At 39.2% G+C, this 57,671-nt stretch carries 51 protein-coding genes and 5 tRNA genes (1 of these 56 cut by a window edge); 29 read left to right on the forward strand and 27 right to left on the reverse strand.

All coding sequences use genetic code 11. From position 1 onward, the window contains the following. The 3 genes from QQK09_RS10335 to nagB all read right to left on the reverse strand — a co-directional run. Positions 1 to 153: the 5' portion of an ROK family transcriptional regulator gene (locus tag QQK09_RS10335; RefSeq protein ID WP_284204055.1), read on the reverse strand. Its footprint begins 1,080 nt before the window's first position; the window shows 153 of its 1,233 coding nt (coding positions 1–153); its start codon is at positions 151 to 153; its stop codon lies off the left edge, out of view. Positions 154 to 248: 95 nt separating this feature from the next. Next, positions 249 to 1,382: an N-acetylglucosamine-6-phosphate deacetylase gene (gene nagA, locus QQK09_RS10340; RefSeq protein ID WP_284204056.1), complete on the reverse strand. Its 1,134-nt coding sequence runs from the start codon at positions 1,380 to 1,382 to the stop codon at positions 249 to 251. Between the two features lie 124 nt (positions 1,383 to 1,506). Continuing rightward, positions 1,507 to 2,307, reverse strand: a complete 801-nt coding sequence (gene nagB, locus QQK09_RS10345) for a glucosamine-6-phosphate deaminase (protein ID WP_284204057.1) — start codon at positions 2,305 to 2,307, stop codon at positions 1,507 to 1,509. Positions 2,308 to 2,593: 286 nt separating this feature from the next. Here nagB and nagE point away from each other — a divergent pair, with 286 nt between their 5' ends. Both nagE and glnS read left to right on the forward strand, forming a co-directional pair. Beyond that, positions 2,594 to 4,066 (forward strand): N-acetylglucosamine-specific PTS transporter subunit IIBC, encoded by a 1,473-nt coding sequence (gene nagE / locus QQK09_RS10350; RefSeq protein ID WP_284204058.1) that lies wholly within the window; start codon positions 2,594 to 2,596, stop codon positions 4,064 to 4,066. A 339-nt stretch (positions 4,067 to 4,405) separates the two neighbouring features. After that, positions 4,406 to 6,061: a glutamine--tRNA ligase gene (glnS, locus tag QQK09_RS10355; RefSeq protein ID WP_284204059.1), complete on the forward strand. Its 1,656-nt coding sequence runs from the start codon at positions 4,406 to 4,408 to the stop codon at positions 6,059 to 6,061. Positions 6,062 to 6,239: 178 nt separating this feature from the next. Here the strand turns inward: glnS and QQK09_RS10360 are convergent, their stop codons facing one another. Then, the gene (locus QQK09_RS10360) at positions 6,240 to 6,587 is read right to left on the reverse strand and encodes a ComEA family DNA-binding protein (protein WP_284204060.1); all 348 of its coding nucleotides are present in this window, start codon (positions 6,585 to 6,587) and stop codon (positions 6,240 to 6,242) included. Between the two features lie 825 nt (positions 6,588 to 7,412). On the opposite strand from QQK09_RS10360, the gene QQK09_RS10365 reads away from it, so the two are divergent. The 3 genes from QQK09_RS10365 (at position 7,413) to QQK09_RS10375 (ending at position 10,883) form a co-directional block, all read left to right on the forward strand. Beyond that, a complete protein-coding gene (locus QQK09_RS10365; protein ID WP_284204061.1) occupies positions 7,413 to 7,847 on the forward strand; it encodes a pilin in 435 nt (144 codons plus the stop codon). A gap of 6 nt (positions 7,848 to 7,853) precedes the next feature. Further along, positions 7,854 to 9,545 carry a type IV-A pilus assembly ATPase PilB gene (pilB, locus tag QQK09_RS10370; RefSeq protein ID WP_284204062.1) on the forward strand — a complete coding sequence of 564 codons (1,692 nt, stop codon included), beginning with the start codon at positions 7,854 to 7,856 and terminating at the stop codon, positions 9,543 to 9,545. 105 nt (positions 9,546 to 9,650) lie between these two features. Further along, positions 9,651 to 10,883 carry a type II secretion system F family protein gene (locus tag QQK09_RS10375; RefSeq protein WP_284204063.1) on the forward strand — a complete coding sequence of 411 codons (1,233 nt, stop codon included), beginning with the start codon at positions 9,651 to 9,653 and terminating at the stop codon, positions 10,881 to 10,883. Positions 10,884 to 10,958: 75 nt separating this feature from the next. Here QQK09_RS10375 and QQK09_RS10380 read toward each other — a convergent pair whose 3' ends face one another. Together QQK09_RS10380 and QQK09_RS10385 are read right to left on the reverse strand one after the other, a co-directional pair. Further along, on the reverse strand, positions 10,959 to 11,168 hold the full coding sequence (locus tag QQK09_RS10380) for a SlyX family protein (RefSeq protein WP_284204064.1): 210 nt from the start codon (positions 11,166 to 11,168) through the stop codon (positions 10,959 to 10,961). Positions 11,169 to 11,175: 7 nt separating this feature from the next. Continuing rightward, positions 11,176 to 12,174 carry a WD40 repeat domain-containing protein gene (locus QQK09_RS10385; RefSeq protein WP_284204065.1) on the reverse strand — a complete coding sequence of 333 codons (999 nt, stop codon included), beginning with the start codon at positions 12,172 to 12,174 and terminating at the stop codon, positions 11,176 to 11,178. 124 nt (positions 12,175 to 12,298) lie between these two features. Here QQK09_RS10385 and fkpA point away from each other — a divergent pair, with 124 nt between their 5' ends. Together fkpA and QQK09_RS10395 are read left to right on the forward strand one after the other, a co-directional pair. After that, a complete protein-coding gene (gene fkpA / locus QQK09_RS10390) occupies positions 12,299 to 13,045 on the forward strand; it encodes an FKBP-type peptidyl-prolyl cis-trans isomerase (RefSeq protein ID WP_284204066.1) in 747 nt (248 codons plus the stop codon). 128 nt (positions 13,046 to 13,173) lie between these two features. Continuing rightward, positions 13,174 to 14,376: a BaiN/RdsA family NAD(P)/FAD-dependent oxidoreductase gene (locus tag QQK09_RS10395; RefSeq protein WP_284204067.1), complete on the forward strand. Its 1,203-nt coding sequence runs from the start codon at positions 13,174 to 13,176 to the stop codon at positions 14,374 to 14,376. An 85-nt stretch (positions 14,377 to 14,461) separates the two neighbouring features. Here the strand turns inward: QQK09_RS10395 and QQK09_RS10400 are convergent, their stop codons facing one another. Next, positions 14,462 to 15,802 carry an MATE family efflux transporter gene (locus QQK09_RS10400; RefSeq protein WP_284204068.1) on the reverse strand — a complete coding sequence of 447 codons (1,341 nt, stop codon included), beginning with the start codon at positions 15,800 to 15,802 and terminating at the stop codon, positions 14,462 to 14,464. Positions 15,803 to 16,170: 368 nt separating this feature from the next. On the opposite strand from QQK09_RS10400, the gene QQK09_RS10405 reads away from it, so the two are divergent. Together QQK09_RS10405 and QQK09_RS10410 are read left to right on the forward strand one after the other, a co-directional pair. Continuing rightward, a complete protein-coding gene (locus tag QQK09_RS10405; protein WP_284204069.1) occupies positions 16,171 to 16,674 on the forward strand; it encodes a hypothetical protein in 504 nt (167 codons plus the stop codon). A 10-nt stretch (positions 16,675 to 16,684) separates the two neighbouring features. Further along, positions 16,685 to 18,166: a GGDEF domain-containing protein gene (locus QQK09_RS10410; protein WP_284204070.1), complete on the forward strand. Its 1,482-nt coding sequence runs from the start codon at positions 16,685 to 16,687 to the stop codon at positions 18,164 to 18,166. A 51-nt stretch (positions 18,167 to 18,217) separates the two neighbouring features. On the opposite strand, the gene QQK09_RS10415 is transcribed toward QQK09_RS10410, so the two are convergent. The 3 genes from QQK09_RS10415 to QQK09_RS10425 form a co-directional block, all read right to left on the reverse strand. Beyond that, positions 18,218 to 19,171 (reverse strand): patatin-like phospholipase family protein, encoded by a 954-nt coding sequence (locus QQK09_RS10415; protein ID WP_284204071.1) that lies wholly within the window; start codon positions 19,169 to 19,171, stop codon positions 18,218 to 18,220. Between the two features lie 131 nt (positions 19,172 to 19,302). Continuing rightward, on the reverse strand, positions 19,303 to 20,097 hold the full coding sequence (locus QQK09_RS10420) for a DeoR/GlpR family DNA-binding transcription regulator (protein WP_284204072.1): 795 nt from the start codon (positions 20,095 to 20,097) through the stop codon (positions 19,303 to 19,305). Then, positions 20,087 to 20,866, reverse strand: a complete 780-nt coding sequence (locus tag QQK09_RS10425; RefSeq protein WP_284204073.1) for a glycerophosphoryl diester phosphodiesterase — start codon at positions 20,864 to 20,866, stop codon at positions 20,087 to 20,089. The genes QQK09_RS10420 and QQK09_RS10425 overlap by 11 nt, the downstream gene beginning before the upstream one ends. Before the next feature lie 247 nt (positions 20,867 to 21,113). Here QQK09_RS10425 and ugpB point away from each other — a divergent pair, with 247 nt between their 5' ends. The 5 genes from ugpB to QQK09_RS10450 all read left to right on the forward strand — a co-directional run bounded on the left by ugpB (position 21,114) and on the right by QQK09_RS10450 (position 26,210). Then, positions 21,114 to 22,421 carry a sn-glycerol-3-phosphate ABC transporter substrate-binding protein UgpB gene (gene ugpB / locus QQK09_RS10430; RefSeq protein WP_284204074.1) on the forward strand — a complete coding sequence of 436 codons (1,308 nt, stop codon included), beginning with the start codon at positions 21,114 to 21,116 and terminating at the stop codon, positions 22,419 to 22,421. Between the two features lie 93 nt (positions 22,422 to 22,514). Then, a complete protein-coding gene (gene ugpA / locus QQK09_RS10435) occupies positions 22,515 to 23,396 on the forward strand; it encodes a sn-glycerol-3-phosphate ABC transporter permease UgpA (protein ID WP_284204075.1) in 882 nt (293 codons plus the stop codon). Next, positions 23,396 to 24,244, forward strand: a complete 849-nt coding sequence (ugpE, locus tag QQK09_RS10440) for a sn-glycerol-3-phosphate ABC transporter permease UgpE (RefSeq protein ID WP_284204076.1) — start codon at positions 23,396 to 23,398, stop codon at positions 24,242 to 24,244. Before ugpA ends, ugpE begins: the two co-directional genes overlap by 1 nt. After that, a complete protein-coding gene (gene ugpC, locus QQK09_RS10445) occupies positions 24,245 to 25,351 on the forward strand; it encodes a sn-glycerol-3-phosphate ABC transporter ATP-binding protein UgpC (protein ID WP_284204077.1) in 1,107 nt (368 codons plus the stop codon). Then, the gene (locus QQK09_RS10450) at positions 25,344 to 26,210 is read left to right on the forward strand and encodes an HAD-IIB family hydrolase (RefSeq protein ID WP_284204078.1); all 867 of its coding nucleotides are present in this window, start codon (positions 25,344 to 25,346) and stop codon (positions 26,208 to 26,210) included. The genes ugpC and QQK09_RS10450 overlap by 8 nt, the downstream gene beginning before the upstream one ends. Before the next feature lie 117 nt (positions 26,211 to 26,327). Here the strand turns inward: QQK09_RS10450 and QQK09_RS10455 are convergent, their stop codons facing one another. Beyond that, entirely contained in the window at positions 26,328 to 26,984 is a 657-nt protein-coding gene (locus QQK09_RS10455; protein ID WP_284204079.1) for a nitroreductase family protein, read from the reverse strand. 181 nt (positions 26,985 to 27,165) lie between these two features. Further along, complete coding sequence (adhE, locus tag QQK09_RS10460; RefSeq protein WP_284204080.1) at positions 27,166 to 29,814, reverse strand: bifunctional acetaldehyde-CoA/alcohol dehydrogenase; 2,649 nt, start codon at positions 29,812 to 29,814, stop codon at positions 27,166 to 27,168. A 374-nt stretch (positions 29,815 to 30,188) separates the two neighbouring features. On the opposite strand from adhE, the gene QQK09_RS10465 reads away from it, so the two are divergent. From QQK09_RS10465 to QQK09_RS10485, 5 genes are all read left to right on the forward strand, one after another. Then, positions 30,189 to 31,259, forward strand: a complete 1,071-nt coding sequence (locus QQK09_RS10465) for an AI-2E family transporter (RefSeq protein WP_284204081.1) — start codon at positions 30,189 to 30,191, stop codon at positions 31,257 to 31,259. Further along, the gene (locus QQK09_RS10470; protein WP_284204082.1) at positions 31,259 to 32,179 is read left to right on the forward strand and encodes a class I SAM-dependent methyltransferase; all 921 of its coding nucleotides are present in this window, start codon (positions 31,259 to 31,261) and stop codon (positions 32,177 to 32,179) included. Before QQK09_RS10465 ends, QQK09_RS10470 begins: the two co-directional genes overlap by 1 nt. A gap of 87 nt (positions 32,180 to 32,266) precedes the next feature. Further along, on the forward strand, positions 32,267 to 33,196 hold the full coding sequence (locus QQK09_RS10475) for a LysR family transcriptional regulator (protein WP_284204083.1): 930 nt from the start codon (positions 32,267 to 32,269) through the stop codon (positions 33,194 to 33,196). 139 nt (positions 33,197 to 33,335) lie between these two features. Further along, positions 33,336 to 33,899, forward strand: coding sequence for a porin family protein (locus QQK09_RS10480; protein ID WP_284204084.1), 564 nt, complete (start codon positions 33,336 to 33,338; stop codon positions 33,897 to 33,899). Between the two features lie 77 nt (positions 33,900 to 33,976). Further along, the gene (locus QQK09_RS10485; RefSeq protein ID WP_284204085.1) at positions 33,977 to 34,492 is read left to right on the forward strand and encodes a hypothetical protein; all 516 of its coding nucleotides are present in this window, start codon (positions 33,977 to 33,979) and stop codon (positions 34,490 to 34,492) included. Positions 34,493 to 34,585: 93 nt separating this feature from the next. Here the strand turns inward: QQK09_RS10485 and pta are convergent, their stop codons facing one another. Next, positions 34,586 to 36,766, reverse strand: a complete 2,181-nt coding sequence (gene pta, locus QQK09_RS10490) for a phosphate acetyltransferase (protein ID WP_284204086.1) — start codon at positions 36,764 to 36,766, stop codon at positions 34,586 to 34,588. Between the two features lie 69 nt (positions 36,767 to 36,835). Further along, positions 36,836 to 38,035: an acetate kinase gene (locus QQK09_RS10495; RefSeq protein ID WP_284204087.1), complete on the reverse strand. Its 1,200-nt coding sequence runs from the start codon at positions 38,033 to 38,035 to the stop codon at positions 36,836 to 36,838. 244 nt (positions 38,036 to 38,279) lie between these two features. Between QQK09_RS10495 and yfbV the strand changes: the two genes are divergently transcribed. Further along, positions 38,280 to 38,735, forward strand: a complete 456-nt coding sequence (gene yfbV, locus QQK09_RS10500) for a terminus macrodomain insulation protein YfbV (RefSeq protein WP_284204088.1) — start codon at positions 38,280 to 38,282, stop codon at positions 38,733 to 38,735. A gap of 408 nt (positions 38,736 to 39,143) precedes the next feature. On the opposite strand, the gene rlmA is transcribed toward yfbV, so the two are convergent. From rlmA to focA, 4 genes are all read right to left on the reverse strand, one after another. Then, positions 39,144 to 39,962, reverse strand: coding sequence for a 23S rRNA (guanine(745)-N(1))-methyltransferase (rlmA, locus tag QQK09_RS10505; protein WP_284204089.1), 819 nt, complete (start codon positions 39,960 to 39,962; stop codon positions 39,144 to 39,146). Positions 39,963 to 40,048: 86 nt separating this feature from the next. Beyond that, entirely contained in the window at positions 40,049 to 40,789 is a 741-nt protein-coding gene (gene pflA, locus QQK09_RS10510; RefSeq protein WP_284204090.1) for a pyruvate formate lyase 1-activating protein, read from the reverse strand. 153 nt (positions 40,790 to 40,942) lie between these two features. After that, positions 40,943 to 43,228, reverse strand: coding sequence for a formate C-acetyltransferase (gene pflB, locus QQK09_RS10515; protein ID WP_284204091.1), 2,286 nt, complete (start codon positions 43,226 to 43,228; stop codon positions 40,943 to 40,945). Positions 43,229 to 43,284: 56 nt separating this feature from the next. Beyond that, positions 43,285 to 44,154, reverse strand: coding sequence for a formate transporter FocA (gene focA / locus QQK09_RS10520; RefSeq protein WP_284204092.1), 870 nt, complete (start codon positions 44,152 to 44,154; stop codon positions 43,285 to 43,287). A gap of 358 nt (positions 44,155 to 44,512) precedes the next feature. On the opposite strand from focA, the gene QQK09_RS10525 reads away from it, so the two are divergent. Further along, positions 44,513 to 45,013, forward strand: coding sequence for a glycine cleavage system transcriptional repressor (locus QQK09_RS10525; RefSeq protein ID WP_284204093.1), 501 nt, complete (start codon positions 44,513 to 44,515; stop codon positions 45,011 to 45,013). A 155-nt stretch (positions 45,014 to 45,168) separates the two neighbouring features. Here the strand turns inward: QQK09_RS10525 and QQK09_RS10530 are convergent, their stop codons facing one another. Beyond that, positions 45,169 to 46,665: a DUF3360 family protein gene (locus tag QQK09_RS10530; RefSeq protein ID WP_284204094.1), complete on the reverse strand. Its 1,497-nt coding sequence runs from the start codon at positions 46,663 to 46,665 to the stop codon at positions 45,169 to 45,171. A 325-nt stretch (positions 46,666 to 46,990) separates the two neighbouring features. Continuing rightward, on the reverse strand, positions 46,991 to 47,509 hold the full coding sequence (gene fldB, locus QQK09_RS10535; RefSeq protein ID WP_284204095.1) for a flavodoxin FldB: 519 nt from the start codon (positions 47,507 to 47,509) through the stop codon (positions 46,991 to 46,993). A gap of 80 nt (positions 47,510 to 47,589) precedes the next feature. On the opposite strand from fldB, the gene xerD reads away from it, so the two are divergent. The 7 genes from xerD to QQK09_RS10570 all read left to right on the forward strand — a co-directional run bounded on the left by xerD (position 47,590) and on the right by QQK09_RS10570 (position 53,733). Continuing rightward, positions 47,590 to 48,486 carry a site-specific tyrosine recombinase XerD gene (xerD, locus tag QQK09_RS10540; protein WP_284204096.1) on the forward strand — a complete coding sequence of 299 codons (897 nt, stop codon included), beginning with the start codon at positions 47,590 to 47,592 and terminating at the stop codon, positions 48,484 to 48,486. Positions 48,487 to 48,739: 253 nt separating this feature from the next. Beyond that, complete coding sequence (locus tag QQK09_RS10545; RefSeq protein WP_284204097.1) at positions 48,740 to 49,510, forward strand: DUF3450 domain-containing protein; 771 nt, start codon at positions 48,740 to 48,742, stop codon at positions 49,508 to 49,510. After that, a complete protein-coding gene (locus tag QQK09_RS10550; RefSeq protein WP_284204098.1) occupies positions 49,510 to 50,916 on the forward strand; it encodes a MotA/TolQ/ExbB proton channel family protein in 1,407 nt (468 codons plus the stop codon). The genes QQK09_RS10545 and QQK09_RS10550 overlap by 1 nt, the downstream gene beginning before the upstream one ends. Then, a complete protein-coding gene (locus QQK09_RS10555; RefSeq protein WP_284204099.1) occupies positions 50,913 to 51,437 on the forward strand; it encodes a MotA/TolQ/ExbB proton channel family protein in 525 nt (174 codons plus the stop codon). Before QQK09_RS10550 ends, QQK09_RS10555 begins: the two co-directional genes overlap by 4 nt. A gap of 39 nt (positions 51,438 to 51,476) precedes the next feature. After that, on the forward strand, positions 51,477 to 51,881 hold the full coding sequence (locus QQK09_RS10560; RefSeq protein WP_284204100.1) for an ExbD/TolR family protein: 405 nt from the start codon (positions 51,477 to 51,479) through the stop codon (positions 51,879 to 51,881). Then, positions 51,881 to 52,525, forward strand: coding sequence for an energy transducer TonB (locus QQK09_RS10565; protein ID WP_284204101.1), 645 nt, complete (start codon positions 51,881 to 51,883; stop codon positions 52,523 to 52,525). Before QQK09_RS10560 ends, QQK09_RS10565 begins: the two co-directional genes overlap by 1 nt. Positions 52,526 to 52,527: 2 nt before the next feature. After that, positions 52,528 to 53,733, forward strand: a complete 1,206-nt coding sequence (locus QQK09_RS10570; RefSeq protein WP_284204102.1) for a tetratricopeptide repeat protein — start codon at positions 52,528 to 52,530, stop codon at positions 53,731 to 53,733. 871 nt (positions 53,734 to 54,604) lie between these two features. Here the strand turns inward: QQK09_RS10570 and QQK09_RS10575 are convergent. From QQK09_RS10575 to mutY, 7 genes are all read right to left on the reverse strand, one after another. Then, positions 54,605 to 54,680: transfer RNA gene (locus QQK09_RS10575), tRNA-Phe, on the reverse strand. A gap of 36 nt (positions 54,681 to 54,716) precedes the next feature. Beyond that, positions 54,717 to 54,792: transfer RNA gene (locus QQK09_RS10580), tRNA-Thr, on the reverse strand. A gap of 73 nt (positions 54,793 to 54,865) precedes the next feature. Next, positions 54,866 to 54,941 (reverse strand) — tRNA-Phe (locus tag QQK09_RS10585). Positions 54,942 to 55,015: 74 nt separating this feature from the next. Further along, positions 55,016 to 55,091, reverse strand: a tRNA-Thr gene (locus tag QQK09_RS10590). A 73-nt stretch (positions 55,092 to 55,164) separates the two neighbouring features. Then, positions 55,165 to 55,240: transfer RNA gene (locus tag QQK09_RS10595), tRNA-Phe, on the reverse strand. A 190-nt stretch (positions 55,241 to 55,430) separates the two neighbouring features. Next, positions 55,431 to 55,700 (reverse strand): oxidative damage protection protein, encoded by a 270-nt coding sequence (locus tag QQK09_RS10600; protein ID WP_284204103.1) that lies wholly within the window; start codon positions 55,698 to 55,700, stop codon positions 55,431 to 55,433. A 2-nt stretch (positions 55,701 to 55,702) separates the two neighbouring features. Further along, positions 55,703 to 56,767 (reverse strand): A/G-specific adenine glycosylase, encoded by a 1,065-nt coding sequence (mutY, locus tag QQK09_RS10605; protein WP_284204104.1) that lies wholly within the window; start codon positions 56,765 to 56,767, stop codon positions 55,703 to 55,705. Positions 56,768 to 56,899: 132 nt separating this feature from the next. Here mutY and trmB point away from each other — a divergent pair, with 132 nt between their 5' ends. Further along, on the forward strand, positions 56,900 to 57,640 hold the full coding sequence (trmB, locus tag QQK09_RS10610; protein ID WP_284204105.1) for a tRNA (guanosine(46)-N7)-methyltransferase TrmB: 741 nt from the start codon (positions 56,900 to 56,902) through the stop codon (positions 57,638 to 57,640). The last annotated feature ends 31 nt before the right edge of the window (positions 57,641 to 57,671 follow it).

The following is a 57,671-nucleotide window of genomic DNA, read 5'->3' on the forward strand; positions in this document are numbered from 1 at the left end:
ACTGGCCGGAGCAAGGTGGCTTATTTTAGCTATTTTCACACGAGAGATCGGTGCGTTTTGTTCGATAACTTTATAAATACGCGCACAATTAACCTCTTTAATGAGGTCAATATTTGCAACACTAGAGGTGGCGTTAGAGCGAACTTGTTGCATGTGAATCCTATTGTCTGATTTATTGATAGTTAAGGTAAGACTATGTTGAACAGTAGTTTTACCTTAATTTAAACGGAAATAATATAAAGATATTTTTATGATGCTTTATAAACGCCATTTACGACAGTTGCAACTACTTTGTAATCATTAGTGAAAATAGCAAGGTTAGCGATTTTTCCTGATGAAATACTGCCTAATTTATCCTCAACAGAAATTGCTTTAGCAGGATAAAGTGTTGCCATACGAATTGCTTCTGCGAGTTCAATACCCACAAACTTAACCGTTTGCTCAATAGACTCAATCATGGTGACTGCAGAGCCACCTAATGTGCCATCGGCACCAAAGCATTTACCATCTTTATAATAAACAGTGGTTCCTACAAAGTCGAAAGAATCAATATTAGCCCCAGCTGGTGCTGTAGCATCAGTGACTAAAAATAATTTTTCACCCATGATTTTTTTCGAAATACGTACATTCTCGTAAGCAACATGGAAACCATCAACAATCACACCAGCATACAGTTCATTATCATAGATTGCGCCTACCACACCCGCTTCGCGGCCGGTAATTGCGGTCATTGCATTAAATAAATGTGTTGCACAACTTGCACCATGATCAATGGCAACCTTTGCTTGTGCATATGTCGCATTAGTATGGCCAAGCGAAACGACTATATTATTGTCACTGAGTTTTTTGACAACGTCTGCAGGGCTATTTTCAGGCGCAAGAGTTAGCATACTAACAATGTCACTGTTTTCACAGATAAGATCTATCATTGCATTATCAGGTTTACGGATAAACTCTGGACGATGAATACCTTTTTTTTCGATACTTAAATATGGGCCTTCTAAATGTAAGCCTAATACTTCATTGGGTGTGTTATCGATGTAGTGTCGTGCAACGGCTAATACGCGTTTAATACCTTCATCTGCATCGGTAATAAAAGTCGGTAGAAAACTGGTAGTACCGGATTTAAGGTTAGCTGCTTGCATTATTTCAAGTGTCTGTTGGGTTTCTGCACCATTGAGCATCACACCACCACAACCATTAAGCTGTAGGTCAATAAAACCAGGGCTCAGGTTTGCGCCATCTAGGTCTATTTTTTCGATATCAGCATTAACTGCTGTTGTTTTAATAATACACTTGATTGAATCATTTTCGATAAGCACTGCATGATCAGTTAACACAGCGTCTGTGGTGTAGATGGTACAGTTGGTTAGTGCGTACATTGAAATCCCCTTTAATTGACAGGGGACGAGGCATGCGCCTCGCTTTTGTATGCTAGCGCGTAATAAACTAATTACGTGTACTAACAACGTATAGGACTATTGTCCTATCCCCTTTTTAATAACCTTATAGGTTACCGATATTTTCTGCTTCAAGCTCAGAGAAATACTTAAGTGTTTTCACTTTAAGTTCCATTGTTGAAGGTGCATCACAAGCAAGAATCGCTTTCTGATGAAGTTGTAATGCTGTTACTGTCCATAAATGGTTTACAGAGCCTTCAACAGCTGCTTGTAATGCTTGTGCTTTATTGTGACCCGTTATTAAGATCAGCACTTCTTTTGCATCAAGCAGCGTCGCAACACCAATCGTTAATGCTAGTTTTGGTACTTGATTGATATCGTTGTCAAAGAAACGAGAGTTAGCGATCAATGTATCTGGCGTTAACGTTTTAACACGTGTACGTGAAGAAAGAGATGATCCTGGCTCATTAAATGCGATATGACCATCAACACCTACGCCACCCATGAACAAGTTAATCTGACCATAGCTTTTGATTTTATCTTCGAAACGTTGACACTCAGCTTCTAAATCTTCAGCAAGACCATTAAGTAGGTTAATGTTTTGCTCTTGAATATCAACATGGCTAAAGAAGTTATTGTGCATGAAGCTGTAGTAGCTTTCTGGATGTGAAGGCTCAAGACCAACATATTCATCCATATTAAAGGTAACCACGTTAGCAAAGCTTACTTCGCCTGCATTATACAAAGCAATCAATGCTTTGTAAGCAGTCAGTGGCGTGCCGCCTGTTGGTAGACCTAGAACAAAAGGGCGTTCAGCTGTTGGGGCAAACTTATTGATTGCATCAACAATGTAACGGGCAGCCCATTGGCCAACTTCAGGTGATGAATTAAGTGGAATTAAACGCATTTTTTTCTCCAAAGATTTAGTGAACAATAATAGTTAATGCGTAGCGTAAATTAAGTTTGTTTTTATTTCCACTTATTTTTGCTTTAAATCGCCTTTTAACTCACGTTTTAGCCTTAAAATGATTTGTGTTTGACAACTATCACAAAATGGTTTGTTTTAATTTGCATCGCAAAAAAAACACTTTAAAGTCTAGCCTAGATTTTATAACAACACATTTATGATGATGTTAATAAGATTCACGAAATTAATAAATCACACGAATAATCAAACTTTAGGAGAGTTAATAGTGAATATTCTTGGATACATGCAAAAAGTAGGTAGAGCGTTAATGGTTCCGGTGGCTGTATTACCAGCCGCGGCAATTTTAATGGGTATCGGTTACTGGATCGATCCAAACGGTTGGGGTGGTGATTCCGCACTTGCTGCATTTCTAATCAAGGCCGGTGCTGCTGTAATTGATAACATGGCACTCTTATTTGCCGTGGGTGTTGCTTACGGTATGTCGAAAGATAAAGATGGTGCTGCTGCACTTTCTGGTTTAGTTGGTTGGTTAGTCGTTACTACCTTGTTATCTCCAGGTGCGGTTTCACAAATCCAAGGTATTCCTATGGATCAAGTGCCACCTGCTTTTGGTAAAATTGAAAATCAATTTGTGGGTATCTTAGTCGGTATTATCTCTGCTGAGCTTTACAATAAATTCTCAAGCGTTGAACTACATAAAGCATTAGCCTTTTTCTCTGGCCGTCGTTTAGTACCGATCGTAGTTTCAGTGGTAATGATTGTTGTATCGTTTGTGCTAATGATTGTTTGGCCTGTTATCTTCTCTGGTCTACAGCATTTAGGCGAAACAATTTCTGGTATGGGTGAAATTGGTGCGGGTATCTATGCATTCCTTAACCGTCTATTAATTCCAGTTGGTCTTCACCATGCACTTAACTCAGTATTCTGGTTTGATGTAGCGGGTATAAATGATATTCCTAACTTCTTAGCAGGTCAGGCAACTATCGATGCATTTGCTGCTAACGGTAAAGTAGCAATTGGTACTGTTGGTATGTATCAAGCTGGTTTCTTCCCAATCATGATGTTTGGTCTACCAGGGGCTGCACTTGCGATTTACACTACTGCAAAAACTGAAAATAAAGAGAAGATCGCATCGATTATGCTTGCGGCGGCTTTAGCTTCATTCTTTACAGGTGTAACAGAGCCGCTTGAATTCTCATTCATGTTTGTTGCTCCACTATTATATGTTGTTCATGCTTTGCTAACGGGTATCTCGGTATTCTTCGCTGCAAACATGGAATGGATGGCAGGTTTCGGTTTCTCTGCTGGTCTTGTGGATATGGTACTTTCTTCACAAAATCCATTAGCGAAACAGTGGTACATGCTGATCGTTCAAGGTCTTGCATTCTTCGCAATCTACTACTTCATCTTTGTTGCGCTAATCAAAGGCCTAGATCTTAAAACACCTGGTCGTGAAGATGCTGATGCGGATGCACCAAAAATAGCTGCTGGTAAAGAAGATGCGAATGAGCTAGCTAACCAATATGTTGCTGCTCTAGGTGGCATGGATAATCTTGAAGTAATTGATGCTTGTATTACACGTCTACGTCTTACATTAAAAGACCGTAGTGTAATCAGTGAAGCAGAGCTGAAAGGTCTTGGCGCAATGGGTGTTGTTAAGTTGGGTGAAAATAATCTACAGGTTATTATCGGTCCACAGGCTGAAAGCATTGCTAACCGCATGAAAGCTGCAAAATAGTATTCAATAACGATAAAAGTTAATCACTGAGCGTGATAGCTGATAAAGGCACTCTTCGGAGTGTCTTTTTTTTTGCCTACTATTTACCTTTTCTCTTGAGCTTAGTTGCAGAATATAAGATGATTGCTCCCTTGTTTTGAGTAACTGTTTAACACGCTTTTAAATAAGCGCTGTTTTCATTGCCAATAGACCGCCATAGCGCAGGCTGAGCTTTCTGCTGCCGTTATGTAAACACGCGGTTTGGTCATTTAAATCGATATATTCATAAAATGAAGTATATTCAAATGGCAGCACTTAATGCAGTTACTTTTTTATTCGTTAATTTTTTAGAGGTGAGCAATGACTCAGGTAGACACTAGCCCAAGCAATTTTATTCGTAACATTATCGATGACGATCTTAATACGGGCAAACACCAGTCTATCCAGACGCGCTTCCCGCCAGAGCCAAACGGCTATTTACATATCGGTCATGCGAAATCTATCTGTCTAAATTTTGGTATCGCTGAAGATTACCCTAATGCCGCATGTAACTTACGTTTTGATGATACTAACCCGCTTAAAGAAGATGTGGATTACGTACATGCTATCGAGAAAGATGTTTCTTGGTTAGGTTTTAAATGGCAGGGTGAAGTACGTTACTCATCTAATTATTTTGAGCAACTATATAGCTATGCCGTTGAGTTAATCGAAACGGGCAAAGCTTATGTTTGTGAATTAAACGCAGAGCAAACACGTGAATACCGTGGTTCGTTAACCTCTGCGGGTAAAGATAGCCCGTTCCGTGATCGTTCTGTAGAAGAGAACCTTGACCTATTTGCACGTATGCGTGCCGGTGAGTTTGCAGAAGGTTCAATGATGCTACGCGCTAAAATAGATATGGCATCGCCAAATATGAAGATGCGCGATCCCGTTATCTACCGTATCCGTTTTGCACATCATCACCAAACGGCCGATAAATGGTGTATCTACCCAATGTATGATTTCACGCACTGTATTTCGGATGCGATTGAAGGGATCACACACAGTTTATGTACCTTAGAGTTTGAAGATCACCGTCCACTTTATGATTGGGTATTAGCTAATATCAGCATTGCTGCTAAACCGCGTCAAATTGAGTTTTCACGTCTTAACTTACAATATACATTAACCTCAAAGCGTAAACTTGCTGCGTTAATTGAAGAAAATATTGTAACGGGTTGGGATGATCCACGTATGCCTACGATCTCTGGTATGCGTCGCCGTGGTTATCCTGCAGCCTCATTACGTGAATTTTCAAAACGTATTGGTGTGACCAAACAGGAAAATACCGTAGAGCTTGCTTCATTAGAAGCCTGTGTACGTGAAGATTTAGAGGCCAATGGCCCACGTGCAATGGCGGTATTAGATCCGATAAAAGTGATCATCACTAACTACGATGAAGCTAAAAGTGAACAACTTGTCGCACCATGTCATCCTAAAGATGAAAGCATGGGTACACGTATCGTTCCTTTCTCGCGTGAACTCTATATTGATCGTGCTGACTTTAAAGAGGTTGGTAACAAGCAGTACAAACGTTTGAAGTTAAACAAAGAGGTGCGTTTACGTAATGCTTACGTGATTCGTGCAGATGACTTTAAAACCGATGCTGAGGGTAATATCACCGAGGTACATTGTACCTACGATGCGGGCACATTGGGTAAAAACCCTGAAGATGGCCGTAAAGTAAAAGGTGTTATCCATTGGGTTGATGCTAAAACCAATAAACCTGCAGAGTTCCGTATTTATGATCGTCTATTCTTAGTTGATAACCCTGCTGCTGAAGAAAGTATTGATAGCGCACTGAATGCACAGTCATTAACAGTTCAAAAAGGCTTTGTAGAAGTAAGCTTGGCGGATGCTGTTGCTGAAAAAGCGTACCAGTTCGAACGTGAAGGTTATTTCTGTGCGGATAATACTGATTCGACGGCAGAGCACTTAGTATTTAACCGTACAGTGGCATTACGCGCTACTTTTTAACTTATTTAAGTGATTAAAGTTATTTAACAAAAAATTAAATGACTGAATAAAAAAGCGACAGTTGAGTATTCAGCTGTCGCTTTTTTTGTTTGTTGTATTGATGGTGTTATTGATTTATTAAAGCGACACAATTTAGTGAATCAGATTTTTATAGCGTAACGCTTTACATCATTAACATTTATAATGAAATGAAGGGCGTTATTTTTTTAAGCGTACCTTGACCAATCCCCTTAACGTTCATTAACTGCTTCAAATCCGTAAAATTACCTTTTGCTTCACGATAGTCAATGATGGCTTGTGCTTTTGTCTTGCCAATCCCTTTAATAGCCGCAAGTTGTTTATTGGTTGCTTGGTTAATGTTTACTTTTTCCATCTGCTGTGTTGATTTAGTCATTGAGCTTTGTGTCGCTTTACTTTTGTCATCGACCATTGCCCCGACTTTATCATCCGCGAGAGCTGGCATCGCAAATGACACTAAGAGTAATGAAGCCAGAAGTGTTAAACGAGTGATTAATTTGTTAAACATGGTATTTCCTCTTTTAATTTGTGGTAAATATAATTTAGATGTTATTTTGACTTTATCAAGTGGCTGAGGTATAAAATATTAATTACGCGATTTTAAAATTTATCAAATCTGTGTGGATTCATCTTTTTTTAGTATTAAATTAAGTCGTTTTATATAAAACTTGGGCTGGTGCTTATGGAGATTTTGGGTTTGAAAGGAAATCTATTTTATCACTATCTCTTTATCTCCTTTTTTGTGTTGTAAATACAATATTGAGTTTTTTATTTTTAAACGCTTATTGACTCGCCTATGTTTTTTGAGAGCACTTTATGGTCAATTTATAGCCCTATGATTTTAAAGGTAAATATAGATTTTATCTTTAATGCTTAAAAAAGAGAGATCTGGATCAAGTTGTTATCATCACTTTTATTATTGAGGCTATTTGCTTGATATGATAATCATAACTTATAAATTAGGTTGCATTGCTTTATTGGATATAAATTAAGTTGCGATCTTTTTTATAGTCTATAGATAACGAGTTCTTTGTTTTGGGCTAAGCTATAAATTAATAACAGTTTAATGAGGTTGTTTACACTACCAATATTAACGGTTAAAAAATGAATCTTTCACACTTGAGTTAATGTTATTTAAAACCTTGTCGGTAAAGGTGGGCAAGAAAGGGATTGAATATTAGTTTTGATGACACTTGTTAGAAAATGCTAATGCCCGTTTTCAATAAAGTTAACTTTTTTATTACAACAGTTGTTTATTTCCTCTCCTGCAGTTTATTTTGTAGAAGAAGATAATCATGATTTGCTGTAAATTTTAAATTAAGGAAAATTAAAAATGAAAAAAGTACAAAGTGGTTTTACATTAATCGAACTATTAATCGTTATCGCGATTATCGGTATTCTAGCAGCGGTAGCGTTGCCTGCTTATCAGAGTTATACACAAAGAGCTAAATTTTCAGAAGTGATCTTAGCTACTGGCCCAGTTAAGACAGCTGTTGAAATCTGCGCTCAAGTAGATGGAACGGTTGATGGTTGTCAAGGCGCATCTGCAGCACAAATTACTTCAGGAAATGGCACCGGCTTTGTTGATACTGTTCTATATGGAGACGGTTCTACTGATATTGTAACAATTACAGCTAAAGCTTCTGGCGGCGCGGGAACAGATACTTACATCTTATTAGGAACGATGAATTCAACATCTAAACAAGTTCTTTGGGAAATAAATCCTTCTTCTAATGAAGGGAGCTGTGTAGCTGGTGGTTCTTGTTAATTAATCATGACAACTCATAATATTAGTGGTCTTGCTTCTAGCTTGGCCACTCGTGGTTTACTCCCTTTCGATAAACTTCAACAAATCACTACCTCTGCCGCTAATGAGAAAAAATCATTGGTGAGCTATTTGGTGGAAAACAACTTTATCTCTAGTCTTGAGCTAGCGCAGTTCTGCGAAGCTGAATATGGTATTCCTCTATTAGACTCTGATACCCTTGAATTGGATAGTATCCCTGATAAGTTTATTAATCAGAAACTCATAGAGAAACATCATGCCCTGCCGGTGTATGTGCAATCTAAAACCCTCTATATCGCGATGTCTGATCCGACTAACGTTGGCGCCCTTGAAGATTTTGGTTTTAGCTTCTCTATGCATACCGAAGCACTATTAGTTGAGGAAGTATTCCTCAAAGAAGCAATCGACACCTTACTTGAGAATGATGAAGACTCGCTTGATGATATGGACATGGGTGACATCGACGATATTGAAGTTGATGATTCAGATTCCCGCTTAGATGAAGCACAAGGTGTTGATGATGACGCCCCGATCGTTAAATATATTAATGGTATTTTAATTGATGCGGTGCGCAAAGGTGCCTCAGATCTCCATTTTGAACCCTATGAAAAAAAATACCGTATCCGTTTTCGTATTGACGGTATTTTAAAAGAGATAGCTACCCCTCCGGTTAATCTTGCTAATCGTTTCTCTGCACGCTTAAAAGTGATGTCAAAGTTAGATATTGCTGAACGTCGTTTACCACAAGATGGTCGTATTAAGTTAAAAATATCCAGTAAACGTAGCATCGACCTACGTGTAAGTACCTTGCCCACTATGTGGGGCGAAAAAATTGTAATGCGTATTTTGGATTCATCGGCTGCGGCTCTTGATATTGATAAACTGGGTTACAGCGATGAACAGAAAGCGAAATACCTAGCGGCGCTTGATAAACCGCAAGGCATGATCTTGATTACCGGACCAACGGGTAGTGGTAAAACCGTTTCGCTGTATACCGGACTTAATATTCTGAATACCGTCGAACGTAATATTTCAACGGCGGAAGATCCGGTGGAGATTAATTTGGCAGGTATTAACCAAGTACAAATTAATATCAAAGCGGGATTAACCTTTGCCTCTGCGCTGCGTTCTTTTCTACGTCAAGATCCCGATATTGTGATGGTGGGTGAAATTCGTGATTTAGAAACCGCTGAAATAGGTATTAAAGCGGCGCAAACGGGTCACTTAGTATTATCAACACTGCATACCAACTCTGCCTCTGAAACATTAACGCGTTTATTAAATATGGGCGTCCCCGCCTTTAATATCGCCTCCTCGGTGTCGTTAATAATTGCTCAGCGTTTAGCACGTCGTTTGTGTCCTGAGTGTAAGGAAGTAGATAGCTATACGGACTTAGAACTGAAAACCATTGGTTTTAATGCGGGAGATATACAAAAGGGTATTACTCTTTATAAACCGGTTGGTTGCAGCAAATGTAGCGATGGTTATAAAGGTCGTGTGGGTATTTATGAAGTGATGATGATGAGTGATAATATCGGACATATTATTCTAAACGAAGGTAATGCGATGCAAATAGCGCAAGTCGCTGAAGCTGAAGGCATGTATACCTTACGTCAATCCGCATTACATCAAGCTATTGCAGGTATCACCAGTCTCAAAGAAGTAACACGTGTTACTTAGTGCTCAGCTATAATCTGTTTTGACTACAGCCCTAGGACGGGGCTATATTTTTACGGATAGCTCGGCACTTATCACTTATTACCCCTATTAACGAAAGGAAACAACATGGCTGCCAATAAGAAAGTAAAAGCTACAGTCATTCACACATTTAAATGGAATGGGATTAACAGAAAAGGCGGTAAGGTTTCTGGTGAATTGCAGGGAGAGTCTGCTGCAGAGGTGAAAGCTGAACTGCGTAAGCAGGGTGTTAATGTCACTAAAACCACAAAGAAAGCAAAATCGCTATTTTCCTTCGGTGACAAAATTAAACCAATGGATATTGCGATTATATCCCGCCAAATAGCGACGATGTTGAGCGCAGGTGTGCCGTTAGTACAAAGCTTGCAATTGATAGCCAAGAGTAATGAAAAAGCGCCATTGCGTGAGTTAATGAGCTCTATCGCTAATGAAGTGGCTTCTGGCACGCCGCTTTCTCAAACCCTACGTGGTCACCCAAAATATTTTGATGCGTTATACTGTGATTTAGTGGATGCCGGTGAACAATCGGGCGCACTGGAAACGATTTATGATCGTATCTCTATCTATAAAGAGAAATCAGAAGCGCTCAAATCAAAAATTAAAAAAGCGATGTTCTATCCCGCAGCGGTATTAGCGGTGGCAGGCGTGGTAACTATGTTATTACTTCTGTTTGTTATTCCCCAGTTTCAAGACATCTTTGAAGGTTTTGGTGCCGAGCTACCTGCGTTTACACTGTTTGTTTTAGGTATTTCAGATCTGGTGCAAGCTTATTGGTACATCATCCTCGGTGCTACAATGTTAGCGTGGTTTCTATTCAAGAAAGCGCATCTTAAATCTCAGAAAGTACGTGATAATACCGATAAATTTGTCCTTAAAATTCCGGTTATTAGTACTATTTTAGATAAAGCCGCGGTGGCACGCTTTGCGCGTACCTTATCAACCACCTTTGCTGCTGGTATTCCATTAGTTGATGCGCTTATTTCGGCGGCGGGTGCTTCTGGTAACTATGTTTACCGCAGTGCGATAAACAGCGTTCGCTCTGAAGTGATGGCGGGTATGCAGATGAATGTTGCAATGAAAACAACCGGTACGTTTCCAGATATGGTTTCACAGATGGTGATGATAGGTGAAGAGTCGGGGGATTTGGATGGCATGTTGAGTAAAGTTGCTGATATCTATGAGCAACAGGTTGATGATGCTGTTGATGCCTTAACAAGCTTATTAGAGCCGATGATTATGGTGGTATTAGGTGTGGTGGTTGGTGGTTTGATCGTCGCGATGTATCTACCTATCTTCCAATTGGGTAGTGTTATTGGTTAATTTATTAGCTGTCAGTTTTTAGCTGTCAGCTGATTTTCGCTGATAGCCGACAGCTTAAAGCTGAGGCTTCAATTTCTAATAGTGCGGCGGACGCATATCCACTTGATCTATTCCGCCATTATCTGGCTCTGCCTCTTTTAATTTTTCCACTAAATAAGCAACTTGTTCGGTAAGAATTTGTAATTTACGTTGCTGCTCAAAAACCTCATCGTTTAAGGTTTCTATGTTGTCATCCTGAAATGCAACTTTCATCTCTAGCTGTTCAATACGGCTTTCTGTACTCATTTATTACCTACTTTTTAATCGGCCAGATTTCAAGAAATCCAGCGGAGCTTTCTGAGGCGATTTTATCGCCATCCCATAATGTTGCCGAGTATACTACAGCTGTTTTCGGACGTGTTGCTTTTCTTGGTGTTACTGTCCATTCCTGTACACTTAATCCACTGTCGACATCCCACAAGTTCAATATTTTACTGCCATTACCCGTGAGTAACTGCTTGCCCTCGTTAATAAAACGTACCGAAGAAAAAATGGATTGGCGTGCGCTATAAATTAACGTACTTTGCAGTTCACCTGTTTTTATATCCCATATTTGTGATGATTTTTGATTATCAGCGACAAAAGCATAACGTCCCTGATCTTCTAGTTTGACCATTGAAACACGATGTTTAAAATTAAATTGTTGAATAATTTGTGCGGTTTCTGTGTTCCACAAAAAGGCGCGATGGTCATTACCACCGGAGAGTGCATAAAGGCCATTAGCTGAAAGATCGACACTATTTACTTTCTCGCTATGGATCGGCATTTCTAATCGACGCCCGGTTTGCAAATCAATATGAACTACTTTGCCATTTACTTGTCCATACAACACATATCGTCCATTTGCAGATAATCTAATGTCGCGAATAGGAGAATCATTAACTTGATAAAACCCAATTGATTTTCCGGTTTTGATATCCCAGATTGCAAATTCACTACGGCTTGCTGATAGTGCATAGTTATTATTAGCTGAAATACGCACAATATAGACATCGTTACTTTCAGCGTTACGATGTTGCCATTGATAGCGTAATTTATGCTGGCGGTTATCCCAAAGGCTTAAGCCATGATGGATAGATGAGATAATGGAGTAATCCCCATTTTGAGAAATTTCAGCTGCAAATGCGCCTTCGATAGCGTGTTCGTATTGATTTAGTGGCGCATCAGATTGGGAACAAGAAAGGATAAAAGTGAGGCAAGGTAGTATAAAAAGCAATTTAAATGGCTGTCTCACTAACATTTTTAATAACATTCGCGAATTAACTTTTGGTTATAATAAACAATTAAGGTTAGTATAAGCGTAACATTTTTGATAGTTGCTTATCCAATAAGTGACTATCTATTAACAAGTTTTTATATAAATATTTGGAGTAACAATGAAAAATGTATTTAAGGTTTCTTTATTAGCAGCAACTGTTGCACTTACTGTCGGTTGTAACGAAGTAAAAAAAGAGGAAGCGACTACTGTTTCTTTTGAAAATACTCAAGATAAAGCGGCTTACGCAATTGGCGCATCATTTGCTAGCTACGTAAATACAACACTTGAAAAGCAAGCTGAATTTGGAATGAGCTTAGATAAAGAGATCATTCTTAAAGGTATTACTGATAAGTTACGTGACCAATCTCAAATGACTGAAGAAGAGATGGTTGAGACATTAAAAGCGTACGATCTTGAAGTGAAAGCTGCTGCCGAGCAAAAACAGATTGAAATGGCTGAAAAATCAGCTGAAGAAGCTAAAACATTCTTAGCCGAAAATGCAAAAGTAGAAGGTGTAACGGTGACTGAATCTGGTCTTCAGTACTCAGTTATTACTGCAGCAGAAGGTCCTAAACCATCTGCTGAAGATACTGTTTCAGTTCATTATGTTGGTACATTAGTAGACGGTACTGAGTTTGATAGCTCAGTAAAACGTGGTCAACCTGCTAAATTCCCACTTAACCGTGTTATTCCTGGTTGGACTGAAGGTGTTCAACTAATGAGTGTTGGCGAAAAATACAAATTCGTTATCCCTGCTGATTTAGCATACGGCGAGCAAGGTGCAGGTTCTATTCCTCCAGGTTCTACACTTATTTTTGAAGTGGAATTACTAGAAATTGAACCAGTTGCAGCCGCTGCTGAGTAATATCACCACTTAAAGGTAAGCTCTTTTGCTTTCCCTTTCTGTCAAAAGAGATCGCCTAGTGCGATCTTTTTTTTGCCCTTTTTTTTGTCTGCTGTATCCTTGTTGCCTTATAAATCGAGGTAACAAATATGTGGGATGTAATAATCATTGGTGCTGGTGCATCTGGGCTAATGTGCGCAATTGAAGCGGGTAAACGTGGTCGTAAGGTATTAGTGGTAGATCATGCTAAACGAGCAGGTCAGAAAATCATAATGAGTGGAGGTGGGCGCTGTAACTTCACCAACTTATACGTTGAACCTGCTAATTTTCTTTGTGATAACCCCCACTTTGTAAAATCTGCACTCAGCCGTTATACCCAATGGGATTTTATTGCCATGGTTGATAAACATAATATCAGCTGGCATGAGCGCGACCATGGGCAACTATTTTGTGATGACAGTGCGAAGCAAATTATAGGCATGTTACTCGATGAAGCGAAAAGTGCAGGCGTAACCGTGCAATTACAGTGTGAGATCTTCTCCCAACAACAAATTGCTGATAACCACTTTAGTGTACAAACTAAAATGGGCAATTATGAGACAAAATCCCTAGTTGTCGCTACAGGTGGTTTATCGCTGCCTAAAATGGGTGCAACACCATTGGCTTATAAGATTGCAGATCATTATCAATTACCTGTTAAAGCAACTCGTGCTGGCTTAGTACCTTTCACATTACATCAAGCACAAAAAGAAAAGTTTGCTGATCTTTCTGGTATTAGTTTTCCTGCGACAGCAAGTTGTGAAATTAAAGTTGGTAAGAAAACCAAACAGATTAGCTTTAACGAAGCATTATTGTTTACCCATCGAGGTTTAAGTGGTCCTGTTATTTTACAAATCTCAAATTATTGGCAGGCGGGTGAAGCATTAACGTTGGATCTTCTTCCTAAGTTAGATCTTTTACAGGAACTGTTAATCACACAAAAAAATCGCCCTGAGTTAGGGTTAAAAACACTATTAAGTCACCAACTGCCTAAACGTGTGGTTGAGTGCTTATTAGAGAGCGCCGAAATAATCAGCGTGCCACTCAAGCAATACAATGAAAAGCAACTGCAGCAAGTTGCAGATCTTTTCCATCGCTGGTCTCCTGCTATTAATGGCACTGAAGGTTACCGCACCGCGGAAGTGACCTTGGGCGGTATCGATACCGATGTGATCTCTTCACAAACAATGCAGTGTAAATCTGTTGCTGGTTTATACTTTGTCGGTGAAGCATTAGACGTAACTGGTTGGTTAGGCGGGTTTAATTTCGCATGGGCGTGGTCAAGCGGCTGGGCTGCAGGACAGGTTGCTTAATCGTATTTGCATCAAATAAACACAATCTATCCTATTTAAAGGGAATAGATTGTGTTTATTATTTAGTTTCTTCTATTGCTTAAGTTTAAGCCTTTTCATCACCTTTATACTTACCCAAACAACTCTTTAATGTTCTTCTAAATGGTTGGAATTTCAATATTTCATCAAGCAAAATAATACCAAATACGACATAAAGTGGGGCTTCAAGGTAGATCATTAATGCGCATAATGGCAAAGCAATTATCCACTGTGTGATGATATTGACACGCACAATCAGGTAACTCTCCCCCATCGCTCTAATCATATTCCCACAAAACATGTTATTGGTACGAATTAGAGGTAAAACTATATAAATAGGCGCTATTGTCGCTAATGCTGTTAATGTCTCTGAGGATAAATTTGAGTATATTAATGGTGCTAGTTCACTGAAAATGTAAAAAATGAGCAGAATAAAGACAGCGATAATACGTGTAACTAGCAATGACTGATCAACGAATGGCGCGATTTTTTGGTGTTCATTTTTGCCAATGTATTGGCTGACTATAATCGTACTTGCTTGTGCCCATGTGTTGGCAAACATCGAGACAATTTTAATCCAAGGTAATACTAAGGTTATTGCGGCATAAGAAGCAACAGGTAGTTGGGCGAATAAAATCTGAAATAGAAGTAGCCCTGTTAATAGCACAATAAAATTTGCCACAATGGGCACGACTTCTTGAATATGCTCAATGACAGATTTTTTGCTTAAAATGAACAACCCAGTTACGTAACCATGGTATTTTTCTTTATATAAACGATAAGATAGGTAAGCAAAACGAATCACAATCGCAATCACACTTCCCCATGCTGCTCCCGCGAGCCCTAATTCAGGTGCGCCCCAGATACCGTAAATAAGAATAAAGCTACAAATCACATTACACGGTATTTCAATCATAAAGCCGTATAAGGGAATACGTGTTTTTTTGGTTGAGTTGAAGTAGACGACAATAACTTGTGAAGCGGATGAAAAAAGCAGTAATAATAATGATATCGACACATAACTTTTGGCTTCTGAAGCAACTAATGCATCGTGGGTAATATTTTCGATAAGTGGCGCGTTGAATAAAAATAGGGTGAACAGCGCAAGTAATGAAAAGCCAATATTGATTACCCAACCAGAGGTCATTACTAAACCAATATTGTTTTTATCGCCCGCACCGACAGCTCTTGATAGTACTAATTGCGTGCCATTGGCAATGGCAAACTGAATACCAATAATGAAGGAAACAATCGCACCAGCGATACCAAAAGCCGCTACCTGAGATTCCCCTAAAGATGCGATCAATAACAGGTCGATAATAGTAACCGATTGCATCAGTATCGCGTTGCAGGTCATTGGCCATGCAAGTGAAGCATTTTGTAAGAGTGTTTTTTTTGTAAATTTCATAAGCCTTGGTGTGATTATTTAAATTAGAGATTAAATTTGATGTATTTGAATGAGGGCGAAAAACCTCTTATAGCTGTTCCTTCAAAGGGTAATTTGATTATGTGAAAATAAGGATTAAAAGAGTGTGTTCGTGTTAATTCGCTCTATAGAACTCAGTATAAAGGTTTAATTATGTTGCAAGATGTTGATATTTATAATGTGTGAGCTTTATAGGGTTAAATATTAAAATAATACATAATGGCGGTATTTTTTTAGTGTCCTATTGTGTGGGCAATGCCCAATCAATACTGCTTTAAATAGTTAAGCAGAACCGTTTTTTGTTACTAAGCTTTAGTAGTTATATATTCGTTTAGTTTACAAGGAAATTGATGATGCGTTTGTATGCGAGTGCGTTAGTTTTTGCTTTTATGTTAGTAACCGCCCCTAATAATAGTGCTGCAGCTTCGGTGGCATCTTTTCCTATTGATTGGCAAGATTGGCCTGTTGTAGCAAGGCACCAAATTTATTCAACGGATACCATTTTGCCTGAAGATGCATCCGCTTTTTTTCAAGAGTCAGTTTATGCCTATACTTGGATGAACAATGGTCAAGGCTCGCCACTTACTATTCGTGTTAATCCTAATAAGATGCAGCAATATCAAACCCATGGCCCCTATACTGATGGTATTACCGTTGTTGCAATTGCTGAGGCGAGTAATATTGTTTGGGTTACTGAGCACTTAGGTGGGTTTCCTATTTATGGAAGTTATAATCTTAAAGGGGAAGATGTGAGTGATGATCACCCATCATTAGCACCCGATTTTTGCCATAGTTGTCACAATACCTATAAAGATATCTGCATCAATGGAACATGTTTCACTCCTGAGCCATAAGGTAACTAAGATGAAGCGTTCATTTCTTCCCGTATTAACTATTAATCAGATGCTGGTAGTCTCTCATATTGTGCTTGTTGTGATGATTATATTGGGAATGAGTATTAGCCGATTTAATTATGAATGGCAGTTACATGTTAAACAGGCCTCGCAGAGAGCTGAAGATGTATTACTGTTTCATGTTAAGCATGTCTCGTTATGGGTTTCCGGACGAAACTACACAACGCTTATGCTCCCCACGCATGTTAACGAGTTATATCGGCATAAAAATCTATTGTTTCTTGATATTAAAGGGATATCTGACCACCAGTCGAAATTGTTCCATGTTCGCTATCTGCGTGAAAATAAGGATATATGGCGGGAAGATATTACTTTAGCTGATATTGAGCAGTTACAGCTTATAAAAAGTCGTTTTGAAAAACTATTAAAGCTAACCCCTGAAAGCGAGACTGAAAGACGTGCCAAACTGGATTATATTATTCAAAAATCAGCGATCGATTATAATGAAGGTTTGAAAAGCTTAGCTGCAAAGAAGCAGTTTAGTGGTTTTAGCATAGAGAGCATAACCTCTGAATCCCCCTACTATTTTGATGAACAATTAAATCAATTACATATGTCGGTACCTCTTGAGAATGATAATGCCGGAAGGTTATGGGGGGTATTTGATGTTCAAGAATTAGCATCATTACATCAGAAGTTATTAGTTGATCTTATTTTTGAGGCTGTGCTTGCTATTTTTATATCCTTAGTTTTAATTGTAATTGTTACTCGGCGGTTGGTTGCACCGATTAAAAATCTCTCTAAACATATGCGTGAAGAGATTGAGAATATTCAAATTAGAGAGATAAAAGAGCGTTATCGTAGCGATGAGATTGGAGAGTTAGCGAGAACGTTTATTTTGTTAGTAACTGAAATTCAGTTTCAAGTGAGAGATTTAAAGCAAAAATCGAACACTGATGCTTTAACGGGGCTAGGCTCTAGGCATAAATATGTACATCAAGCTGAACCATTGCTGAAAACTGCACTACTTTCTGGTCGAAATTTTGCGCTTATCGTCTGTGATATCGATAATTTTAAATCCTTTAATGATAGTTATGGGCATACCGAGGGAGATCACGTCATACAGGCGGTTGCGAAAGCGATGTTGGATACGATTGGTCGGGATGATAAATGTTATCGTATTGGTGGAGACGAGTTTGTAATACTGATTCCTGATTATGTTAAGGGATCTCACCTTATTAAAGCTGAGAATATTCGTAAAGCGGTACAACATTTAGATCTCGTTTTTAATAAAAGCACGGAAAAGCATAATTTATCTATCTCTTTGGGCATGAGCTTTATAGAGGCGATTGATCTTCATGCAGAAGATATAGATTTTTCTAGCTTATTTAGTGAATTTTTTAATAAAGCCGATCAACAGTTATATGTCGCTAAAAATAGAGGGCGCAACAATGTATCATCGGCAAAATTTATTCTCAGGTCAGGTAAATAAATTTTTAAGTTTACTGTTAATTAATAAAAGTTATAGTTTTTGATGTGATAATTATTTATTTTCTTTAAATAGGTATGCATTTTGACTAGCTAAAAATTGCATACCAGTTATGTAACCCATTTTATAATCAGCAGCTAGCGCCTCATCACTACTGCCAATTAGTCGGCTTGTTAGTTTTTTTGCTGGTGCTATTTCAATGACCTGCACATCCTCAGGTGGTGAATTGATAAATTTTACTGCTTCATTGTAAGCATTTTCATGGCCTGTAATTATATTTAATACCTTAGGGCATCGTTGTGAACTGCACATCCAAGATTTCAAAGTATGGGCCCAAGGAGAGTGTACATTTTGCTCTTTAGCAACGGTGCGCAACACGATTATCTTTTTAGCCCCTCTTTGATACGCCTCTTGAACAGGTATTGGCAGTGCAACACCGCCATCTACGAAATGTTCACCATCAATTGCGACGCCATTTTTATATAAATAGGGCAGTGCGCTAGAGGCTTTGAGCATTGTCAGCCAATTATTTTGTGTAGGCTGCAAAAAACGAGGGCTAAAATCCTCCATATTGGTGGCAGCAAAGAGTAGTGTACGTTTTTCTAATTGTCTTTGAACGCACCCCATATTCAGTTGGTATTCAGGATCGCAGGCTTTTTTAAAGTACCAATCAAGATCTACTGTATTACCACCTGCTAGTGGGCGTTTCATATTAAAAAATTCAGGGTGCTGTGAGAGTTGCATGATTGAACGTTTTGCATAACCGAACTGCCCGCTCATGTAGCTCGAGAGATTCTGTGCACCCGCAGAGGTACCTATTAATAAAGAGAAGGGGTTAAAGCTTTGGGCTATCCAACTATCTAATATACCAGCAGTAAAAATGCCGCGTTGACCGCCACCCTCAACAACAAGTGCCGTATTTTTAATTGCTGTTGATGAAGAATAATTTTGGTGGTGTTCTAAGCTACTGTTTAACTGGTCACTGCTGCTCATTGCTAATTGGTTCATATGTCCTCCGTGATTCACAAGGAGTCAATGTACGCTAATATCTTAGATAGTTTAAATCGTTAGTTTGTTTTAATTTAATAGTTAAAAACTATTTTAAAACGTAGCAATTTTTAGCAGGTAAGAGCGATGAGTCATTGTTCAGAAAAAACCTGATCAAAATAGTGTAGCGGAGCGACTTTTGCATTTGCTTTACGTTGCCATTTCGCTTTATTTGCAACTAACCATTTTTGTTGCGAACCGTTAATGATAGCTTGGCTAACCTCTGCTTCACGCAACTCATGCTCAAAGGCAACTTCATAGGATGTGATTTGTGATTGTATCGCCGGTATTAATGGTATTTGGTTTAACGCCCGTGGTTGCTCAATTAAACGTACTGAGGCGCAGCTAATAATGCCGATATCAGCATTAAATTGACCGTAAAATTCTTTGATACGCCCATCCACTATGTCTCTATCATTGCTACGAATACGGCCTCCTGGTAGCCAGGTTTCGATACTCTCGTACTGCGATAAGTGGTGAGCAGCTTCAAAATTATTGGTGATAACCCTCAGCTCGCTGTGACCAGATAGCCGTTCTGCAATGTTAGCAATTGTAGTGCCTATCCCCAAAAAGAGTGTGCAGCCGTTTGGTATCTGCGTGGCAACCTGTTCTGCAATAAGTTGCTTCTCATCTTGATTGCTTATTTTTCGAGAGATATAACTTCGGTTGGTTAAGGTAACCGGTAGGCCTACCCCTCCATGATGACGGCAAGCGAGGCCTAATGCGCAAAGTTCATTGATATCTCTGCGGATAGTTTGTGTAGTAATGGCAAAACTATGGGCAAGTTGTTCTATCGAGCAATATTCCTCTTTATGGATCATATCAATGATGGTTTGCTGACGAACACTTATTTTATGCTTGCTGGTGGCAACCTTACTATGATGCATAAGCTAATATCGCACGATAGGCTTGAGGTTTATCGGTTATCATCATATCCACTCCCCATCCCCAGTGTTGTTCGACTAACGCTGGTTGATTTGGGGTATAGCAATAAAGCTGATAATCACTTTGTTTTAACTGCTGTGCTTGACGCTCAGTTAAGAACCGATAGTCACAATGTACGCTATAGGCGTCGATCTCTTTTAAGTTTGCAAGGGCATCTGTTGGAATTTTCTCCCACAGTTGCCCGCGGCGTATTTGTGGTTGAAGGTTTTGCATCCGTTTCAATGCTTCAGCATTAAAACTAGAAAACAGTAACTGAGTGTCGATGCACTGTGATTCAGTAATCACTTCACTGATTCTTTCACATAACACCTGCACATCATCTTGCGGGTACAGTTTGAGCTCGATATTCACTTTCAAATTATTCTTTTTAGCTAAGCACAGTGTTTCAGCCAGTGTTGGAATACGCTCTTCTGTGAATGCTTGCCCAAACCATTGCCCGGCATCAAGTTGTTTTAAGCTTGATAACGCCAACTCTGCAACTGCACCACTTCCATTTGAACAACGATCGACAGTGCGGTCATGAATTACCATCGGTACTTTATCCAAGCTGAGTTGAACATCTATCTCAATCCAATCACAACCTAATTCAGCTGCCTTCATAAAAGCCGCTAAAGTATTTTCTGGTGCGAGGCTCGAAGCGCCACGATGCGCTGTGGTTTTTATTGTTTTCTGAACCGTTTGTTGTGCTTTTTCTGGGATAGCGATGTTCATGATTCTCTCTGCTTAATTATTTTCCTTTAGCTAAATATTATTAAAAGTTTGTTGCAGTTTTATGTCATAACAATCTGTTTTTTAATGATAAGTAACGTTCACTTCTGTTCATATTACTGTCATTTTTGTGTCGTGAAAGTGTCATATATTTCATTTAACCTTCATTTGAACATTTCGAGAGGAGGGTAGTTAGATTACTTATTCTTCCAAATAATATTAATGACAGCTTAAATAAAGGACAAATCAAATGTCTATTAAACACCTCAGTGCAGTAGCGGTTGCAAGTGCTCTATTAAGTCACTCAGTTCAGGCAAAAACAGAAGTTGAGTGGTGGCATGCAATGGGAGGCGCGTTAGGTCAGAAAGTAAATGAGATTGCTGCTGATTTTAATGCGGGTCAATCAGAGTATGAAATAAAGCCTGTTTATAAAGGTAGTTATGCGGAAACTATGACTAGCGCAATTGCGGCATTTCGTGCAAAGCAGCAGCCTGCAATTGTACAAGTTTTTGAAGTGGGTACTGCAACCATGATGGGCGCAAAGCAGGTGATTTATCCTGTGCATGAATTGATGGAGGACACTAAAGAACCCTTCGATTCTGGCCATTATTTGTCTGCGGTAACAGGTTATTACACGACAAGTGACGGCAAAATGGTATCGATGCCCTTTAATAGTTCTACGCCCGTACTGTATTACAACAAAGATATGTTTAAGAAAGCGGGCATTGAATCTGCACCTAAAACATGGAAAGAGATGGAGCAGGTGTCAAAGCAGTTGATCGCCTCTGGTGCACAGTGTGGTTTTAGCACCACTTGGCAGTCTTGGACCCAAATAGAGAATTTTGGTGCACGTAATAACGTTGCAATGGCAAGTAATAATAATGGTTTTGATGGCTTTGATAGCGAGTTTCAATTTAATAGAGAGCCTTTCGTAAAACATATCGAACGACTACAAAAATGGTCTGAATCAGGCATCTTTAAATATGGTGGTCGCCAATCAAGTGGCATGCCATTGTTCTATACCCAAGAGTGTGCGATGACCATGGGATCATCTGCAGGCTTATCTGGTATTCAAGAGAGTATGGCTGGAGTTGATGTGGGTGTGGCAGAACTACCTTATGACGATACGCTGATTATGAAACCACAAAATACCATTATTGGTGGAGCCTCTTTATGGGCGCTACGTGGTCATGATAGTGAGCAATATAAAGGCGTAGCACAGTTCTTCTCTTACCTATCGAGTGCAGAGGTTCAAGCGGATTGGCATCAATTTACTGGCTACCTGCCTATCACAACAGAGGCATACGAGTTAACCCAGAAAGAAGGTTTTTATGATCAAAATCCGGGCACTGATATCGCTGTTTTACAAATGACCTCGGTTGAACCAACCGCTAATTCTAAAGGTGTTCGTTTTGGTAACTTTTTACAAGTTCGCGACATTATTAACCAAGAATTAGAAGCGGTTTGGGCTGGTAATAAATCAGCTAAACAAGGATTAGATGATGCAGTTCGCCTTGGTAATCAGCAGTTAAGACGTTTTGAGCGTACTCAAAAGTAAAGTTGTGAATGAAAAGATAAAATTCAACATTTAGCGCCTCTTTTGCAAGAGGCGCATATTTTATCTTAGCGTAATTTATCCGTGGAAATATTTATGTCGTCTCCCGTTATTTTTAAAAATAGATACCTGCCCTACGCGCTGATTGCGCCGCAGCTATTGATTACCATTGTGTTTTTTATTTTGCCTGCAGGGCAAGCCATTTTCCAGTCAGCTCAATTAGAAGATGCTTTTGGGTTAAGCAGAGAGTTTGTTGGTTTAGAAAATTTTATTAACCTATTTAACGATAGCTATTATCTTGAATCCTTTTTTACGACGTTAAAATTTAGCGTCAGTGTGGCGGTGCTCGCATTAGTTTGTGCATTAATATTATCTGCTTTTGCAGAGCATATTGTTCGTGGTGCCACTTTTTATCGTACCTTTTTGATTTGGCCTTATGCAGTTGCACCCGTGGTTGCCGGCTCTCTTTGGTTATTCTTGTTTGACCCGAGCATCGGTGTTGTGACCGATATGTTGGAATGGTTTGGAATTAATTGGAATCCCACTTTGAATGGCGATCATGCGATGTGGATGGTGATTATTACCTCTACTTGGAAGCAGATCAGTTATAACTTTTTATTCTTTTTAGCGGCATTGCAATCTGTTCCTAAGTCATTACATGAAGCTGCTGCTATTGATGGTAGTGGACCCATAAAACGATTTATCACGATTAGTTTTCCACTGATCTCACCAACTAGCTTTTTCTTATTGGTGATTAACTTTGTTTATGCCTTCTTTGATACTTTCGCTGTGATTCATGCGATGACACAAGGTGGCCCCGGTAACAGCACATCAACCTTAGTCTACAAGGTATATAACGATGGGTTTATTGGCTTAGATCTTGGTTCTTCTGCTGCTCAATCGGTTATTTTAATGGTGCTCGTTGCGCTGTTAACCGTATTCCAATTTAAATATGTAGAAAAGAAGGTAGCGTACTAATGGTAGAAAGAAGACCACTCTTTAGGATTTTTTGTCATGTTATTTTAGTGCTTGGCATTGTTTCCATTGCACTGCCTGTTTGGGTTGCCGTTGTTGCAACAACACATGAAAATAGTGCTTTCTCAACGAGCACGCCACTTTGGTTTGGTGATTTAGGATTTAGTGTCTTTCGTGACTTGTTAAGTAATGAAAGTACTTTTAATAATTCATCATTGCCCATTACCGATATGTTGTTTAATTCGATGATCATGGCGTTAGCTATTACTGTTGGTAAATTATCTATTTCGATTATGTCGGCTTATGCCGTGGTGTTTTTCAGGTTCCCTGGGCGTATGTTGGCTTTTTGGATGATTTTTTTCACACTGATGCTACCCGTTGAAGTGCGTATTATTCCAACCTTTGAGATTGTCACTAATCTCAACATGCTGAACTCATTTTCAGGGTTAACGATTCCACTGATTGCCAGTGCAACCGCCACATTCTTATTTAGACAGTTCTTTTTAACGGTGCCTCGTGAGCTAGTTGAAGCCGCGCGTATTGATGGTGCTGGTCCTATTCGCTTCTTTTTCGATATATTGCTGCCACTTTCGCGCACTAATATCGCCGCGTTGTTTGTGATCACCTTTATCTATGGTTGGAACCAGTATTTATGGCCGCTGTTGATCACCACTGATGCACAGTATTACACCATCGTGATGGGCATCAAGCAGATGCTTGGTGTCACAGACGGAATTATCGAGTGGAATAAAATTATGGCCACCACAATTATCGCAATGCTACCGCCAGTTATCGTAGTTATTGCTATGCAAAAGGCGTTTGTTAAAGGCCTAGTAGATTCGGAGAAGTAAATGTCAACTGTAACACTTTCAAATATTGCTAAAGCGTACCCAAATGGCTACCAAGCTGTTCATAAACTTAATTTAGATATCCAAGATGGCGAGATGGTGGTGCTTGTTGGACCAAGTGGCTGCGGCAAATCAACACTATTACGAATGATTGCTGGACTGGAGGAGATAACCTCTGGCGAACTGACAATCGATGGAAGTATTGTTAACCATTTAGAACCAGGCGAGCGAGATATTGCGATGGTATTTCAAAACTATGCGCTTTACCCACATATGACTATCTATAACAATATGGCTTATGGATTACGTAACCGTAAAACCCCTAAGGCGGAGATTCACCGTTTAGTGACTGAAGCCGCTGAAATGTTAGAGCTTTCTGAGTTATTAGAGAGAAAGCCAAAAGAGCTTTCTGGTGGGCAAAAACAACGTGTTGCGATGGGACGCGCGATTGTACGTGAACCTAAGGTATTCCTGTTTGATGAACCACTTTCTAACCTAGATGCTAAATTACGGGTACAGATGAGGCTACAAATTAAGAAGTTACAGCGCCGTTTAGGGACAACGTCAATTTATGTAACCCATGATCAAGTTGAGGCGATGACACTTGCGGATAAATTAGTGGTACTCAACAAAGGTAATGTAGAGCAAGTAGGGCGTCCTATTGAAATTTATGACCGACCAGCATCAGTTTTTGTTGCCACTTTTATCGGCTCACCATCGATGAATATCTTTGATGCAAATATCATTTCACAAGGGGTTAAGTTAGGTAATTTATTATACAAATTTAATACCCAATATTTAAAAATTGGCGGTGTAAAATTAGGTATTCGACCTGAACATTTACAAGTGACTAAAACCAACCCGTGGTTTGAAGTGGAAGTTGAATTGATTGAAGCATTGGGGGCAGACCTGCTCGTTTACTGCAGAACAACGGGTGAGCACAGCCAAAATTTGGTGGTGCGTGTTGATGGGCATAGTCAATTTAAACTAGGGGATGTAATTGGTTTAACCACTAAACTTGAACACTTGCATCTATTTGATGCAACGACATCGAAGCGCATTCACATTGAAAATAACGTACAACCAATTACCGAGGCTATTTATGCTTAATTCAACACTCAATCGTGGGCATAGTGTAATGCCTAAACCACTGACTGCGATATCATCAACGCAAGCAAAATCGATCAAATGGCTGTTTACTGATGTCGATGATACCCTCACTTGGGAAGGCTCGCTTCCTTTAGAGAGCATGATTGCATTGAATAAGTTATCTGCAGCGGGTGTACGCGTAGTTCCTGTTACTGGGGCTTGTGCAGGATGGTGTGATCAAATAGCTAAACTTTGGCCTGTTCATGGTGTTATTGGAGAGAACGGCGCTTTTTGGATGCAAAAAAACAGTGATGGATTTAGTACCCAAGCAACTATTGCACTCGATACTATGAAGCTGCAGCAAGAAAAGCTTATTGAGCAGCTTAATATTTTATTGCTTGAGTATCCTGACATTGGTTTTGCTAATGATCAGCCTTTTCGTTACTGCGATGTGGCGATCAACCTAAGCCAAGATAGAGAGCCTATCAGTGATAATATTTGTCGAGATTTAATCGCCAAAATAACTAAACTAACCGTTGATGGGCATCCTGTTAATGCAACGGAAAGCTCAATACACCTTAACGTTTGGGTTGGAAGCCACAGTAAACGCTTAACCACAGAGGCTTATTTATTACATGATGCCTTAGTAAATAAGATTGATGCGCCAATAAACCTTAATGAAATCGCTTATATTGGCGACTCGTTAAATGATGAGTCGATGTTTGCGTGGTTGCCCATGACATTTGGGGTAAGAAATATCGAACCAATTTTATCTCGGTTTAAAGCTAAACCTGCTTATATCACCAATAAAAATGGCGGGTATGGGTTTGCTGAGTTAGCTGAAGTTATTGTAGAAGCGAAAAAATCACTGGCTGCTTGAAATATTGATTGACGCTTTTAATAAAAACCATAAAAAAGGCCAAGTTACTATGTTTAAGTAACGATAGTGACTTGGCTTGCTTAGATCTTCTACATCCATCTTCGAATAGACTTAATCTTAAAGTACTGTAAATATCTCATCGCTGGGTAAGCGTGCTTTAGGTAATCCATGGTTATAATCTTCACCCTCTTTGTGGTAACCCATAGCGAGGGCAACTTCACAGACAAAACCGCCAAGTTCATCTTCGAATATTTTACCAATCAGATCCGCATCAACGCCTTCCATTGGTGTCGAACCAATCTCAAGACGCGCGAGTGTATGCAATGCATTACCAAGGGCTAGGTAGAGTTGTGCTTTTGTCCAGTGACCGTTAAAGCCTGCATCATCGGTATTTGATTCTGCAAAGGTGTAACCGCCATTGAGCATATTATCGTACATCTCAGCAGGTAAGTGACCCGATTCTACTTCAATATCAACAACATGTTTGTATTTTTCTTTGCTGTAATGTGGGTCGTATGCAAATAAAATGATATGCGATGCTTGAACTGCATGATGCTGATTAAATTGGTATTTTATGGCAAAAGTATCATGGAAGCGCTGCTTAGCTCGTTCACTTTCAATTAAGATAAATTTCCATGGCTGTGAATTGATAGAAGACGCAGAGAGGCGGATCGCTTCTTTGATTATCTCTATTTTTTCAGATGAGATACGTTTATTGGAGTCATATTGCTTGACCGTATAACGCGCATGTAGATCTTTAATTATTTGATGCATATCTCTCTCCAGTGGGTTAAACGTAATTAATTGCTATAGAAAGTTAGCTCAATTTAACAACTTTACCATTAAACATATACCCGATTTATGTTGAGTGTTGCTAGGAGGCTGGAAATAAAAGTCGAGATAAAAAAAAGCCCACAATAAAGTGGGCTTAGTAAGATAAAGAGTGGTTAGCTAATTATTTCGCTTTTTGCTCTTTTTTCTCTTCTTTAACTTCAGGTGCATCCATTACGTCAACGTATGCTTTACCGTAGTAAGAAGCGATTAATACTTCTTTAAGTTCAGCAATTAATGGGTAACGTGGGTTAGCACCAGTACATTGGTCATCAAATGCATCTTCAGCAAGTGAGTCAACTTTAGCCATAAACGCAGCTTCATCAACACCAGCGGCTTGAATTGACATTGGAATATCCAATGCAACTTTAAGCTCGTCTAACCAGTTAAGTAATGCATTAACTTTAGTTTCAGTATTACCTTCACGGTAACCTAAATGTTCTGCAATTTCAGCATAACGAGCACGTGCTTTAGGGCGATCGTACTGTGAGAATGCTGCTTGTTTAGTCGGGTTGTTTGTTGCGTTGAAACGAACAGTGTTCGAAATCAATAGTGCATTAGCAAGACCGTGTGGAATGTGGAACTCAGCACCTAATTTATGCGCCATTGAGTGACACACACCTAGGAAAGACTGCGCAAAAGACATACCTGCGATTGTTGCTGCATTGTGAACTTTCTCACGTGCGATTGGATCTTTCTTACCGTTAGCATAAGAGCTTGGTAAGTACTCTTTAAGCATCTTAAGTGCTTGTAGAGCGTGACCGTCTGAGTATTCGTTTGCAAGAACAGAAACATAAGCTTCCATTGCATGTGTTACCGCATCGTAACCACCGAATGCACATAGAGACTTAGGCATATCCATTACTAAGTTAGCATCTACAACAGCCATGTTTGGCGTTAGTTCGTAATCTGCTAATGGGTATTTTTGACCTGTTTTCTCATCTGTTACAACAGCGAATGGTGTTACTTCAGAACCAGTACCTGACGTAGTTGTAATCGCAACCATTTCAGCTTTAGTACCCATTTTAGGGAACTTGTAGATACGTTTACGAATATCCATAAAGCGCATTGAAAGATCTTCGAAATCAGTTTCTGGGTGCTCGTACATTACCCACATGATTTTAGCTGCATCCATTGGTGAACCACCACCAACTGCTAAAATAACATCTGGTTGGTAGCTGTGACATGCTTCAGCACCGGCTTTAACAACTGCTAATGTAGGATCTGCTTCTACTTCATGGAAAATTTCAACTTCCATGCCTTTTTCTTTTAAGATATTACGTAGATCATCAATGTAACCGTTGTTGAATAAGAAACGGTCAGTCACGATTAGTGCACGTTTTTTACCTTCAAGGTCAGTCATTGCAATTGGTAAACAGCCACGACGGAAGTAGATAGATTTTGGTAGTTTATGCCACAACATATTTTCTGCTCGCTTAGCTACAATTTTTTTGTTGATAAGGTGTTTAGGACCTACGTTTTCTGAGATAGCGTTACCACCCCAAGAACCACAACCTAGTGTTAATGAAGGTGCAAGTTCGAAGTTGTAAAGGTCACCGATACCACCTTGAGATGCAGGCGTATTTACTAGAATACGTGCAGTCTTCATTTTGTCACCGAAGTATGCGATACGCTCTTCGTTGTTATCTTGGTCTGTGTAAAGTACTGAAGTATGACCAACACCACCTATGTCTAAAACGATACCTGCTTGACGTACAGCATCTTCAAAGTTTTTCGCTTTGAATAGACCTAGAGTAGGAGATAGTTTTTCGTGAGCAAATTCATCATCCCAAGAAGCTTCTAAACCTTCACCGATTAAGATTTTAGTTGAAGTAGGTACTTTAACGCCTGCTAGTTCAGCAATTTTGTATGCCGGTTGACCAACGATTTTTGCGTTAAGGGCACCATCGATAAGTAGAACTTTACGTACTTTTTCAGCTTCTACTTTACTTAATACTACAGCACCGTATTTAGCAAAACGTGCTTTAACTTCGTCGTAGATAGATTCAACAACGATTGCCGCTTGCTCAGAAGCACAGATAACACCGTTATCGAATGTTTTAGACATTAAGATAGAAGAAACAGCACGTTTGATATCTGCAGTTTCATCGATTACTACAGGTGTGTTACCTGCGCCAACACCGATTGCTGGTTTACCCGATGAGTAAGCCGCTTTCACCATGCCTGGACCACCAGTAGCAAGGATCATGTTGATATCGTCATGTTTCATTAATTTGTTAGAAAGTTCTACAGAAGGTACATCAATCCAACCGATGATATCTTTTGGAGCGCCGGCTTTCACTGCTGCTTCTAATACGATTTTAGCTGCGTAGTTGGTTGCATTTTTAGCACGTGGATGTGGCGAGAAGATACAGCCATTACGCGTTTTAAGACAGATTAGTGCTTTAAAGATTGCTGTTGATGTAGGGTTTGTAGTTGGAACGATTGCACAAACGATACCTAGTGGTTCAGCGATAGTGATAGTACCACCTTCATCGTTACGGTCGATGATGCCACATGTTAGCTCGTCTTTATATTTGTTATAAATGAACTCAGATGCAAAGTGGTTTTTGATTACTTTGTCTTCCATGATACCCATGCCTGACTCAGTAGCAGCCATTTTAGCAAGTTCGATACGCGCAGTTGAAGCAGCTAGAGATGCAGCACGGAAGATTTTATCAACCTGCTCTTGTGAATAGCCTGCAAATTCTTGTTGCGCCGCTTTAACGCGTGCAACCATTGCATTTAATTCAGCAACATTACTTACTGTCATATATTTCTCCAAAGATTATAAAAGTTAAAAAATTTAAAAATGTTTTAGTAAAACTAAGTCTTATTTTCGTAAAACCTATCTTAGTAAATAACTTTCAAACCGATTATAGGAATTTACATTTTTTGAGGTATTGATCAAGATCATGGTGTAAGTTAATTACTGTTAATAGTGATGTAGATCTATTTTTTTATTATTTATTGTTATTTACTTAAGATCTATTTGTATTCTTGTAATACAAATAGGGTGCGTATCTTTTTAAAATCAATTGCTTACGGTTTGTCTGTGATTTACCTCTATTTTTTAACAATTAATGGGCGTGCTGACGGCATGTTTTACATGTAAAATGTTAACTCTATTTATTTTATGGATTTTATATGACAAAAATATCAGCTTCTGCCCGTATTGCCCTGTATTTTTCCGCCATTGTTATTTCACTTGCAGGGATTAAAACAGCGTCACCGATCGTTGTTCCTTTTTTGCTTTCTCTGTTTGTTGCGATTATTTGTAATCCAGCGATTAATTTTTTATCTGATCGAAAAATACCACGTGGGCTAGCGATTACTTTAGTGATTGTTTTCATCTTCTCACTGTTTATTGTTTTAGGTGGTGTCATTGGTAGTTCAGTTAATGGGTTCAGGGAAGCACTTCCAAGTTATGAATTGCAACTATCCAATGAATTAAATTGGGTTGTGAACTGGATGGCGAGTCATAGTGTCACTATCTCTATGGATGAGGTACGTGGTTACTTTGATCCGAGTAAGGTGATGGGATTAGTGACAACGACACTGAGTGGTTTTAGCAGTGTGTTAGGCAATGTTTTTCTATTACTATTAACCGTGGTATTTATGCTCTCAGAAGGGCAGGGGTTTGCTAAAAAATTGCATGTAGCCTTTGATGACTCATCTGCAACAGATAAACGCATTGATCATTTTTTGAATATGGTAAATCGCTATATGGCGATAAAAACATTGATCAGCTTAGCGACGGGGTTAATCATTGGGACTGTATTGTGGTTGATGGGGGTTGATTTCTTTGTGCTTTGGGCGTTACTTGCTTTCTTATTAAATTATATTCCAAATATCGGTTCTATCATTGCAGCGGTTCCGGCAGTAATTCTGACCTTTTTACAGTTAGGGTTAATACCGGCAGGTTTTGTTGTTGCTTTGTTTGTTGGCGTTAATATGATCATGGGTAGCATCGTAGAGCCTCGCTTTATGGGACGTAGTTTAGGGCTTTCGACCTTGGTGGTTTTCTTATCTTTAATTTTTTGGGGATGGTTATTAGGTATGGTAGGCATGTTACTATCTGTACCCTTAACGATGATCTTTAAGATCGCCTTAGAAAACAGCAGTGATGGGCGTTGGTTCGCTATTTTATTAAGCTCTGATGAAGAGGTTGATACACTATCACAAGTCGATAAAACCGTTACAGTTGAAGAAAAGTAATGAACATATTAGAACAGATTAATTGGCCTGCCGTGAGTGCCTTGCCTGAAACCGAGTTACAGCGTTTATACCATGGCCGTGGCTTTCATTTTCCTGAGAGTAGCCATGTTAATATTGATTGGTTATCACCCGTTGTCCTCATTATTTTATATAAAGAGGAAAATGAGGATTGGTTGGCGCAGTTATCTGAAGCACTGTTGCTAAAAATGACAGAAATAGGCTTTTTAGTGAAAAGCATACAGGTGCAATATCGTTGTCGAGAGTTCGCGCCTACTGAAATTTTATGGGGTGAAGGGGTTACCGATTTTGTTTCACTTGAAAATGAACTTCACTACAAAATAAACTTAGGCACTAATCAGAACTATGGCATTTTCTTAGATATGAAAAATGGACGTAGTTGGCTACATGACAATGCATCTGGTAAAGCTGTTTTAAATCTTTTTTCTTATACTTGTGCTTTTTCAACCGCTGCAATTGCTGGTGGTGCATCAAGCGTGGTTAATCTTGATATGAGTAAAGCGGCACTCGCTGTCGGCCGTGATAACCATCGTTTAAATGGGCATGATTTAGGTAAAATAAAGTATCTTGGTCATGATCTCTTTAAATCTTGGGGAAAGGTAAAGCGTTTAGGACCTTACGATATTGTGATTGCAGATCCACCTTCGCTACAGAAAGGCAGTGTCAATATTAAGCGTGATTATCCTAAAATAATACGCCGTTTACCTGAGCTTCTTAACCCTGGTGGTCAAGCACTGCTTTGTTTAAACTCTCCAGATCTTGATTTTGCATTCCTAGAAGAAGTACTTAAAACGGAATGTCCTAATGCTAAAATATTGCAAAAGATCATGCCAGAAGAGCACTTTATCAATATCAACCCTGATCGTGGTTTGAAATGTTTGTTAGTCGAGTTGCAAGAATAGATATTGAGGAAACCTGTGTTGCTTGTACGGCACAGGTTGATTACTGAAGTAAAAAAACGCGTATTTTGAAAAAGGATTGTCACTATTATGGCGAAGGATTTATTTTATAGTTTGGATTTAAACCTCCTGCGTACTTTTATGGTGTTATCACAAGAGTTAAATATGCGCAAAACGGCTGATAGGCTATTTGTCTCTCAACCTGCGATTAGCCAAGCGTTGCAAAAGTTAAGAAACCATTTTGATGATCCCCTCTTTATTAAGGTACGAACAGGTCTAGAGCCTACTGCTTTTGCGACATCTCTTGCAACAAAAATCACACCATACCTTGACGGCATCTCAACAACATTAAATGCTTCACAGGCATTTTCCCCTGCCGATATTAACTCAACATTAAAGATTGCACTTTCCCCCCCTGCGCTGACTTGTTTATCGGGCACACTATTTAATATCATTAAAAAAGAAGCCCCTAATGCACAACTAGAGTTAGTCAGTTGGACTGCTTCTAGCCCGCAAGATATTCAAAAAGGACAGGTATTGATGGGGGTAAGTTATGCAACGGAGCATCTTTCTAAGGAAGTATTCACACAAGAATTAGTCCAGCTCACAGGTTTACTCTTAGTGAGACAGGACCATCCTATTAAAGCAAAAACTGTTGTGCCTGAAGACCTTGCCGGTTATGAAATAGCAGTAATGATTACAGCTGGCTGGAATGATAATTTTAGCTACGCTTCAAAGATACTCGATAAGTATAATGTCGATCATAAGGTTAGTTTTCGTTCAGAACATATCATGGCATTGATTGATGTTGTACAACATACTGATATGTATTTACCTCACTCTAACCTTTTTCCTATTGATAGCTACCCGACGTTACGGGCGGTTAATGTGTTATTTGAAGGTGAACCATTTCATTACCCTGTATACAGTTACATGCATCTTAAAAATAGAAATAGTCCACTGTTAAATTGGCTACATTCGATCATTAAAAAAGTGCTCATCGAACAAATTGATCAATAGCACTTATCCATTTGCTTATCTGTCATATAAAGACTCCTAATTAGCCCCGTAATTAAATAACACTTAGTATCCTTTCGATCGACAGGAGGTCAAAGCCAGTAAGGATACTCAAAATGTGTTACTAATTAGAGTATAAAAAATGAAAAAAATAACCATGAAACTTGCCGTTATTACAGCGCTTTCCTTCTCTTCTAGCCTACTTGCAGAGCAAATAGTATCGGAACGATCAAACTATCAAGGGCACCGCATTGGTTTGGGTATTTCATCAGGCACAATAGGAGATATTGATGGTGCTGAAAGTATTGATATTGGTAACGGTATAAAAATTGAATATGGTTATGATTTAAATAGAATATTTGGTTTTAATGCCTCATTAGATAAAAATAAAGATGATATGAACCTCTATGGTTCAAGGTATGAGTATGATCTTTCTTCATTTAAGGTTGATACAGATATCGGTTACGCCTTCTTTTTTGATAACTTTACTGTTAAACCCTACGGTGCCATTGGTCTTGCTCATATCAAAGAAAAAAATACAATAAATGATCTTTCTTATACAGCATCAGAAAATGCTTTATTGCTTGGAATGGGGGTACGTGCAACGTTTGATTTTGGAATGTACGTAGATCTTCGCACTAACTATATGATATTAGAATATATTGACCTTGACCAATTATCATTGACGGTTGGTTACAAGTTCTAAAGACCTAAGTACAAAGTCTCTACATATGGATATGCTCAGTGCCACGGTTGGCATTCTTTCTAATACTAGGTCATTGCATGAAATTCAAACTTATTTTTATCGCGCTATTTATTGTTTCAAAACCTCTTCTTGCAACTAGTTTACATTTTTCGCCTGAAGTAAAAATAGGTCCTTATTACGGATCTGGTCTTTCTGGTTGGGGAACACAACTCGGCTTATCAGATAAACTCGGCATGGATGCAATATACATATCTTATACTCATACTTATTCTGAATTTCTTACTGATAAAGACAGGTTAAAAACCTACCGTGTTGGAGCGCAATATCGGTTAAATAACGCTCCTAATGTTTCTTTTCAATTTGAAGTTGGTGTGGTTGATTATGAAGGTATCCAACGAAAAATATTCAATCCTAATGAACTTAGTTATCGAAATGCGACAGGTTTTAGTTCCGCCCTTGCTTGGGTAGTATCTATTAATGACAATGTTGGTTTTAGGCTTGGTGTTGATGGCAATTACATTGATAACAAAAAAACTTTTTTACCTTATTCTTTTTCTGCTACATATTCGACTGGTATTGTTTTACGATTTTAAAATGACACCAGACTATTAGAAAAAAGAAATTAAAAAAGCCCCGTTATGTTAACCATAACGGGGCTTTTATTTGCGATAAAAAGCGTTAATTAATTACGCTTTTTCAGCAATCTGTTTAACTTCTAACTCTTTTTCTTGAGCTTGTGTTGCTTGAATTGCTGTTAAAGCAATGGTGTAAACGATATCGTCTACTAATGCGCCACGAGATAAGTCATTTACTGGCTTACGCACGCCTTGTAGCATTGGACCGATACTGATTAGGTCTGCACTACGTTGTACGGCTTTATAAGTTGTATTACCAGTATTTAGATCTGGGAAGATAAATACTGTTGCTTGACCTGCTACTTTAGAATCTGGTGCTTTACTCTTAGCAACATTTTCCATTACCGCAGCATCGTACTGTAGTGGACCATCAATAAGAAGGTCTGGACGACGATCTTGAGCAATTTTAGTTGCTTCACGTACTTTCTCTACGTCAGAACCAGCACCTGAGTTACCCGTAGAGTAACTGATCATTGCTACTTTAGGGTCGATACCAAATGCGATTGCAGAATCAGCAGATTGAATCGCGATATCAGCTAGTTGTTCAGCAGTTGGGTCTGGGTTGATTGCACAGTCACCGTAAACTAATACTTGATCAGGTAGTAACATAAAGAAGATAGATGAAATTATGTTAGCACCTGGTGCTGTTTTAATTAACTGCATCGCTGGGCGGATAGTATTTGCTGTCGTGTGTACTGCACCAGAAACTAGGCCTGCAACTTCATTTTCAGCTAGCATCATTGTACCTAGTACAACTGGGTCTTGTAATTGTTCACGTGCAACAACTTCAGTTAGACCTTTCGCTTTACGTAGTTCAACCATAGGTGCTACGTAGTTTTCAAGTACATCGTTAGGGTTGATGATTTCAACGTCATCAGTCAATACGATACCTTGCTGTGTAGCAATACGGTGAATTTCGTCTGGGTTACCTAGTAAAACAGGTTTAGCGATACCACGTTGTGCACAGATAAGCGCCGCTTGAATTGTACGTGGCTCTTCACCTTCAGGTAATACAATACGTTGGTTCGCTTTACGAGCAAGCTCAGTTAAGTGGTAACGGAACGCTGGTGGCGATAAACGACGTGTAAGTGAAGAATCTTCAGTTAACGTGTTTAACCAATGCTTGTCGATATGACCTGCAATGTATTCTTGTACTTTTTCAATACGCTCAACGTCATTAACTGGAATTTCCATGTTGAAGTTTTGTAGACGTTGCGCTGTCTGCCATGTATTGCTCTTGATTAATAGAATCGGTAAACCAGATTCCATTGCACGATGACAAAGCTTCATGACTTCTTCTTCTGGTGGGTAATCACCAGTAAGCAGTAAACAACCAATTTTCATGCCGTTCATTACAGCTAAACAAGCGGCGATGATTACATCACTACGGTCGCCAGAAGTTACTAACATTGAGCCTGCTTTAAAGTGTTGAACCATGTTAGGAATCGTACGTGCACAGAAAGTTACACTGTGTAAACGACGGTGCTCGATGTCACCTTTATTCAGTACTTTTGCTTCTAAGTGTATCGCTAAATCTTGAACACGTGGTGCAATTAGCTCTGCGCTCCATGGGATACAACCTAGGATTGGCAGTGGGCTTTTGCTGAACATTTGTAATACTTCAAGGTTGGTCTGTGTGCCAGCCAGTGGAATATCAAACATTTCATTCATATCAGGGCTGTTGCTATCAGTCTCATCAATTGGCGCGCCAACTTTGTTGATGATACAACCAACGATACGCTTATTCTTTTTACCACCAAATGAAGAAACGGCAATTTCCATGCGTTCTTTCAATTGTTGTGAAGAATCATTGCTTGGATGCGTCACGAATACCATTTCAGCACCTAGTGCTTTAGCAATGCTGTAGTTAATTTCGTTGGCAAACTGATGCTTATCAGTTGGTACTAGACCTTCAACAATGATCACATCACTGTCTTTAGTGATTTTTTGGAAACGCTCAACAATATTTTCTAATAATTCAGATTTGTTACCTGAAGAGATTAGGTTTTCTGCATACTTCATTGCAAATGGTTCAGGTGGGTTGATCGATGAACCGTTACGTAATGTAGCAGTTGAACGTTCAGGACCTGTATCACCAGAGCGAGGTTGTGCAATTGGTTTGAAGAAGTTAACTGCAACACCTTGACGCTCCATTGCGCGGACCATACCAAGACTTACAGATGTAACACCAACGCCAGCGCCGATGGGAATGAGCATAATTGTGCGGGACATAACTATTCCTTTTATATTAAGGATTAAAAATAGTAATGAGGGGAGTTCCCCTCAAATAATAATGGTTGATTAAGCAGTAACAAGCGCCGCTGAATCTTGTGCAATTACCCACTCTTCATTGGTTGGTATAACCATTGCAATTGGAGAGTTTTCCTTGGTGATAGTGCCTTGCTTGCCAAGTATTGTAGCTTTATTTTTCTCAGCATCAACTTGGTAGCCAAACACAGTCAATAATTCTAGTACTTTATTACGTACTAAGTCAGAATTTTCACCGATACCACCTGTAAATACAAGTGCATCAATACGACCTAGTGGAACTGCGTAACCAGCGATGTATTTTGCTAAACGGTAACAGAAAATGTCACGTGCTAAAATGGCTTGTTGATTACCTTCTTCGCAAGCATTTTGAATGTCACGGAAATCACTTGAAATACCAGAAATTCCTAGTAAACCACTTTGTTTTTGTAACATATCCATTACACCAGAGACGCTGTAACCTTCGCGTGTAACAAGGTGCTCAATAATACTCGGATCGATATCACCACAGCGTGTACCCATTACTAGGCCTGCAAGTGGTGTCATGCCCATACTAGTATCAACACATTGACCATTTTTAATCGCACAAACACTACCACCGTTACCTAAGTGAGCTGAGATAACGTTAGTTTCAGAAATTGGTTTATCTAATGCTTTAGCTGCTTCGCGGCTAACAAACAGGTGGCTTGTTCCGTGCATACCGTAGCGGCGAATGCCTTTCTCTTTGTAAAGGTGGTATGGCAGAGCGTATAAGAAAGAAGTTGCAGGCATAGACTGATGGAATGCAGTATCAAACACTGCAACCTGTGGAAGTTCTGGAAATGCATCTCTTGCTGCTCGAATTCCCATAATAGCTGCTGGGTTATGTAATGGTGCTAAAGAGGCACATTCATTAATTCCCTTACAAACTTCAGGCGTGATAACGACAGATTTAGTAAATTGTTCGCCGCCATGTACTACACGGTGCCCTACAGCCACAAATTGCTCTGCAAGACCTTCTTCTTTTTTAATTATTTCTTCTACAATGTAAGAGATTGCTTCTTTGTGTGCGCTATTTGCAGGAAGGTGAGTTGCACCTTTTTCACCTGCAATTTTCCACTTCATACGTGCATCAGGAAGATTAAAGCATTCAGCAAGACCGCTGATCACTTCATCGCCATTGTTGGCGTTGATGACAGCAAATTTAAGAGACGAACTACCACAGTTAAGGACAAGAACTAATTTATTGCTCATGAAATATTCCAGTAATTAAAGTTAAAGGTGTATCACACCGTTATTTGGTTAGACAAAAAAAACGATAAAATATTAATTACCATGTAGGAGACGCTACTCACACATGATTATATGAGTTTACGCTTCTGTAATAAAATTACAAAGTAGATTTTGACAAATTTTATTTAAAATCAATTTTTTGATTAACTATTTATGCTTTCGCTAGTTGTGCTAGTCTTTGTTGTATTAATACGTTATTTGGGAGGTGCTTTTGAAACTATTTTTTGATGTAATTAGGCAGGGGGATTTTTACCTTAAAAACTGGCCCAAGCAAAAGACGTTGAACTGTTTATTTGTCGACAGTAAAGTTGTCTATTATACGCGTTTAGCTATAAAGGTTATTCCTTTATTTGTTATATTAATCATGTGTTTAAATGTTTTATTGCCTGGCTTGTTGAATTGGCCTGCAACAGCGACACTGGTTCTTTTTTTAATGGGATTACCTGTTCAAGGTTTATATTGGTTAGGAAAGCGATCTAGTGCCTTTTTACCTAATCAACTACTGCCTTGGTATATCGCGATTGAAAAGAAGCTAAATCAAGGAGTAACTCAAGATGGCGTGATGGCAAAAAGGCCCCGTTATGTTGATTTAGCACTTTTACTTAAACATGCTTTCAAGCGTGGTGGTGATAATTTCTTACAGAATAACGAACTAATTTAGAAATAAAACAACAGTTATTCAATATGAATGGTCGTTTTAAGAAAATATGATCAACAGGAGGGGGCTGGTTTTTCCTTGTCGAGAGTAACCATTTTAACGCTCATAAAGGTATCTACTCGTGTTATATCTCTTTATATAATAGTAATTTAAACAATCAATAAACCTCTGTAATGCCTGTTACTATTGGTTTGTGTCACTCTAAAGCAATGCTGTTATTAATAATAAATGACGATTAATGTCGTTATGAGCGGTCACCAAAAGCCATTTTATGTTGTCAGTGTAACTATCAGAAATTATTAATAGGTTCTGATAGTTATGCTTGAATTTTGCTCGTTTGGCGCTTCTATATTGTACCGGTTGTAATTTTATTACATAATTTAATGGTTAAACTGAAAAAATATTACATTGTTATACTTTCTTATAAACTTCAATATTAAAATCACACTCTATATTCCAGCGTTTCTCATCAACTAATCGTTGCATCTTTTCTGGATTAAATTTCCATGCAAAAGGGGTCATTTGGATCAAATCTTTTAAAATCTGAACATCATTGATCTGCAATGGGTAATTTAAGTTGATCTGTTCTACTTTAGTAAAACCTGTTGGGGCATCATTTTCACTGATATGCTCATTTACTTGATCATAAATTTTAGTACGCAATTCATATAAATGACGTGGTGCAGGGGTAACGGTGATGAGATAACCGTCTTGCTTAATAAGGCGTAGCAATTCACTATCGAGCGAAGGTGCATAGATACGTATTAACGCATCAAGGCTATCATTTTCGAGTGGTACATCGTAGGCACTAGCAACACAAAAATTGATTGTCTTATAACGTTTAGCGGCATAGCGAATGGCCACCTTAGAGATATCTAATGCATTAATCGTTGCAGACTCTGGTAGTGATTGTGCAAGAAAATTAGTGTAGTAACCCTCACCACAGCCTAAATCAAGCAGGGTAGGCGACTCTATTTTACCAAGCAGTTGATTGCTTAAAGCCGATAGCTTTTCAGCTAGCGGTAAGTAACCATCGCTATTTAAAAAAGCACGACGCGCCATCATCATCTCTTTGTTATCACCTGGATTTTTAGAGTTTTTCGCACTGACAGGTAATAGGTTTAAGTAACCCTCTTTAGCGATATCAAAGTGATGATTATTTTCACATATTTGTGTGTTGTTGGTTTGTGTGAAGTTGCTTTGACAAAGTGGGCAGATAAATGGGCTCATGGGGATCTTACATTATTTGTTTGTTGAAGAATGATCTACAGAAAAGAGTAATCTGTAGATCAACATTTTCTTGGTGTTAAAAGTGCTTAATAGATTACGTTATCGTTGTACTGTAATAAAATATTCTTCACATCTTCCATCACTTCGCGCGATGGTGGGCTAACGCCATCTAATGGGTAAATCTCACCCATAGCAGTCCACTTATGCTTACCAAGCTCATGGTAAGGTAGCATTTCTATTTTTTCGATGTTCTTCATTGGTTCGATAAACTTACCTAATGCATGTGCATCTTCTAGGCAGTCGGTGTAACCAGGTACAACCACGTAACGCAAATAGACGGGTTGATTCTGTTCTGCTAAATATCTCGCAAAATCAAGCGTGTATTTATTACTTACATGAGTAAGGTCGATATGTTTTTTATTGTCCATCTGTTTGATATCAAGCAATACTAAATCGGCAACATCAAGCACAGATTTCGTCGTATCATCGATACGTCGTACAAACCCGTTGGTATCAAGACAAGTATGGATGCCTTCTAAGCGACATGCCTCAAACATAGCGCGCACAAACTCAGGTTGTAACATCGCTTCACCACCTGAGATAGTGATACCACCACCCGATGCATTCATGAAGTGACGATATTGCAACAATTCAGTCATTAGTTCTTCAACGGTTGTTTCTTTACCGCCGTCAAGATCCCACGTATCACGATTATGGCAATATTTACAACGCATCAAGCAGCCTTGTAAAAAGATGATAAAACGAATGCCTGGGCCGTCAACGGTACCACAGGTTTCAATTGAATGAACATGTCCAATAACTGACATTTTGAAACTCCTAAAAATAATTATTTAATGGCACTTTTCGATCACAATTAAATAATTATTCTTTGCATAAAAAAAGAAAGGTTTCACCCGTAAAGATGAAACCTTTCATATTATAACAGGCAAACGTAAAGGTTTGCCTTAATAATTTCTAGTTTATAGCGAAGCTGTGAAAGTACGTGAAATCACGTCTTGTTTTTGCTCTGCTGTTAACGAGTTAAAGCGTACTGCGTAACCAGATACACGGATAGTTAGCTGAGGGTATTTCTCAGGGTTTTCCATTGCATCTAATAACATTTCACGGTTCATTACGTTTACGTTTAAGTGCTGACCACCTTCAATTTCAGGTGTGTGCTTAAAGTAACCGTCCATAAGACCCGCTAAGTTAGCTTTTTGAGAATCGTCAGTTTTACCTAATGCGTTTGGTACGATTGAGAATGTGTAAGAGATACCATCCTGTGCGTATGCAAACGGTAGTTTAGATACTGATGTTAGTGATGCTACAGCACCTTTCTCATCACGTCCGTGCATTGGGTTAGCGCCTGGTGCAAAAGGAGCACCTGAACGACGACCGTCTGGCGTGTTACCAGTTTTCTTACCGTATACAACGTTAGATGTAATAGTAAGGATAGACTGTGTAGCACGTGCGTTACGGTACATTGGACGTGATTGAATTTTCTTCATGAAGCTTTCAACAAGCTCACAAGCGATATCATCAACACGTGGATCGTTATTACCAAATTTAGGGTAATCGCCTTCGATTTCGAAGTCAGTAGCAATACCGTCTTCATCACGAATTGGACGTACTGTTGCGTATTTAATTGCTGCTAATGAATCCGCTGCAATTGAAAGACCAGCAATACCACAAGCCATTGTACGTTCAACATCACGATCGTGAAGAGCCATTAGAGACGCTTCGTAGCTGTATTTATCGTGCATGTAGTGAATACAGTTAAGTGCAGTCACATATTGCTCAGCTAACCAATCCATGAAGTGATCAAGGTTATCGTAAACTTCTTGGAAGTTTAATACTTCACCAGTGATCGCAGGAAGCGTTTTAGGACCAACCTGTGCTTTAGACTTCTCATCTACACCGCCGTTAATTGCGTACAGAAGAGTTTTTGCTAAGTTTGCACGAGCACCGAAGAATTGCATCTGTTTACCAACAATCATTGGTGATACACAACAAGCGATAGCATAGTCATCGTTGTCGAAATCAGTACGCATCAGGTCATCATTTTCGTACTGGATTGAAGAAGTATCGATAGATACTTTTGCACAGTATTTTTTGAAGTTGATTGGAAGTTCTTCAGACCATAAAACAGTAATGTTTGGCTCTGGAGAAGGACCCATAGTGTATTGAGTATGTAGGAAACGGAAACAGTTTTTCGTAACAAGAGTACGACCATCAACACCCATACCACCGATTGACTCAGTTGCCCAGATAGGGTCACCAGAGAATAGATCATCGTATTCAGGAGTACGTAGGAAACGAACCATACGTAATTTCATTACTAGGTGATCGATAAGCTCTTGAGCTTCAGTTTCATCAATAATACCAGCTTGTAAATCTTTCTCGATGAAGATATCTAAGAAAGTAGCAGTACGACCAAATGACATTGCTGCGCCATTTTGAGATTTGATTGCAGCTAGGTAACCGAAGTAAGTCCACTGAATCGCTTCTTTAGCGTTTGTAGCAGGACCTGAGATATCGAAACCGTAAGAAGCAGCCATCTCTTTGATTTGCTCTAGTGCACGGAATTGCTCGAAGATTTCTTCACGCAATTTCATAGTATCTTCTAGAGAAGTACCAGCAACTAATTCAGCTTCTAAGCTCTTATGTTGAGCCGCTTTTTCAGCTTTTAGGAAATCAATACCGTAAAGTGTTACACGACGGTAATCACCAATGATACGACCACGGCCGTATGCATCTGGTAAACCAGTTAAAACACCAGATTTACGACATTTAAGGATGTCACCAGTGTAAACATCGAATACACCTTGGTTATGTGTTTTACGGAATTCAGAGTAAGTTTTCTTGATACCTGCATCTAATTCTTTACCGTAAACTTTACAAGAACCATCGATCATACGAATACCGCCGTTAGGGATAATCGCACGTTTAAGTGGTTTTTCAGTTTGTAGGCCAACAATTGTTTCTAGACCTTGGTCAATGTAACCAGGTGCATGTGAAGTAATTGTAGAAACTACATCAGTATCAAAATCAACAGGTGCATGAGTAGCATTTTCCTGCTTGATACCTACCATTACATTTTCCCAAAGCTCATCAGTCGCTTTAGTCGCGCCTGCTAAGAAAGCTTCGTCGCCGTCAAATGGAGTATAGTTTTGTTGGATAAAGTCACGAACGTTAACTTCATTTTTCCAAGTTTCACCAGCAAAGCCGTTCCAAGCTGATGTAAAATCTTCGTTAAGTTTTGTCATAAAGTTTTACCTTTAAAGTTAGAGATTAAAAAATAGTACTAAAAGTTAAAAATTGCTTATAAAATTTCTTTTTGTTTCTTGGATGGACGTAAATAAATCATCCAATGCATAAGTCCTACAACAACACCGCCACCGATAATATTACCGATTGTGACAGGAATAAGATTATGAACTATAAAATTAATGGTGGTGATATCTGCAAATTCGCTCGGTGAGTGACCGATTGCGCTCCAGAACTCTGGAGAAGCAAAGTGATGAATCATGATACCTGTCGGCACCATAAACATATTTGCAATACTGTGTTCGAATCCAGATGCTACAAACATAGCAACAGGTAATAAAACCGCAAACATTTTGTCGGTAATAGTACGTGCGCCAAAAGCCATCCAAATTGCTAAACAGACCATAATATTGCATAGCATGCCGAGTGCGACAGCTTCTGTAAAGGTGTGATGTAATTTATGTTGCGCAACGAGCAGTGCATTTAAGCCCCATTGTCCATTGTCAGCGCTATACAGGCCGGCTAGAAAAATAAGAATAACTAAAAAAGTAGCACCAATAAAGTTACCAAAATAAACCACTGCCCAGTTTTTCAGCATGCGTCCGGTAGTGATACGATTGCTTGCTTTAGCAATAAGGGTAAGGGTGCTGCTAGTGAATAATTCACCGCCGACTACAACAACTAATAAAAGGCCCATACTGAATGCTAAACCGCCAATCAGTTTACTGATGCCCCATGGCATACCTTCTGTGCCAGTTGTAACCGTAATATAGAAAACAAATGCAAGACTAATAAACATACCTGCTGTAATCGCGAGGTAAAACGCAGATAAAAATGCTTTAGTCGCTTTGCTGTAAGCAACATCGTCAGCTTTTTCTGTGATTTGATGAGGTAATAACTCATCAATCATGCTCTCTGATTTCATTGTCCTGTTCCTATTAACCGGTACAAATATTAGTCTAACAAATGATTCTGCAATATAATTGATGTAAGTCAAAAACACGATATATGCTGTAATTTTATTACAGTTTCTCAGTTTTTTGCTGATCTTTTGATAGAAAACTTTCAGTTTTAGCGAAAATCACCTTTAAATGTAATTAAATTTCTTAAAAGTGTGACCTGTGCTCGTTGCATTGTCGCTAAAAAACAGGTTTGCATAATACCACGTGATACGTTATCGACAACCCTTATTTTATTAGTGGTTTATAATTACATTAGACCTATAGTGAAAAGATAAGTTTATTTTATAACTTCATATAAAGGTATATTTAGGGAGCAAGTCTATGAATATTCAAGTAATGGTAACCGTCAGCGGATCAAATCAAACTGATTTAGTAAAGGTTTTGTCCGATATAACACACGCGCTTGATGGAAAATGGCTTAATAGTAAAATCAGTCACATCGATACCTATGTTGCTGGTTTAATTAAGATAGAAATTGATGCCAGTAAAGTTGAGCTATTACGTTCAAAATTTAATGATTTAGATATAAATGTCGAGTTTGCTGATTTAGGCTGCGTAACACATGAAAAGCCAACACCACTTGACCTTTGTATTGATGGTAAAGATAGGCCTGGTTTGGTTCGCCATATTACTCAAGTGCTGAGCGATAATAGTATCAAGGTTGAGAATATGGAGTGTAATCGTTTAGGTGTCCCTGCTATAGGAGGCACATTATTTACTAGCCACTTTAAAATTATTGTCGATGAACAGTTTGATAAAATGACGTTAGTTTCGTCACTACAAGATATTGCACCAGATTTGATTATTGATTTAAGTGCTTAAAAAGAAGAGTTAGCAGTTTTTAGCTGTTAGTTATCAGTAAACCAAAACGTTACCTCCGAGTGACGTTTTTATATCTAAAAAAAACTGTTAATTGCCTTCTCTGGCATAAAAAAAGGCGCTATAAATAGCGCCTTATAAATATTCTACATCTCAACTTATAGTAGTGCTGGAATACCGTATTGTGCTTCAAACATACCAACAGCTAACATTGCTAATACACAGATGATTAAAACACCACCTGGAATTAGAATTTTGTCAATTTTAGACAGTTTCTTGGCACGTTCTTTATCACCAATTAAACCATTATTATCAAGTAGCATCGTTAATGCCCATGCTAATACTGGGTTAAATACTGCTGCAGAGAAGATACAAATACCAGCAGATTGAGAATCTTTAGTATTTTTAATCATCTGCATACCTGCTTCAAGTAATGGCAAGAATACACCCACTAATAGCGCAACGCGCATTACAGGCGGCCATACTGCAACATCCATTGGGAAACCAAGAATTGCAATGATGATACATAATGTACCCAGTACAATTGAGCCCGCTGGAATAGGACGTTTTGCGATAGCTGCAGGAATCATGTACGTACCCCAAGAAGAAGTAATGTTACCACCACCTACTGCAGTACCAACGATTTGACGGATAGAACAAGTTGTCATTGTATCGTCAACATCCATTAATACGTTTTCAGTTTTTCTTGGGTAGTTAAGCTCTTGGAAAATACGGTGACCTAAGAAATCAGGTGACCACATTGCCACTGCTAAGATAGCAAAAGGAAGTGATGCAATGAAATGCTCAAGATTTGGAAGGCCTAACATCCAACCTTCAGTTGTGCTTCCCCACCAGTAAACAGGGTTTAAGTTTGGAAGACCCATTTCGGTAGTGAATACAAGGTCAGAACCCGCACCAAATGCGAGTGCGATAACTAAACCTGTCACAGCACAAGCAGGAATAGCTAACCAACGTTTATTTATCTTCGCAAGGAAAGCGTATAAAACCACATTAACAGCTAATACGATTAGACCAACGTGGCCCATATCGATGCTTTTTGCCCAGCTTTGAATTAAACCAATTTGGCTAAATGCGCCGGTGAAGCCAAGGAATACAAGTAGACCACCTGCTACACCTTCACTGGTTAAATTAACCAGTTTTGAACCACCTTTAAAGTAACTTAGTAATAAACCAAATACACCTAATAAGATAGCTAATGCTAATGGATGAGCTCCAGCTAAAGCGATAGCACCGATTAATGGAATCATCGGACCATGATTACCTGCAAGGTTAGCGCGAGGATTCAATAGACCAGAAGCAATAACACAGAAAAGTAGTGCCGGAATTAGCATTTCAACTCGTGCAACTTCGATAGCGAACTCTTTGCCTAGCGTAACGTGTGGCCAAGCTTGTGTTAAGCCATCTGCCCAAGACATCATTACAGCAGAGTACATTGCAATAATACCAATCGTACCTGCGATAGCTGGTACTAGATCTTCCCACTCAAAGTTAAAGTCACGGCCTGGAAGGTTTAATTTCCATCTGCGTGGTTGCATGATTTGTAGCTCGTGATCTAAATAATCAGAGCGAGTTTCAAACTCACTTGCTGGCTTATGTAGCTCGCGATAACTTTTAGTTTGTTTCTGATCCGACATGATGCGGTTTACTCCCTTGCGGTTATGGGTGTTGCAGTTAATTATTATTTATAAATAATTGGTTTATTTATGAATAATATGAACTACTGTCATTGAATTGGCTTAGCTTAACGAAAGCTTTTTTTGCTTGGTTGATCTGGATCAGAATAGTAACGATGCTGTAATTAAACAACTAAAGTAGATTGTGGTAAGTGTGATCTGTATCACTCTTTTGCTTCTGCTATCTAGGTTTGTGGTTAAATATTGACCTGTGAAGTTAAAATTTAACCAGTTAGCTCTTTAGGGGTATTATTTTGACAATAAAAATGAACAAAAAAGATCAAGCTTATATCTGCGCTTGAATTTCTTCTAAAATTTGTAAACACCATTGCTCGATACGTTCATCGCTGTGCTCATACTGAGTATCTTCATCAATCGCTAATCCGAGAAAATGCTGCTTATCAGCTGTTAACGCTTTTGACGCAATAAACTCATAACCTTCAACTGGCCACTGACCAATAAAAATAGGAGATTGAGGTAATAATTCATCATGTAGCATACCTAATGCATCAACAAACCATTCTCCATAACCTTCTTGGTCGCCTAATCCAAACAGTGCAACAGGTTTATTAGTAACACTTAATCCGCATACTTCATGCCACAGGGCGCCCCAATCTTCTTGTAATTCACCATAATCCCAGGTTGAGATACCTAAAATCAACATGTCGTAGTCGTTTATCTTGCTCAGGCCAGTCTCTTTTATGTTATAAATGTCGACTAGCTCCTCACCGATACAGGCTTGAATTTTTTCTGCCACAATTTCTGTATAGCAGGTGCTAGAACCATAAAATAAACCGATTTTCATTTGGATATACCCTAAGTAAAAAAATAACACTCACTGTGCAACAGACTGAGTTAGTTATATAAAAAGAGAGTAACAGTGTAATGGAAGCATTAACGATTGACCAATTTTTGGATTCATTGTGGTTAGAGCGAGGATTATCGCCAAATACATTAGCTTCGTATCGGTTCGATCTCTGTTTAGTTGAAAATTTTTTGGCTGACAAAAACATATTATTGTCAGAAGCGAGTTATATGGATCTCAGTGATTATTTTAGTTTTCGTTTAAATTGCGATATCGAATATAAAAATAGCTCTACTGCGCGCTTGATGAGTGCATTACGTCGTTATTATCAATTCTTGTGTCGCGAAAAACTAAGAGAAGATGATCCGAGCGCGAAACTACAAAGTCCTAAAACTATTAAGCCACTGCCTAAGTCACTCTCTGAGTCAGAGGTCGATGCGTTATTATCTGCACCCGATATTACCGACCTTGTTCAGTTTCGTGATAAAGCGATGTTAGAGCTGTTATATGCAACGGGATTACGTGTCTCTGAGTTAACAGGTTTGTCGATTGAGGAGATAAACTTGCAGCAGGGGGTGGTGCGTATTACAGGTAAGGGTAATAAAACTCGTTTAGTGCCGATGGGGGAGGAAGCGAATTACTGGGTGGATCGTTATATCACTGAAGTAAGAAGTGAGCTATTGAGCGGTCAAAGCAGTGATATATTGTTTCCTAGCCGTCGTGGTAATGCGATGGTGAGGCAAACCTTTTGGCATCGCATTAAATTTTATGCACAGGTTTGCATGATCGATAAGGATCTTATCTCCCCACATGTATTACGTCATGCTTTTGCAACACACTTGCTTAACTATGGTGCTGACTTACGTGTGGTGCAGATGTTACTTGGTCATAGCGACCTTTCAACCACTCAGATCTACACCCATATCGCACAAGACCGTCTGAAAGGCTTGCATGCTGAGCATCATCCGAGGTCTTGAATCTGCTATCAGGAGAATCAACAACACTTAATATATGCATTTTACTGTAGGTCGGGATTTATCCCGACAATTTCTGATTAGTTATCGACCCTCAGCTAGTATCTTAAAATTACTATTTTGACCCCTACAGGCTGCTGACAGTTAAAGACCGAGAGTCTCTCTATCCTTTTTATTGATTTATTTTTTTGTTGATAATGAGAGTTATTATCGTTAGTATTCTGCAATCCGTCATTATACTTTGGAACAGATCACTGTGTTGCAGTTTAAAAAATTACTTTCAACCCCTTTAATCGCTATACCGTTACTGGCTTTTTCACTCTTTTCACATGCAACAGACATTAAAGAGTTACAAAAAAGCAGTCTTACGGATCAACAGCAAAGCCAGCAAGCACAGGTAAAGATCAATAAGCTAGACGAGCAAAAAAGAATGCTTATCGAGCAGGTTAAGGCGCTACAGGCTGAATCTGAAAGCTTAGAGGTTTATAACCAATATTTAGCGCGTTTATTAGCAGATCAAGATAGCGAAAAACTATCTATTGCAGCACAAATAAAAGGTGTCGCAGAGACTCGCCAAGGTTTAGTGCCATTGATGATGTCGATGCTAGATAATTTAAGTACCTTTATTGCATTAGATGCGCCTTTCTTGCCCGATGAGCGTCAACAGCGACTGGTACAATTACAAGCGATGATGGATAAAGCAGATGTAAGTGATGCTGAAAAATTTCGTCGTTTATTAACGGCTTACCATATCGAAGCAGAGTACGGCAGTAAGATGGGGCAATACCAAGGTGACTTAACCCTTGATGGCGTTGATCGTACGGTAAATTACTTCTACTTAGGGCGTGTTGTATTTGTTGCAGTATCACTTGATAGCAACAGTGTTTGGTTATGGGATCGTAAAAATAATAACTGGATGAGTATTGATTCAAGTTATGCACGTGACATCAATAAAGCGATCCGCATTGCTCAAAAAACAGATATTCCTGCATTATTAAAATTACCCCTTTTAAGTGAGGCAAACTAATGAAAAATTCTATTTTGTTAGCCCTGTGTTTCTGCCTTCCTGCTTTCGCTTATGCAAATAGCTCAGCAAACACTCTAGATTCGTTGTTGCTAAAGGTGAAAGCACAGCAATCAGAAAATCGTAGCATCGAATCACAACGAGATACTGATTTTTCTGCCGATCTATCGGTATGGCAAGAAAAGCTTAAAGTAGCACAACAACGTTTAGCGCTCGCTAAAAAAGATGCAGCAGAAAAAGGTGCTGCATTTGAGAGTAATGAACAACAGTTAGTTGAGCTAACTGAGGCGTTAAATATTAATAAAGAAAATCTTGGTGAGCTATTTGGTGTTGTGCGTCAAGTTGCAGGTGATTTTTCTGGTCAGATTCAAGGTTCGGTTATTTCTGCGCAATACCCAGAGCGTAATGCATTTGTTAATCAACTTGCACAAAGTAAAACATTACCCTCATTAACAGAGCTTGAAAAATTGTGGTTTGTAATGCTGCAGGATATGACCGAGTCAAGCAAGGTCGTGCCATTTTCTACTCAAGTATTAGATGCACAAGGTGTTGCAAAAAATGAGCAAATCACACGTCTAGGTGGATTTAACTTAGTTGCTGGCTCAGATTCTGCTAACGGCTCTCAATACCTCGTGATTGATAGTCAGTCAGAGCTTCCGCAACCACTGTCTCGTCCGGTTGCAAGTGAAGTGCAATCAACACTTGAGACATGGCAGAATAAAGACACACGTTTAACGCCTTTCTATTTTGATCCTGCAAAGGGTGAGTTATTAACGGTTTTATCGCGTACGCCTACATGGACTGAACGTGCGCAGCAGGGCGGTATTATTGGTTACATCATCCTCTCTATTTTGCTATTCGGTTTAGTTATTGCGGCTGTGCGTTTTGCTTTGTTAACGAAAGAGTCTGCAAAAATCAAATTGCAATTGAACAGTGAAACAGCAAGTCAAGATAACGCGTTAGGGCGTGTTATGGGTATTTACCAAGCCAATAAACAGCAAACGACGCAGTTATTAGAGCTAAAGCTTGAAGAAGCAATCTTATGTGAAGTTCCGCGTCTTGAGCGTGGTTCAAGTGTATTAAAAGTACTGGCTGCGATTGCACCAATGATGGGCTTATTAGGAACGGTGACCGGCATGATCGGTACGTTCCAATCTATTACCTTATTTGGAACCGGTGATCCTAAGTTAATGGCGGGCGGCATTTCGATGGCATTAATTACCACTGTATTAGGTTTAATCGCGGCGTTACCGCTGTTACTTATCCATAGCTTATTACATAGCCGCGCTAATAACTTGATTAACATTATTGAACAGCAAAGTGCGGGGCTCATCGCCTCACAAGCCGAGCTACATGAACAAACTAATACTGCGACTGAACAAAAACTAGCAGATAGAAAAAGCGCATGAATTGGTTTAGTGACTCGTTTTACCTAATTGAACGCTTCATCGATAGTGGTGGTCCTGTGCTGTTAGGTATTGCACTACTGTTATTGCTACTGTGGATATTGATGCTTGAGCGCGGTTATTACCTATTTGTTCACTTTCCTGTTTATCAGAAGCAGATGCTACAGCAATGGCTTGCGCGAGATGATAAAACCTCATGGTATGCAATTCAGATTAGACAAGGGAATTTGGCACAAGCGTCAATGCGCCTAAAGCAGAATATGGATTTCTTAAATGCGTTAATAAAGATGTTTCCACTATTAGGCTTACTGGGTACTGTCAGCGGCATGATTCAAGTATTTGATGTGGTTGCAGTGCATGGTACGGGTAATCCTCGGTTGTTAGCTTCGGGTATTTCATTAGCGACGATTCCGACTATGGCAGGACTCGTATGTGCATTGTCGGGGTTATTTATTTACTCACGTTTACAAAGCCATGCGAAAAAATTACATGCGCAATTAGCGTTAAAACTAGTTAGTAAATAAAAGCGCCTAAAGATATTAAATGAATAAGCAGGAAAACCAATGAGAAGAAGAAAAGCACGCGCAGAAGACGATAGCCAAATTGATATGACACCGATGCTTGATGTTGTATTTATCATGCTTATTTTCTTTATTGTGACTACTTCATTTGTACGTGAATCAGGGCTTGAAGTTGATAGACCAAGCGCTGCAACCGCTACCGAACAAACCAAAGCGGGTATCTTTGTTGCGATAAAAGATACAGGTGAAATCTATATCGATAACCACCAAGTTGACCAACAGCGTGTACGTGCAAGCTTAGAGCGCCTAATTGCCTCTCAAGGTGAAGTCGGTTTAGTGATACAAGCAGATAAAGAAACACGCCATGGTGCGGTTGTTGGTGTGATGGACGCTGCACGTGAAGCGGGCATTAAACAGATATCTGTTGCTGCACAGGCTGATAAATAATGCGTTTTTTGATCCCTTGTTTATGTGCACCAGTCATTACTTTCGGGTTATTGCTCTTTATGGCGAGTCTTATTAATCAGTCGGCAGAGCAGCACCACGAGAAACAAGAGAATCCCTACTTTGAGCTATTCGTTAATAATACCGATGAGTCTTTTGAATCGCGTAAACGTACTAAACCGGAGCCACCTAAACCGGAACAGCCACAGGAAATTCAACCGACGGAGTTGGTGCAAACTCAAATTAGTAACCCTGATATGAGCGTAGACCTTGAAGTGCCTAGTTTAGATCTTTCTAGTAATGTTTCTGCTATGTCAATCTCAATGCCGGGTATTGAAAGTATGGACATTCCTGTTGCAGGTGCGCCAACGAATACGACAGCAATGCCTTTGTATCGTGTGCAGCCCCGTTATCCACGCAAAGCGGCACGTTTAGGGAAAGAGGGCTATGTGGTTTTATCTTTTGATATTAATGAGGCTGGTCGTGTGATGAATGTGAATGTGCTTGATGCAAATCCTCGCCGTCTGTTTGAGCGCGAAGCTGAGCGTGCACTTAAACAATGGAAATATAAACCAATGTTGGTTAATGGTGAAGCGGTGAGTCAACTTGGACAGACTATTCGCCTTGATTTTCAAATGGAGAAGTAACAATGAAAGTCGCGTTAATATCAGTATTACTAATCGCTAACCTATTTTTTTCCGCATCATCTATCGCGTCAGAAAAATTTTCTTTAAGTGCACGTGTCGGGCAACAAGTGACGAAAGCATTCGAGCTTTACGAGTTAGGAAATATAGATAAAACCTTAGCTGTAATAGAAAAAATAAGACCGCGTAGCGCCTTTGACAAAGCTTATATCAAGCGTTTTCAAGGTAACCTATATTGGGAAAAAGGCGATGAAAAACGCGCATTACAATCACTTCATATAGCGGTTAACGAACATGCTTTGTCTGATCATGAACAAAGTCAAAGTGAGCGTATGCTCGCGGATCTGTACCTCAATCAAAAGCAGACTGATAATGCAATTAAGTTATATAAAACGCTTATTCAAAAAGTGCCAAGTGAAGATCTTTATAAACATTTAGCATTGGCTTATTACCAGAAAAAATCATGGAATAACTTGGTTGATGCAACCAGCAACGGTATTAAATTAAGTGCGGAGTTCAACCAGAGCATTCATATTTTACAACTTAGTGCGTTGTTTGAATTAAAAGATTATAAAAAAGCGAATAAAACCTTAGTCAAATTAACTGAACATGATGCGAAAACTAAGCGCTGGTGGATGCAACTTGCTTCTACGTATCAGATATTAAAACAGGATAAAAAAGCATTAGCGACCTATGAGCAAGCTTACCAGCTCGGTTTTTTAGAGAATAAGAGTGAAATTAAAAGGCTTGCCAATTTCAGAGCTTCATTGGGGGCGCCTTATCAAGCTGCGCTATTATTAGAATCTTCTATCAATAGTGGTAAGTTAGCCGCTGATAGTAAAAACTATCAACAATTAGCACAATTTTGGCAGGTGGCTAGAGAGTACGATAAAGCACAGCAGTATTGGGGGAGAAGTGCTGACTTAAATGGCGATGCACAAAACTATTTCACGCAAGCGCAGTTGTTACAGTTATTAGGTCGCCATGAGCAGATGCTAACAGTTTTAGCGTCGATTAAAGCTGATGACCAAGCTTTGCAGGGAAAAGTTGCAATAACGCAAGTACAGGGCTTATTTGCGCTGAAAAAGTATCAACAAGCGAAGCAGATTGCAGAGCAGTTAATTGATAACCCTGATAATAAAGACCGTGCTCTGCAATGGGTTAAGTTATTAGAAAGTCGTGAAGCTGATGCTCAGCAGTTTGCGATTTAATTAATTAAAAGCAGCTGTTAGTTTTTAGCTGTCAGCGAACAGTAAGTTCAAAGGGAAGAAAAGCAGTTATCAGTTTTTTAGTTGTTAGCTATTAGTTAGTTCAAACCCAATAAAACTAGTTATCAGCTATTAGTAAGCTCAAAGCAATAAAGTCAGTTGTTAGCTATCAGTCACTTCACAATCAAATACGCTTAATTTTCTAAATTGTTCCCATGATCATTATGGGAATACCCACCTTATTTTCCAAATCATATAACGTTGAGTATTGAGCTCTTATCAGCGCAGGCAGGTTTCTACGCTAATACGCGTTGGGCTGTTTAAATCGTTGTCCTTTCAGGCCTGTGTCGCTCTAGAGCACTGCCTACGTATATTATTTACTTTGAATAGTTGTTGATTTGCCGAGGGCGATTTTCTAGAAACAAAAAAGCCGCTAAAGTTTTCACTTTAACGGCTTGAATGATGGTGCTTCGTCTCTGCTCATTAAATTAAAAGCTGAACCAAGGACGCAGTCCGTTCTAGAAACAAAAAAGCCACAACTAAATTAATAGTTGTGGCTTAAATGATGGCGCTTCGTCTCTGGTCATTAAATTAAAAGCTGAACCAAGGACGCAGTCCGTTCTAAAAACAAAAAGGCCTAGATAAATTTCTTTATCTAGGCCTGAATGATGGCGCTTCGTCTCTGCTCATTAAATTAAAAGTGAACCAAGGACGCAGTCCGCTTTAGAAACAAAAAAGCCACAACTAAATTAATAGTTGTGGCTTAAATGATGGTGCTTCGTCTCTGGTCATTAAATTAAAAGCTGAACCAAGGACGCAGTCCGTTCTAGAAACAAAAAAGCCGCTAAAGTTTTCACTTTAACGGCTTGAATGATGGTGCTTCGTCTCGGAATTGAACCAAGGACACGAGGATTTTCAATCCTCTGCTCTACCGACTGAGCTAACGAAGCAAAATTTTAACATCTAACTAAAAGATGTGTTGTAAATGGTGCCGACTACCGGAATCGAACTGGTGACCTACTGATTACAAGTCAGTTGCTCTACCGACTGAGCTAAGTCGGCACACGAAAACGTGTGCATTTGCACCGAGGTTATTAACCTCACTTATCAAGATGTTCTTCAATAAGTTAAAATATGGTGCTTCGTCTCGGAATTGAACCAAGGACACGAGGATTTTCAATCCTCTGCTCTACCGACTGAGCTAACGAAGCAAAACTTGTTGTTTATTTAACGCGGTCTATGTGACGAGGTTAAGTAAACTATAGCATCTAAGATGCGTTGTAAATGGTGCCGACTACCGGAATCGAACTGGTGACCTACTGATTACAAGTCAGTTGCTCTACCGACTGAGCTAAGTCGGCACACGAAAACGTGTGCATTTGCACCGAGGTTATTAACCTCACTTATCAAGATGTTCTTCAATAAGTTAAAATATGGTGCTTCGTCTCGGAATTGAACCAAGGACACGAGGATTTTCAATCCTCTGCTCTACCGACTGAGCTAACGAAGCAAAACTACTTGTTCACAATCTTCAACTCTGTCTATTTCTAAGTGACTAAGTTAATGAAGCGTTGTTCTGTGAACGAGGCGTATTAAATAGATTTTCCTCTCTATCGTCAACCTATTTTTACGCTTTTATTCTGTTTTCATTGCGTTTGCTGATGCATTGAACGCTTGTTGTGTTATTTGTGAACACAAAGTTACTTTTCTGCCGTGTAACCTTCAATTTCGATACCTTTATTTTCAAACAGGTAACCAACCATTGCGGCTTCAATAAGTTTACGATCTTCTACTTTCATTAAATTTAGTTTCTTTTCATTGATAAACATCGTCTGTTTTTGTTGCCATTCCGTCCATGCTTCTTGGCTAATATTATCAAAGACACGTTTTCCAATTTCACCTGGGATAAGTTGGAAAGCAAGACCGGGGGCTTCTTTTTTCAAATAACTACAAAATACCGTGCGTGACATATCTATTCCTTATCTAATTTTTTATTAACAACATTTAATATTTTTTTGGTTGCTGCGGCTAAGCCAATTTTTTGCGGATACTGTAAGTTATACCAAAGCGAACCTGAATCTTCCATCACTTGTGATGTTTCATGTTGCTTAACTTCAATTAATAGTGGTGTTATATCAAAATGGAAATGGCTAAAGGTGTGACGAAAAGTAGCCAGTTCAGTTTGTTGATAATCTTCTATATTGTGTTCTGATAAATGCTCTAGTGCACTATCAATGTTTTCAAACTCCGGAAAACACCATAAACCACCCCAAATACCGACTGGAGGACGTTGCTGCAGTTGGATGGTTTTAGCATCTTCGCATAATATCAACATCACTGCTGTTTTAACTGGAATTTTCTTTTTTGCCTTAGGCGTCGGATAACTGGTCATGGTACCGCTTTTAAGTGCAAGGCAATCCTCGCTGACAGGGCATTCGGTACATTTTGGTTTGCTACGCGTACAAATCATTGCCCCCATATCCATCATCGCTTGATTGAATATATTCGTCTGTTTAGCGGGCGTTAAACGTTCAGCAAGTTCCCAAAGGCGATTTTCAACACGTTTTTCACCGGTCCATCCTTCGATTGTTTGGTGTCGGGTTAAAACGCGTTTTACGTTACCGTCTAAAATAGCAAAGTTTTTGCCTAATGTGAGCGATAAAATAGCCCCGGCAGTTGAGCGTCCAATTCCGGGCAGTGCAATGACATCATCAAAGTGCTCTGGAAATTTTCCATCAAACTGATCACGGATGGTTTGTGCTGCTTTATGTAGATTACGTGCACGTGCGTAATAACCAAGTCCTGTCCAATGATGTAATACTTCATCGATGGGGGCATTAGCAAGATAAGCAACGGTCGGGAAAGAGCGCATAAATTTATTGAAGTAAGGGATCACTGTTGCAACCTGTGTTTGTTGCAGCATTACTTCACTTACCCATGTTTTATAAAGGCTTTTATCACTTTGCCAAGGCAGAGTTTTACGACCATGCAGCGCATGCCAGTTAATGATTCGTTGGTTAAAATGTTTATCTTGCACGTATTGCCTTTGCTTCAGTTTTTAAGAGCACAAAGCATAACAGAGTTAGATAAAAAATTAGAATTACAAAAACTAAGGGGTTAAGGATATAATGTCTGCAGATATGTAAAAGAAGCCCATTAAGGTAACAAGATGACAGACCAAGAAACACCTCAAGTAGATGAGAACGAAGTGCCTAAAGAAGGGCAAGAAGAACAAAAATATATGCGTAAAATACGCTCTTTTGTAAAACGTGAAGGACGCATGACTAACCGTCAACAAACTGCAACGGATACACTATGGGAAAGCATGGGCATCACTTACAAAGAAGAGATGCTGGATTTCACTGAGGTTTTCGGTCGTGACGCGCCTGTCGTTTTAGAAATTGGTTTTGGTATGGGTAAATCTCTTATCGAAATGGCATTAAATGCGCCAGAGAAAAACTTTCTTGGTATTGAAGTGCATGGACCAGGTGTTGGTGCATGCTTAGCGGATGCCGGTGAAGCAGGTGTAACAAACTTACGCGTGATGAATCATGATGCCATTGAAGTGCTAGAGCATATGATTCCAAATGAAAGCTTATCGACGTTCCAACTTTACTTCCCTGACCCTTGGCATAAAGCCCGTCACAATAAACGCCGTATTGTAAATGAAACGTTTATTGAAAATATGCGTCATAAATTAGTCGTTGGTGGCTTGGTTCATATGGCAACAGACTGGGAACCGTATGCAGTGCATATGTTAGAAGTCATAAGCAGCGCAACGGACTATAAAAATACCGTTGAAACAGATTATGCTCCTCGACCAGATTGGCGCCCACTTACCAAATTTGAAGGTCGAGGCCAGCGTTTAGGTCACGGTGTTTGGGATCTTCTGTTTGAACGCATTAGCTAATTTTTACACTGATGATTACTGAACAATGTAA

Source organism: Psychromonas marina (assembly GCF_030161115.1).
GTDB lineage: Bacteria > Pseudomonadota > Gammaproteobacteria > Enterobacterales > Psychromonadaceae > Psychromonas > Psychromonas marina.

Coding starts and splice junctions, on each gene's coding strand:
- nagA (WP_284204056.1), bottom strand. CDS start 1,382: ATGTACGCACTAACCAACTGTACCATCTACACCACAGACGCTGTGTTA.
- nagB (WP_284204057.1), bottom strand. CDS start 2,307: ATGCGTTTAATTCCACTTAATTCATCACCTGAAGTTGGCCAATGGGCT.
- glnS (WP_284204059.1), top strand. CDS start 4,406: ATGACTCAGGTAGACACTAGCCCAAGCAATTTTATTCGTAACATTATC.
- QQK09_RS10360 (WP_284204060.1), bottom strand. CDS start 6,587: ATGTTTAACAAATTAATCACTCGTTTAACACTTCTGGCTTCATTACTC.
- QQK09_RS10365 (WP_284204061.1), top strand. CDS start 7,413: ATGAAAAAAGTACAAAGTGGTTTTACATTAATCGAACTATTAATCGTT.
- pilB (WP_284204062.1), top strand. CDS start 7,854: ATGACAACTCATAATATTAGTGGTCTTGCTTCTAGCTTGGCCACTCGT.
- QQK09_RS10375 (WP_284204063.1), top strand. CDS start 9,651: ATGGCTGCCAATAAGAAAGTAAAAGCTACAGTCATTCACACATTTAAA.
- QQK09_RS10380 (WP_284204064.1), bottom strand. CDS start 11,168: ATGAGTACAGAAAGCCGTATTGAACAGCTAGAGATGAAAGTTGCATTT.
- QQK09_RS10385 (WP_284204065.1), bottom strand. CDS start 12,174: ATGTTATTAAAAATGTTAGTGAGACAGCCATTTAAATTGCTTTTTATA.
- fkpA (WP_284204066.1), top strand. CDS start 12,299: ATGAAAAATGTATTTAAGGTTTCTTTATTAGCAGCAACTGTTGCACTT.
- QQK09_RS10395 (WP_284204067.1), top strand. CDS start 13,174: ATGTGGGATGTAATAATCATTGGTGCTGGTGCATCTGGGCTAATGTGC.
- QQK09_RS10400 (WP_284204068.1), bottom strand. CDS start 15,802: ATGAAATTTACAAAAAAAACACTCTTACAAAATGCTTCACTTGCATGG.
- QQK09_RS10405 (WP_284204069.1), top strand. CDS start 16,171: ATGATGCGTTTGTATGCGAGTGCGTTAGTTTTTGCTTTTATGTTAGTA.
- QQK09_RS10410 (WP_284204070.1), top strand. CDS start 16,685: ATGAAGCGTTCATTTCTTCCCGTATTAACTATTAATCAGATGCTGGTA.
- QQK09_RS10415 (WP_284204071.1), bottom strand. CDS start 19,171: ATGAACCAATTAGCAATGAGCAGCAGTGACCAGTTAAACAGTAGCTTA.
- QQK09_RS10420 (WP_284204072.1), bottom strand. CDS start 20,097: ATGCATCATAGTAAGGTTGCCACCAGCAAGCATAAAATAAGTGTTCGT.
- QQK09_RS10425 (WP_284204073.1), bottom strand. CDS start 20,866: ATGAACATCGCTATCCCAGAAAAAGCACAACAAACGGTTCAGAAAACA.
- ugpB (WP_284204074.1), top strand. CDS start 21,114: ATGTCTATTAAACACCTCAGTGCAGTAGCGGTTGCAAGTGCTCTATTA.
- ugpA (WP_284204075.1), top strand. CDS start 22,515: ATGTCGTCTCCCGTTATTTTTAAAAATAGATACCTGCCCTACGCGCTG.
- ugpE (WP_284204076.1), top strand. CDS start 23,396: ATGGTAGAAAGAAGACCACTCTTTAGGATTTTTTGTCATGTTATTTTA.
- ugpC (WP_284204077.1), top strand. CDS start 24,245: ATGTCAACTGTAACACTTTCAAATATTGCTAAAGCGTACCCAAATGGC.
- QQK09_RS10450 (WP_284204078.1), top strand. CDS start 25,344: ATGCTTAATTCAACACTCAATCGTGGGCATAGTGTAATGCCTAAACCA.
- QQK09_RS10455 (WP_284204079.1), bottom strand. CDS start 26,984: ATGCATCAAATAATTAAAGATCTACATGCGCGTTATACGGTCAAGCAA.
- adhE (WP_284204080.1), bottom strand. CDS start 29,814: ATGACAGTAAGTAATGTTGCTGAATTAAATGCAATGGTTGCACGCGTT.
- QQK09_RS10465 (WP_284204081.1), top strand. CDS start 30,189: ATGACAAAAATATCAGCTTCTGCCCGTATTGCCCTGTATTTTTCCGCC.
- QQK09_RS10470 (WP_284204082.1), top strand. CDS start 31,259: ATGAACATATTAGAACAGATTAATTGGCCTGCCGTGAGTGCCTTGCCT.
- QQK09_RS10475 (WP_284204083.1), top strand. CDS start 32,267: ATGGCGAAGGATTTATTTTATAGTTTGGATTTAAACCTCCTGCGTACT.
- QQK09_RS10480 (WP_284204084.1), top strand. CDS start 33,336: ATGAAAAAAATAACCATGAAACTTGCCGTTATTACAGCGCTTTCCTTC.
- QQK09_RS10485 (WP_284204085.1), top strand. CDS start 33,977: ATGAAATTCAAACTTATTTTTATCGCGCTATTTATTGTTTCAAAACCT.
- pta (WP_284204086.1), bottom strand. CDS start 36,766: ATGTCCCGCACAATTATGCTCATTCCCATCGGCGCTGGCGTTGGTGTT.
- QQK09_RS10495 (WP_284204087.1), bottom strand. CDS start 38,035: ATGAGCAATAAATTAGTTCTTGTCCTTAACTGTGGTAGTTCGTCTCTT.
- rlmA (WP_284204089.1), bottom strand. CDS start 39,962: ATGAGCCCATTTATCTGCCCACTTTGTCAAAGCAACTTCACACAAACC.
- pflA (WP_284204090.1), bottom strand. CDS start 40,789: ATGTCAGTTATTGGACATGTTCATTCAATTGAAACCTGTGGTACCGTT.
- pflB (WP_284204091.1), bottom strand. CDS start 43,228: ATGACAAAACTTAACGAAGATTTTACATCAGCTTGGAACGGCTTTGCT.
- focA (WP_284204092.1), bottom strand. CDS start 44,154: ATGAAATCAGAGAGCATGATTGATGAGTTATTACCTCATCAAATCACA.
- QQK09_RS10525 (WP_284204093.1), top strand. CDS start 44,513: ATGAATATTCAAGTAATGGTAACCGTCAGCGGATCAAATCAAACTGAT.
- QQK09_RS10530 (WP_284204094.1), bottom strand. CDS start 46,665: ATGTCGGATCAGAAACAAACTAAAAGTTATCGCGAGCTACATAAGCCA.
- fldB (WP_284204095.1), bottom strand. CDS start 47,509: ATGAAAATCGGTTTATTTTATGGTTCTAGCACCTGCTATACAGAAATT.
- xerD (WP_284204096.1), top strand. CDS start 47,590: ATGGAAGCATTAACGATTGACCAATTTTTGGATTCATTGTGGTTAGAG.
- QQK09_RS10550 (WP_284204098.1), top strand. CDS start 49,510: ATGAAAAATTCTATTTTGTTAGCCCTGTGTTTCTGCCTTCCTGCTTTC.
- QQK09_RS10555 (WP_284204099.1), top strand. CDS start 50,913: ATGAATTGGTTTAGTGACTCGTTTTACCTAATTGAACGCTTCATCGAT.
- QQK09_RS10560 (WP_284204100.1), top strand. CDS start 51,477: ATGAGAAGAAGAAAAGCACGCGCAGAAGACGATAGCCAAATTGATATG.
- QQK09_RS10565 (WP_284204101.1), top strand. CDS start 51,881: ATGCGTTTTTTGATCCCTTGTTTATGTGCACCAGTCATTACTTTCGGG.
- QQK09_RS10570 (WP_284204102.1), top strand. CDS start 52,528: ATGAAAGTCGCGTTAATATCAGTATTACTAATCGCTAACCTATTTTTT.
- QQK09_RS10600 (WP_284204103.1), bottom strand. CDS start 55,700: ATGTCACGCACGGTATTTTGTAGTTATTTGAAAAAAGAAGCCCCCGGT.
- trmB (WP_284204105.1), top strand. CDS start 56,900: ATGACAGACCAAGAAACACCTCAAGTAGATGAGAACGAAGTGCCTAAA.